This window comes from Virgibacillus salarius (assembly GCF_039521925.1).
Taxonomy (GTDB): Bacteria; Bacillota; Bacilli; order Bacillales; family Amphibacillaceae; genus Virgibacillus; species Virgibacillus salarius.
The window spans coordinates 8,926-66,596 of record NZ_BAAACY010000106.1 but is presented as its reverse complement, the minus strand read 5'-3'; the positions used below and the strand labels follow the sequence as shown (position 1 = coordinate 66,596).

Below are 57,671 nucleotides of genomic sequence, written 5' to 3'. Positions count from 1 at the left end.
TCTTCCTGTTTACCTTCTTCATCTGCAGAATTCTCCGCATCCTCTGTAGACTCCGCTTCTTCAGAAGCTTCCTCTGTAATGCTATGAAGAGCACTAACTGGTTGATTAAAGAATGCTTCTGGATTAACTTTGTTGCCATCTTTTCTTAATTCAAAATAGACATGTGTTCCACTGTCCTTACCAAATACATTTTTACCTGCTGTACCAAGCTTATCACCCTGTTTTACTTCTGCACCTTTTTTCACACTTACTTCTTCAAGGCTAGCATAGTATGTCATTACCTCATTCTCATGTGAAAGTATGACAACATTACCAAGCAATGGGTCCTTTTTTACTTCTTGTATTGTCCCACTCAGTGCTGCAACTACATCAAATGTCTCACCATTTGCTGATGCAATATCTACACCATCACTTTGGTAGTATTTGTTGTTATACAGAATTAAAGCTTTCTCAAGTTCCTCTTGTTCTGCATCAGGATCATAAAATTTAGTTACGATTTCTGCTTCTTCTTGGTTTGTTACTGGCATTTGAATAACCTCTTGCTGATCCAAAACTGGTTCTGCTTCTTGATCATGAGATGGAATGTATTCACCATTCTCTTCCTGTGCGTCTGGAACTTGATTATCCATATTTTGATACCATACTACAACAGATAACAATACAGCGGCAATTGTTAAATAAACAGCTGGAAAAAACCACTTCTTGCGAAAAATTCGGCTCCACTTATTTTTTGAAGCACCTTTGTTTTCCTCTTTCATAAGATCATCACCTCAACAACCATTCTGATCAGAAAAAGGAATTTCTATACATTTTCAAAAAAATATTTTGAGAATTAATGCATTTTTTATAAAATAATGGGGAAATTAAATGAATTTATGAATTCATGACAACTGGAAAAATGATACATGCATAAAAACCCCCGCTTATTTTGCAACGAGGGTTGGAGCTATATTATCTACAGTACTTATTTGTACATTCTGATAATAATATTGCACAATATCTTTATATGATTTTCCGTCTTTAGCCATTCCATTTGCGCCATATTGACTCATGCCTATTCCATGGCCAAAGCCTTTCGTAGTAAAGATAAAATGATTGTTTTTTTGCTCTACCGTAAAATCACTTGATCGTAAATCTAGCTTCTCACGTATATCCCTTCCTGAGAATTTTTGTCCAGCAATTTCTATCTCCTCTACTCGTTTACTATCGGTTCGTGTTAATTGAATGGGTAACGGAGTTTTATTAGAAAAATCTAGCTCTAGTGCTTTTTCTAATTGATCAGAGGAGAATGTCTTTTGATCTAAATATTTTGGAGATTCTTTATCCCAAGGACTAGCAACACTCCTTAAATAGGGAAGTTCATTTTCCCAGTAATCCTCGGAATTCTCTGTATAACCATTACTCGTTGAAAAAAATGCGGGAGTAATTGGTGCATCTTTATACGTTAATATTTCTCCCTCTGTTTCGAGCACCGCTTTCTTTACTTTATTTATCTTCCAATTAAAGTCACTTCCCCATTGCTTTTGAAGCTGATACTCATCTTTGTATACTTGATGCTGCACCGTATCTGTAACATCTGATTTCTTTGACTCTTCCTCATTACCATGAAGCTTATAGTTTACTATATATGTTCTTGCAGCAAGAGCCTGTGCCTTCAGTGCCTCTTTCTCAAAATCTGCAGGCATCTCTGAGGCCACTACTCCAACAACATATTCTTCTAGTGGAATACCTTCTACTTTATCGGAAGCCGACCTCATTACCGATACTGAAAAGGGAGAGGAGCCTAATTCAACTTGTGCTGTAGTTTCATTCTCTGTAGGGGTAGCTCCTTCTTGCCGATCCCCCTTGGCAAATGGAACAACAATTAATGTTGGAACAACCAAAATGATTATTATTAAAGTAGACAATAGGAACATCACAGGAATTTTCCACTTTGATGGCTGCTTTGGTGGTTTTGTTAAAAAATACGGCTTTTTAGATTTAATCGGTAAGAGCTTGTTTTTAACAGGCTGCTTACTAGGAAGCTTTTTGTTTTTATACGAGGCTCGTTGCTTCTCTTTAATTTTCTTTAACAATGAAGAATTACGCTTCTTCCAATCTTTCAGCCCGCTCTTTTGTTGGTATTGGCTTTTTTTCATTACCTTCCCCCTTCCAAGTCATTTAATCTAGCATTCCTACTATTAAATCTATACACCGAATGAAAACAATAGAACCTAAAAATAAAAAACCTGAGACGCTCTCAAGTTTTCCAATAATTCTAATTATTGATAAATACCTTCTCCTTACCTATACATTAATATAACTAGGTAATTCCATTAGTTATGTTTCTCAGAATGACGATTTAAAGACATAGCTTACTTTTTCATAGTTCATTATGTTTTCATAAAATCGATGGGCAGCATCCCTTTGAATACCTGATGATAAAGCAATTGTTTTGTATTTATTTTCTTTAGCCCATTGATGAACATACGTGAGTAATTTCTCCCCATATCCCATTGATCGTTTATCATCATCAACAACCAAATCACAAATCCAGACGAATTTTCCGTAATATAACGTGATCATTGGCTTGAATCCGATAACTCCAACTATCTTTCCTAGCTCAAGTAATGCCATCAATTTATAGTGATCATATTTCATGGCGTCTATAACTAAGCTTTTATATGTCTGCTCATCTAGATGTGTTCTTAATTGTTTCATTATGGGATATGCTTCCATAATTTCAGTAGTTGTATTTAGTTCCTTCACACTTATTGAATTCATTCTTCAACTCCTAATTCTATGACCTAAATAAAGTAGGGTCTTGCTGCCGTTTATATGTGGGATAAAACGATTCCATTAGTTTCTGATTAAGCTCTTAACAGGTTCTTTATTTTCCACTGTTTCATCATATAAGTGACATGCTACATAGTGATCTTGTGTTACTTCTTGCCAAGCTGGCTTGGTCTTGGAACAAATCTCCATTGCCATTGGGCAACGCGTTCGAAAAACACAACCAGATGGAGGATTAATCGGGCTCGGCAACTCACCTTTTAAAATGATCCGCTCTCTTGCTTCTTCAATATCCGGATCCGGAATGGGAATTGCTGAAAGCAGTGCTTTCGTGTAGGGGTGAAGTGGATCATCATACAATGTTGTACTTTCTGTGAGCTCTACTAAATGACCTAAATACATCACTCCAATTCGGTCAGAAATTTGCTTTACCATAGATAAATCATGAGCAATAAATAAGAAGGTTAATCCTTTTTGAATCTGCAACGCTTTTAATAAATTTACCACTTGCGCTTGTACAGATACATCCAATGCAGAAATCGGTTCATCGGCAATAATAAAATCTGGTTCCAGTACTAATGCACGTGCAATTCCAATGCGCTGGCGCTGGCCACCACTAAATTCATGAGGATAACGATTTGCATGATCTCGATTAAGTCCCACCTCTTCCAAAAGTTGATAAACCCTGTTTAGTTGCTCCTTTTTATCTCTATATATGTTGTGTATTTCCATTGGTTCGGAAATTACTTCTTTAACAGTAGACCTGGGATTTAGTGAAGCGTAAGGATCCTGAAATATCATCTGCATACGACGGTAAAATTGAAATCTATCTTTCTCATTCAAGTCATGTACATTCCTACCATCATATAAAACATCTCCATCTGTCTTATCATATAGTCCAAGAATTGTACGACCAATCGTAGATTTCCCACAGCCTGACTCACCAACAAGACCGAATGTCTCTCCTCTTTTCACGTTAAATGTAACATCATTTACCGCTTGGAGAACTTGACCTTTTCCAACTGTAAAATGCTTCTTTAGGTGAAGTACTTCTAATATCTTGTCATCCATTATGATTCTCCTCAGTGTTGAGCCAATACCGCCTAGCAGTACATAACTCCTTCTCATATTTTGTGTCTTTAATCGCTATTATCTCAGTACCTTTGCCAGTTTGTGGAGAATGCAGCATTTTCCCATCTCCGTAATATATTCCAACATGGTGAATCGTACCGCTTCCTTCTTGATATGCAAAAAATAGTAAATCTCCTGGTTGTAGTTCGTCCACTCTAACTTCTATTCCATCATTAGCCTGATCTCCAGCATCTCTAGCAATTAAATAGCCATTGGCTTTGTGTGCAGCATATGCTAGACCAGAGCAATCATAGCCAAATGAACTCATACCGCCCCAGAAATAATTTAATCCTGTATAAGCTTCTACTGCTTTAACAATCGATTTTCCTGTCCCTTGTTCCAATCCATCAGATGTAGAAAAAATATGAACATCACTTAAATCTAGATAACCCTTTCCATGAGGCGTTTGCACTTGTACACGATCTTCATACACATCATGTACCGGTAAAGTGGTTAAATAGCTTAATTTAAAATCATGATTTTTGCCCTCATATGTTAGCCATGACTTATCCTTTATTACCATAGCTCTCTTTTTTTGATCCCATAGCGATCTGTCAACTTGTTTTAGTTGATGAATAGGAACCCAACCAGGATAACCCCTTTTATCTTTATAAGATGGTTGAGAAGGAATTACAACATGTGCCCATTCTCCTTTTATTTCTGTAACATAAACTTGTTCACCATACAATACTTGTGTCTGCACACGATTGTCCTCACATAAGGCAAGTTTATCCTCATAACTAAGCGTCTCTATCCATCTATCAATATCCGTCGGTGTACTTATTCCAAATGTATCAATCTCTCTACTAGAATCTGGCGAAGTCCAGACAGTTGCTACTTGAACAGATGCAACCCATTGGAACGCATCAATTTGATCAAACGTTTGTTTAGGCAAGCAAAGCGCCCCCTTTCTCTTATTTTGATAATTCCATTTGTACATATAGATAATTCATTGCTACCAAACCTGTAAAGTCCCCATGTAATCTATTGTATTGAATGATAGGTTAGCCTTCCTATTGATTTCTTTTCTCTTATAAAAGCGTTAAAATTATTTTTTGTTACATTGGTTGGCTCTAAATGAGCTACGCTACAGCTGTATATCAGGTTTAGTTTCTAGCCTATTTCAAAACCAACATTCCATTTTCCTTTTCACTATTGTACACCAGGTTTGGCAATAAGCTTTTTATCATATGAGGAAAGACACGCTTCTACCCCTAATGGAATAGCGATATGAGGCATACAATGACCAATTTTAAATCCCGAAATAACTGGAATATCTAATTTTCTAAAATAATCGTCAAACACCTTATCTAGAGGCAGTGATGGTGTTACTTTTGGCTTGGCATCAGCAAAATCACCTAAAATAATGCCTGCTGCTGATTCTAACTTTCCAGCAAGCTTCAATTGATTAAGCATGCTATCTATCCTATAGGGCTCTTCCCCTATATCCTCTAATAATAACAATCGATTCGTAGTATCAATCTCAAACGGTGTTCCCAGCGAGCTTACTAATAGTGAAAGATTCCCTCCTACCAATTCACCATTTGCATTCCCTTCAGCAATAACATGCAATGGGGATATTTCCTCTGTATACGTATAAGTAGTTGGCTGAAAAAGCTGTTCAAACATACGTGCAGACAGATAATCAAAATCGTCATTCCCGATATCGGAGGCAAGCATCGGACCATGAAATGTGATTAGTCCTGTACGCTGTCGTATTGCAGTATGTAAATAAGTTATATCACTATACCCCCAGAATATTTTTGGTTGCTTTTTGATACAAGCAAAATCAATGTATGGTGTTATACGTGCACAACCATACCCCCCTCTTGCGAAAACAATAGCTTTAATAGCAGGGTTCGTAATCATATCCTGTAAATCTTCAAGCCGTTCACTATCTGTTCCTGCTAAATAACCGTTGCGCTTATCTATATGTTTCCCCAACTGCACACAAAGTCCCATATTTAAAAAAAAGGATATAGCTTTTTGTAAACGAGTTCGATCAGGAGGCCCAGCCGGTGCAATCACACCAATCGTATCTCCTTTCTTCAACCTTGGAGGGTGAATCATGAGCAAACCTTCTTTCTGTTCATCATGTTCTCTGGGTAAAAAAGGAAAGGGCTCAAATACAATCTAATCTGTAATTGAGCCTTCCTTATGGCTTACTGCTTATCTGTATGTTTTAACTCAAGATAACCGACCGGATGGCGCAAAAGGTTGGAGACACCTTCTTGAACAACTTCTACTTGATTATAGTAGCGAATCGGAAATGCTGGCATTTCTTCTGCCAAAAGCTTCTCAGCTTTATACATATATTCCCAACGCTTTTCTTCGTCAGTTTCAGACTTAGCATTTTCAATTAATTCATCGTACTTTTCGCTAGACCAGCCAGTTCGATTCATATACGATCCTGTAATAAAGCTTTCTAAAAAATTTACTGGATCTGCATAATCAAATAAGAAGGAGCTACGAGATAGTTGGTGCTTTAATGCCTTTTGATCTTCTTGGAATACATTCCATTCTGTGTTTTCTAAATTCACTTCAACACCAAGGTTTTCACTAAACATACCTTGAAGTGACTCTGCTACTGCCTTATTTACGTCACTTGTGTTATAAGACAAGGTAACCTTTGGAAGCTCATCATATCCTTCTTCTTCCATACCTTCTTCAAGTAATTTCTTTGCCTCTTCTGGATCAAACGTTACCAATTCACCATTTACGTCACGGAAATCGTCTCCCGACGGATTTTGAAAGCCTGGCGATACAAATCCATATGCCGGTTTTACTTTATTTTTGACTACAAACTCAGCAATATTCTGACGGTTAACCGCCATCGCAAACGCTTTACGGATCTTTGCATTTTGGAAAGGCTCTTCGGTTACATTGAATCGATAAAAATCCAATCCACCTTGTTCTTCTATTTGGACATTATCTCCGTCAATAAGTTGATCAGACATCTCTGCTGGAATATCAGCTGAATCTAACTCACCACGCTCAAACATCTGGTATTCCGTATTCGTATCATTAACCATTGCCCAATGTACACCATCCAGCTTCACTGCCTCTGCATCCCAATATTCTTCGTTTTTCTTAAATACCATTTCGCTATCATGTTTCCATGACTCTAATTTAAATGGGCCATTTGCAACGAAAGATTCTGCTTCTGCATGCCATTCTGGATTTTCCTCCGCCACTTTGTGATTCACCGGAAAGAAAGCCGGGTTAGTAACAACATGCAGGAAATAACCCGTTGGATTTTCCAATTCTACTTCAAATGTCCTTTCATCAACAGCCGTTAATCCAAGATCATCAGCAGAACCTTCTCCGTTATTAAACGCCTCTCCACCTTTTATAAAGTATCCTAAAAAGGCTGCGGAAGAACCAGTTTCAGGATCTAGAAGCCTTTTCCAAGCATAAACAAAATCCTGTGCTACAACTGGATCACCATTAGACCAATTTGCATTCTCGCGTAAATAAAAGGTATATGTCTTTCCATCTTCCGATATATCCCATTTTTCAGCGATAGCTGCTTGAGGTGTATGATCCTCTCCTAATCGTGTTAATCCCTCTAATAAGTTATTTAAAGCATTCCAAGATACTGCATCAAACCCGATTGCTGGATCAAATGATGTTGGCTCTTCCCCATTATTCAGTTGCAATATTTTCTCTCCTGTTGCCTCTTCCGTACCCTCTCCTTCTCCATCACTCTCTGGTTCTTTTCCAGCATCCTCATTCGCTGTACAAGCTGATAGTACAAAAGTGATAATAATCGTAGCTACTAATAATAGCCATTTCTTTGTCATGCTAAAGTCCCCCTTCTCGTGATATTATTTTTCGGCTGATGTAGCCAATAGCTGTTTTGCCCGATCATCCTGCATCCAGCAGTCCACTTTATGAGAATCGCTTCGTTCAGTCGTCACGGGATAAACTTTATCGCACACCTCCATCGCTAAAGGACATCTTGCTGTAAATGGACATCCTTGTGGGGGTGAGAATAAATCAGGTGGTGTACCATCAATTGGAGTCAATTTCTCTCCCTGTAAATCTAATCGTGGGACCGAATGCAATAAGCCCTTTGTATATGGATGCTGTGTCTGATAAAAAATCTCACGTTTTGTACCAACCTCAATGATTTTTCCAGCATACATAACGGCTATACGATCAGCAATTTTAGCAACAACCCCTAAATCATGTGTAATAAGTATGATCGAAACTCCAGTTACTTCCTGAATTTCATTAAACAGTTCAAGAATTTGAGCCTGAATTGTTACATCTAAAGCAGTCGTTGGCTCATCTGCAATCAGTAATTCTGGTTTACAGATTAAAGCCATCGCAATAACAATTCGTTGTCGCATCCCACCACTAAATTGATGGGGATATTGCTTCAACCGCTCTGCTGGATTCGGAATACCCACTAAGTTCATCATTTCTATCGCTTTAGATTTAGCCTGATCTCCTGTTATTTGTTGATGCTGTTGTAATCCTTCCATTAATTGTGTGCCTATAGTGAGTGTAGGATTAAGCGCAGTCATTGGGTCTTGGAATATCATAGAGATATCTACCCCACGGATTGATCTCATCTCTTTTTCAGAAAGCGTTGTTAGTTCCTTATTTTTAAAAATAATGGACCCGTTTGAAATCTTTCCTGGTGGTTCAGGTATGAGTCGCATAATGGCATTAGAGGTTACACTTTTCCCACACCCAGATTCACCAACAATAGCCAGGGTTTCACCTTTATTTAAATAAAAATTAACTCCCCTTACTGCCTTAACAGTCCCACCGTAAGTTGAAAATGTTACATGAAGGTCTTTTACTTCTAGTATTTTGTCCATCTGTTCACCTACTTCCTAAGCTTCGGATCAAGTGCATCCTGAAGACCATCACCTAATACATTAAACGCAAACATCGTAAACGAAATGAAAAATGCAGGAAAAAACAATGTCCACCAGTTTCCAGATAGAATCGCACCTAATGAATCGTTAGCCATTACTCCCCAGCTGGCAAAGGGTGCTTGGATACCTAGCCCTAAAAAGCTTAAGAAAGCTTCTGCGAAAATTGCGCTAGGAACAGTCAGAGTCATTTGTACAATAATTGGGCCCATCGTATTGGGTAATAAATTTTTCCGAATAATTCGAGGTGTCTTCGCCCCAAATGATTTGGATGCGAGGACAAATTCAAAGTTCTTAATCTGTAATACTTGGCCCCGGACAATCCTTGCCATTCCAACCCATCCAGTAACGGTTAAGGCAATTATTATTGTGCTTAAGCTTGGGCCAAGTACAACCAATAGTAAAATAACAACTAATAAGTAAGGTAGACCGTACAATACCTCAATAATTCGCATCATAATGTTATCCGTTCGACCACCTTTATAACCAGCTATTCCACCATATAAAATGCCGATGGAGAAATCGATTAAGGCAGCCATTAATCCGACAAACAAGGAGATTCTTGCACCATACCACGTTCTGGTAAATACATCTCTACCTGCATTATCTGTCCCAAACCAGTGGTCTGCTGAAGGCGGTTGGTATTGATTTGGTAAATCTTGTTTATTCACATCATAAGGTGAAATCAAAGGGCCGAATATTGAAAAAATTACGAGTACAATTAAGAAAATTAAACCTGCCATAGCTAGTCTATTTTTAACTAGACGCTTCCATGCATCCTGCCAATAGGATAACGATGGTCGGGCAACAGCTTCTGCAACTTGATTATCTTTTTCCTTCCAATTAAACCAATCATCTGGTATGTCTGTAGGAGAATAGAAATGTTTCGAGGGTTTGTCTTTTAATTTCATACTATTCTCCTCCCTTTTTATGTAACTTAATTCGCGGATCAAGAATACCGTACGCAAGGTCAACAAGGAAAAGCATGATAATTAAGAATGCACTATAAAATACGGTAGTCCCCATTATTACTGGATAATCTCGTTGATTAATGCTTTCAACAAAATATTTCCCCATGCCTGGAACTGCAAATATTTTTTCAATCACAAAGGTACCCGTTAATATTCCAGCAAGCAAAGTCCCCATAATGGTAACAACTGGCATTAACGCATTTTTTAATGCATGCTTGATAACGATTTTCCAAGGAGAAAGTCCTTTAGCCCGCGCCATTTTTATGTAGTCCTGTGTCAATACCTCTAGCATTGTAGATCTTGTCAAACGTGCTATGATAGCCATTGGACCAGTCGCTAACGCCGTTACTGGTAAGATCATATGTGCTGGACTTAGCCATCTTGCTACTGGGAATAGTTCATAGTTTACTGCTAGTTGTTGTATTAACAATGTTGCTAATACAAAATTCGGAATCGAAATACCCAGAACTGCAAATCCCATTGCCATGTAGTCGATTACTTTATTATGTTTGAGTGCTGCAAATATCCCTAGAGTGACTCCAGAAATAACAGCAACAATAATGGTAATAATCCCCAATTCAAATGAGATTGGAAAACCACGACCTAACATATCATTTACTGTCTGCGAAGGTTGCTTAATGGATGGACCAAAATCAAACGTTACAATTGATTTTAAGTATAGAAAATACTGTATAACATAAGGTTCATCTAAATTATAATGAGCCTCTAAGTTTGCCTGTACCGCTTCGTTTGTTCCTCTTTCACTATTAAAAGGGGAGCCAGGAATTGAAACCATTAGAATAAACGTTAATGTAACAATAATCCAAAGTGTTATCACCATGATAAGTAGCCTTTTTAGTATGTATCGTAGCATGCTTTTTCCTCCCTATGAAAATTTTGTGTTCATAGCGAGCTCCGTCATAACAAGCATCGCTTGATACGCTTCTAATATGTCTTTTGCCTGAAAAGATACAACGGTAGATTCAGGCAGTATTTGCGTTCCAGGCATTAAATTTGCCCATTCCGCCTGACCATAATTGTTAAATTCTATCTTTAATATTGGTTGTTTTGGAGGTATTAATGGCTTTACTTGATTTCGATTAGTAATGGCGTGTTTTACTTTCATTGTTAGAAGTTCACCAGCTTTTTTGGGTGTTAAACTTTTAACGGCAGACCTAGATATGGTTTCCTTTACTGTTGCAGTTGTAACATTGGGAATCAGCTCCTGTGCTTCCCTAACTGCCTGGTCATCCCCCGCTACAAAAATTATTGGGACTTGATAATAACCTGCTAAATAGGCATTTAATCCCATTTCCCCAATCGGATGATCATTAATATAAAAATTACGTACAGCATGGATCATTGCATGTGACATAACGCCAAACTGACCTGCTCGAGCATGATATCCGACAAACATTGCTCCATCATATGTATTATCTAATCCTTGCATCATGGAAAAAGGCTTTACATCACCTGTAATTAATTGAGCGTCTGGATGTAATTGGTCTATAAGTATATTATTCATTTTAGAATGACTATCATTTATTAAAATTTCTCTGCAACCTGTTTGAAATGCCGCTTCAATCACATAATTGGTTTCATCTGTCATGATTTTCCTAGCTCTATCATAGTTATGCTCATTAGAATCCACATAGGTATAATCAGGTAAACCTGTTATTCCTTCCATATCAACCGACACATATAATTTCATGATGAGTACTCCTTTTAGGTCTTTTTCAGTATTAGTAATTTTCTTTCAATTCTAACATACAGTTAATAAAATGAAAAGTCGAAATATAACGAACACAAAGAAGGTAAACGCTCTTAGGATCCTCTATTAGTAGTACTTCAACTATTGATTTATGTTACGTTTCTTCGCTCATACATTCTTTTAAATAGTAGGCAAAAGATTAGCGTAAGGAAGTGCCAAGAATAGGAAAAGGCTTGGACAAAACACAACTTCTTTACTCAAAATACGAATAATCATGTTATATTTATAAAGTGGGAGCAGTACAAGTTATATACGGGGGAAATTAGACAATAAGAAAAACGGAGCAAAATTCGCTCAGTCCTTATCACTACATGCTCAGATTTACGCTTCCTCTAGTAGCTATTATGGAATAATAGCTACTGCTTGACCACAACTCCGGCTGCCCACTTCCCTTTCCGTGGGGTTTGTCCTTCAGCTAACTTTTTTAGCAAAACCCGCTCAAAAAAGTGGATCTTCAGGTCAAACATTTCCCACAGGAGTTGAAGTGGCCGGCCTTCGCTATTATCAGGCTCTACAACGCTAGCATGAAGTAACACAGCTGCTTTTATACTCACGGATAACGATTTTCGCTTTACCCATTGTAACAAAAGTCAACCTATTACTTATGACAAGAATTGTTGCACCTTCTCATAGCGGAGACGAATTACGTAGACTCCTGCGGGAATTGCGCGAGCCGAAAATCCACTTTGCAACGTGTTCTTCTTTGCAAAGTTAGTTGAGGCCGTGCCCGCGGAAAGCGAAGTAATTAGTCGGGGCATTGCCAATATACATCAAACATTTCAAAATAACTACCTGGCTTAACGCAGTCATTGCACTGATTTTATACTTTCTTAACTTAGAACAAAAGCGCAAGCGCCCGATTAGAAACGTAGCCTGGAGCGAGTCAACGGAGATAAAGGAATTCACGGTGAGCTTGTGATCCGAACTTATTGTAGGGCGATTCGTGAAGTCGCCTCGTTTCTGAGCACTGGAGCTGGATGCGGCTTAACACGCTCATATTTATCCACATGGAATAATTTCATAACTTCCTAGACAATAAAAAAACAGATGTGGCAAGAAACCATCACCTGTTTAACAATTCGTATTTTTTCCATAGCATGATTAAGATAGCTCAGCAGCAATTTGATTATTTGTGGCATCTACTTGTACAAAAGAATCTATGGCGTGGCCATTCTCATCCACTCGTTCAATATCAGCTCCAAGGGATGCAAGCTTACCAGAAAAATCTACATATCCGCGATCCAAATGCTTTAGCTCTGTTACTCTAGTAACACCTTCAGCACATAAACCAGCTAAAATTAATGCAGCTGCGGCACGTAAATCTGTTGCTGCTACTTCTGCACCTTGAAGGTTACTTGGACCCTCAATAATGACACTATGACCTTCGATTTTCATTTTTGCATTCATGCGTCGGAATTCCTCTACATGCATAAACCGATTCTCAAATACCGTTTCCGTAATAACACTTGTACCTTGAGCAGCTAGCATCAGTGCCATCATTTGTGATTGCATATCTGTAGGAAATCCTGGATGTGGTAGAGTCTTTATATCAGTTGCCTTAAGCTTCTTAGGACCAATAACACGAAGACCATTGTCTTCTTCAGTAATAGAAACGTTCATCTCTTCCAGTTTAGAAATAACAGAACGAAGATGTTCCTTTTCTGCATTTTCAATCAATACATTTCCATTTGTAATTGCAGCTGCAACCATAAATGTACCTGCTTCAACTCGATCCGGGATAATGGTATGTTCAACCCCATGTAGTGAATCTACACCTTCAATTCGAATCGTCTCTGTACCAGCACCAACAACTTTAGCACCCATTTTATTTAAATAATTTGCCAAGTCAACAATCTCTGGTTCTTTTGCACAGTTTTCGATTATTGTCTTACCCTCTGCAAGCGCAGCAGCCATCATGATATTTTCTGTTGCACCAACGCTAGGCATATCTAAATAAATTTTTGCACCTTTAAGACGCCCATCTACGTTCAGTTCTACAAAGCCATTACCAACATGAGTTTCTGCACCCATAGCCTCGAACCCTTTTAAATGCAAATCTATTGGTCTTGACCCAATTGCGCATCCACCAGGCATAGCTACTTTTGCATGGCCATAGCGTGCCAGTAATGGTCCGATTACTAATACAGAGGCACGCATTTTACGAACATATTCAAATGGGGCTTCCGTAGTTAATTTATTTGAAGCATCAACAGTAACTGTATTATTTTCAAATGTAACATCTGCATTCATATTGCTCAATACTTGATTAATTGTATATACATCAGCGAGTTCAGGGACATCTGTAATAACACTCTTTCCTTCACTTGCAATAAGACTGGCTGCAATGACAGGAAGTACAGCATTTTTAGCACCTTCAACCCTAACGGTGCCCTCCAATTGGTGTCCGCCTCTTACGATGATTTTTTCCATATTTCAAATCTCCTTCAGATCCAATTTCATTATATTAATATTCATTTATTAGGATAGGTGTTCCTATCGTATATGTAGGATAGTCCGATCCTGTATCTTTGATTGCGATTTGTAAGTTCATAGATGTATTATCTACAGAAATTTTTTGATTCCATAGAGGTGTATACCCATAAATTATTTTTTTATGCGTTGAATTCTTCACATTATCAAATTGTGTCTTTACTTGTTGTACTTGAAAATAATTTGTCATGTTTTCTAAAAAATAATCACCACTTATTATATCATTCCCCTTAGTCGTCAGACAAGCAAATTTTTTTACAGCTTCAGTAAAATATGCATTTAAACTAGTAGTTAATACGTTTCTATAGTTTTTTTCAATTTCTTTACTCCAGCTCTTTCCTTTAATAACAATAATGAGTTCTGCATTATACTGCTTTTGCTTAGGAATCACCACATTATATAATACGTTAATCCCCTCTGGTAATAGAGCGTCACTAAAGGAATATTTTAACTTATTTTTGTCCTCGGAAAAATTAGGTTTAAAGTTGGTTTGTAACTCATGTACAAGATGTTTACTATCCTCTCTAGTGATAGCTTCCTTTAAAGTTACTTGCCAATCTTCCACCTTGGCACTGTTATTCATCATATAATTAGCTAAATCAACAAGCTCTTTTTGATTAAATGATTGCTTCGCTGCAACATTATTTGTAATCATTAGTAGCATAATAGATAATATAAATATCTTTTTCATAATAAAATCCCCCGTGTCCAACTATAGTTACCCATAGTATGAACCGAGAGATCTCAATACATACGATACAAATTATGACATTTTACTAGATTTATAAAATATTAATTAAAATAAGTGATTTAAATCTCTAGACCATTGGAGAATTTCTAAAAAGAACCTACTTACTCCAGAGCCAATAACGATCGTTATAAATAAGATAAAGATTTGAGCTTCCTTTGCTCGTCCTTTCTTAATAATAGGTTCAAAGTTGATTGCCGTTATTAACCGCCATGTGAGATATATAAATAGTAGATGCGATAGAATACTAATTATTGCTTGTTGTCCAATCGAAAACATAAGTACCACCTTTATTTTATTACTCTTTCTAACTTTGCCATGTATGCTAAAAAAAGTCAATCATGTAGAGAAATAGAAGGAGAGCGATTATCAAACGCTTACTTTTATTCCTCATATAACTGACAGTAAGACGCCGCTTCAAACAATAAAGTGAAACCAATATGGATAAGTAGGGGATAAACATCGCTCGCTGATTGAAGTTACATTTTATCCATTTCCCGGGAAATATCGACAAACTATTCATACTTTACACAGTAAAAAACCCATTGATTGGGGTTTCACTTTTTCTTGTATTTAATGTATACATTGTTAATTAATGTAATTTTTAGTGGGAATTCAGATTTTATGGTATATCATGAAGTAAAAAACCTTTTATAACTTTTGTTATAAAAGGTTTTTAAGGTAATAAGCAACTATTAAGAATGATTATTAACATTGCCCAATGAATATTACTGACCTATGATCACATGAGTAACGCTATGCTATGGTGAACAAACACCATTGCTTACTTTGCGACTTTTAGTCGATTTATCGCTCTTTGGAGTGCTAATTCTGCCCTCAGGAAGTCAACATTGTCTTGTTTCGACTGCAGGCGTTGTTCTGCACGAGCTTTTGCAGCTTCTGCACGTTGAATATCTATATCTGTAGGTTTTTCAGCAGATTGTGCTAGAATCGTCACCTTGTCTGGTCTAACCTCCATAAAACCTCCATTAACCGCTAATCGTTCGATATTATTTTCACGCTTTAAACGGACAGCACTAATGGATAATGGTGCTACAAGTGGGATGTGCCCTGGTAAAATCCCCAGTTCTCCACTCTCTGCTTTACAGCTGACCATTTCAAAACTATCTTCCAGTATTGGACCGTCAGGAGTAACAACACTCACAGTTAGTGTTTTCAATGTAACCCCTCCTCTGTTGACATGAAGCAATCAATGTATTGGATTGACCAAGTATATACATACTTTTCCATAGCTTCAGCCAACTTCTATTATTCCATTTCTTTTGCTTTTTCCACTACTTCTTCAATACGTCCAACTAAACGGAAAGCATCTTCCGGAAGGTCATCATGTTTACCGTCTAGAATTTCTCTAAATCCTTTCACTGTTTCTGCTACAGGTACATATGAACCCTTTTGTCCTGTGAACTGCTCAGCAACGTGGAAGTTTTGAGATAGGAAGAATTGAATACGGCGAGCACGAGCAACAACTAATTTATCCTCATCACTCAATTCATCCATACCAAGAATAGCGATGATATCCTGTAGCTCACGATAACGCTGTAGTGTTTGTTGTACTTCTACTGCTACTTGATAATGATCGTTTCCAACGACCTCAGGGTCTAATGCACGTGATGTAGATGCTAAAGGATCCACCGCAGGATAAATACCTTGCTCAGATAATCCACGATCAAGGTTTGTTGTTGCATCTAAATGAGCAAATGTTGTCGCTGGTGCAGGGTCTGTATAGTCATCGGCAGGCACATAAATTGCCTGAATAGAAGTAACAGATCCTTTATTTGTTGATGTAATTCGTTCTTGTAATTGTCCCATTTCTGTAGCAAGTGTTGGTTGGTATCCAACCGCTGATGGCATACGTCCAAGAAGTGCAGATACCTCTGAACCAGCCTGTGTGAAACGGAAAATGTTATCGATGAACAATAATACGTCTTGTCCCTGTTCATCACGGAAGTACTCAGCCATTGTTAGACCGGATAATGCTACGCGCATACGAGCACCTGGTGGTTCGTTCATTTGACCAAATACCATCGCTGTTTTAGCAATAACACCTGAGTCCTTCATTTCATAATAAAGATCATTACCTTCACGTGTACGTTCACCAACACCTGCGAACACGGAAATACCACCATGCTCTTGGGCGATATTATTAATTAATTCTTGGATTAAGACGGTCTTACCAACCCCAGCACCGCCAAACAAACCAATCTTACCACCTTTAACATAAGGTGCTAATAAATCAACGACCTTGATACCCGTCTCTAATATTTCCGTCTCCGTAGTCAGGTCTTCAAATTCTGGTGCTTGACGGTGAATTGGATCACGACGTACTTCTGTAGATAATGGCTCATCTAAATCAATATTCTCACCAAGTACATTAAATACTCTTCCAAGTGTCACATCACCAACAGGAACAGAAATTGGCTTTCCTTTGTCTTCAACTTCTATTCCACGCTTCAAACCATCTGTTGATGACATAGCAATTGTCCGAACGCTATTATCACCTAAGTGCAGCGCTACTTCTAATGCTAGCTCTGTCGTTGAGCCTGTTTTTTGATCAGTAACCACTTGGACTGATAAAGCGTTGTAAATATCAGGAAGCTGTCCGTCTTCGAATTTAACGTCAACGACAGGTCCCATAACTTGTGTAACAAGTCCTTTGCTCATCGATTTCCCTCCTAACTAACTTTCCAGAAAACGCAAGGAATGCTACTCGAGAGCAGCTACTCCTCCGCTGATTTCCGTAATCTCCTGCGTAATTGCAGCTTGACGCACGCGGTTATAGGTTAATGTCAAGTCATCAATAAGCTCGCCAGCATTATCCGTTGCACTCTTCATCGCCGTCATACTTGCCGCGTGTTCACTCGCTTTACCATCTAATAATGCACCATAGATTAAACTTTCTGCGTATTGAGGTAAAAGTATATCGAGAATTTGCTGCGCATTTGGTTCATATTCGTATTCACTACTAGAGCTAGCCTGTTCTCCCAGATTAGTAATCGGCAACAGTTGTGTCGTCGTAACTTTTTGTGAGATTGCACTAACATAGTGGTTATAGAACATATATAATTCATCAATTTCCTCATCGGCATACAATTGTACCGTTTCAGAAGCAAGTGCTTTAATGTCTGCAAAATCAGGTTGATCTGCGATCCCTATGACACTTTTAGCAACAGGAAGATCCATTTTTTTACAAAATTCATAACCCATACGTCCAATTGCAATAATCGTATATTCATCTTTTGACTTATGGCGATCCTGAATCGTTTTATAAAGGCTTTTTAAAACATTACTATTGTATGCCCCTACAAGACCTTTATCTGCTGTAATAACAAGGTAACCGCTCTTCTTAACCTCACGCATCTCCAGCATTGGATGCGTTGCATCTGTCGAGGAGTTAGCAATATTTGCCATGACCTCCTGGATTTTTTGGCTATAAGGTTCAAATGCCTTGGTATTTTGTTCTGCTTTTGCCATCTTAGAAGCAGATACCATTTGCATAGCAGAAGTGATCTTTCTTGTCTTCTTCGTAGAATCAATTCTACCTTTAATATCTCTAAGTGATGCCAAGCTATTTCACCGCCCTTTCATGTAAAAGGTTACGCGTATTGTATCTCATACTAAGTTCTAACCTTCAGAAGGCAAGAATGTTTTCTTGAATGTTTCGATTGCATCGTTCATATCAGACTCTTCTGGAAGTTTTCCAGTTTCACGAATAGAGTCTAATAGTTCTTTACGGTTGCTATCCATCCAAATGTTCATCTCTTCTTCAAAACGAAGAATGTCTTCAACTGGAATATCATCAAGGAATCCTCTTGTTAATGCATAAAGACTCATCACCTGTTTTTCAACAACCATTGGCTTATGAAGCCCTTGTTTAAGAATCTCAACTGTACGCTGACCACGATTCAATTTTGCTTGAGTTGATTTATCAAGATCAGATCCAAATTGAGAGAATGCCTCTAACTCACGATAAGATGCTAAATCTAAGCGAAGTGTACCAGCAACTTTTTTCATTGCTTTAATTTGTGCTGATCCACCAACACGAGATACAGATAAACCAGCATTGATTGCTGGACGAACCCCAGAGAAGAATAAATCAGATTGTAAGAATATCTGTCCGTCTGTAATCGAAATTACGTTTGTTGGAATATAGGCAGCGATGTCACCAGCTTGTGTTTCAACAAATGGGAGTGCAGTTAATGAGCCGCCTCCCATTGCATCACTTAACTTAGCAGCCCGTTCAAGAAGACGCGAGTGGATGTAGAATACATCCCCTGGGAATGCTTCACGTCCTGGTGGGCGACGCAATAGTAATGAAAGCTCACGATATGCTACAGCTTGTTTTGATAGATCATCGTATACAACAAGTACGTGCTTTCCGTTATACATAAACTCTTCACCCATTGCTACACCAGCATAAGGAGCAAGATACAATAATGGTGCAGGGTCAGATGCACTAGCTGATACAACAATTGTATAGTCTAATGCACCGTGACGACGGAACGTCTCTACCGTACTTCTTACAGTTGATTCTTTTTGACCGATTGCTACATAGATACAAATCATGTCTTGGTCAGATTGGTTCAAAATAGTATCAACAGCAACTGTTGTTTTACCAGTTTGGCGGTCACCAATAATTAATTCACGTTGCCCACGTCCGATTGGTACAAGAGCGTCGATCGCTTTAATACCTGTTTGTAATGGTTCATCAACCGATTTACGATCCATTACACCTGGTGCCTGGGCTTCGATTGGGCGTGTGTTAGACGTTTCAATAGGTCCTTTGCCATCTAATGGCTGACCTAACGGGTTAACAACACGTCCGATTAATTCCTCTCCAACAGGTACTTGCATAATACGTCCCGTACGACGAACTTCGTCGCCTTCTTTAATACCAGTGTAAGGGCCAAGAATTACAATACCAACATTGCTTTCCTCAAGGTTTTGTGCTAATCCCATTACACCATTAGAGAATTCTAGTAACTCACCAGCCATTGTATTATCAAGACCGTGAGCACGTGCGATACCGTCACCAATTTCGATAACAGTGCCGACATCACTTACTTCAATATCTGAATCGAAAGTTTCGATTTGTTGCTTAATCAGATTACTGATTTCTTCTGCTTTGATGCTCATACCATTTCACCCCTATCTTCATTTGTTTGCAGTTACAATATTTCGTTCGATTCTTTTTAGCTTGCCGCTAACGGAGCCATCATAAATCGTATTTCCTAAACGAATTTTCATTCCACCTATAAGTGTTGGATCTACAACGTTTGTAAGCATGATTTTCTTCTTATTAAATCGTTTAGCAAAGCTATCTTCTAATTCACGGCGTTCTTCATCCGCTAATTTACGAACCGAATAAACAGTTGCATCTGCAATCCCTTTCGCATCATTTACTAACTGGATAAAATGATCAATAATGGATGAAGTGAGTTCAATGCGATGTCTTTCTACTAATAGTTTCATCGTATTGATAACATCTATTTGAAGACCGTTAAACACTTCGTCAAGGAACTGTTTCTTTTTCTCATTAGTAATACGTGGATGCTTTAGGAATATATAAAGATCTTCATTATCTTCAACTACTTTTTTAACCACACGAAGCTCATCTAAAAGCTGTTCTAATGTAGCTTTTTCATTTCCTAGTTGAAAAAGAGCCTCTGCATATCGCTTTGCAACTACTGCATTACTCATAGCTCTTCTCCTACCTCTTTAATGTAATCGTTAATAAGTTTCTCCTGATCCTGAGAACTTATTTCTTTTTCAATTACTTTACTTGCGATAAGTACAGATAAGGAAGCAACTTTATCCTGCAATGCTTGCAGTGCCTTTTCCTTCTCATTCTGAATATCAACCTGAGCTGATTCTTTCATGCGATCAGCTTCTGCTTTTGCAGCAGCGATAATTTCTTCTTGCTGTCTAGTTCCAGCATTCCGTGCTTCTTCAATCATTGCTTGCGCTTCTTGCTTCGTCTGCTTTAGTTGTTCCATTGCTTCTTTAGAAGCCTGTTCTGCTTCGGCACGACTTTTTTCAGCTGCTTCAATTTCACCTGCAACATAGTCCTCGCGCTTTTGCATCATGTTCATAACTGGACCCCAAGCAAATTTACGAACTAAAAGAAGCAATACAATAAAGAAAAACAATTGCATTAACATATCACCGTAATGGAAACCACCAAGTGCTGCATAAATCACCGAATAATCCGTGAATGCTTGCACAGAATTCACTCCTTTCACTTCTTATCGTGAACCATCTATCTTCTACTTCCTACTCATTACAAACAACGGCGAAGCACTTTATAAAGATGGTCTTCGCCATTAAAGATACATTCTATTTCTACATAACCATTAATGCGATAACTACGGCAATAATCGGCATTGCCTCAACTAAACCTACACCAATAAACATAGTTGTTTGTAATTGACCTTTTAATTCTGGTTGACGGGCAATCCCTTCAACTGTACGACTAACGATTAAACCGTTACCTACACCAGCACCTAATGCACCTAATCCTACTGCTATTGCAGCTGCTAAAGCTCCCATAATATAAATCCTCCTCAAAATGTTGTATAAGTTTTTAATAATTTCCTATCTCAAATATAAAGACAGGCTAATTAACGATATTAGTGATCTTCACTTACTTTATGTGACATATAAACCATTGCCAACATCGTGAAGATAAAGGCTTGAATTCCTCCAATAAACACACTGAATCCTTGCCATGCCAAGAATGGAATAGCTCCACCTAAAAATCCTAATACGGAAGAAGTAGTTAAACCTACTAATAGAGAAAGTAATACTTCCCCTGCATACAAGTTACCAAATAGACGTAAGCCTAATGTAAGCGTGTTTGAGAACTCTTCGACGATTTTAATTGGAAATAGCGGCCATAGAGGTTGTACATAACTCTTTAAGTATGCTTTTCCACCGCGAAGTTTAATACCATAAAAATGTGTTAAAACAATTACCATTGCTGATAACGTTAGTGTTATTCCTGGATCAGCAGTTGGTGACTTCCACCATACATCATGACCAACAACACCGTTTGTAATTACCCCTAGCATGTTTCCTACTAAAATATAAGTGAACAGTGTTAATGCTAGTGGGAGGAATAGTTTCCCAGTCTTCCAATCCATGGTGTCATTGATGATTCCTTTTACAAAATCTAGGATCCATTCCATTACATTTTGTGCGCCTGATGGCTTCATTTGTAGCTTCCTAGCACCTAGAACACACAATACAAATACAATAAGTGATGTAATGAACATCATTAATACATTAGATAAATTAAAATCAAGCCATGAAATACCAAATAAGTCATGGTAAATCGGTGCAGTATGATCCACGTTATTCACCCCTCTTTCTTGCTCGAATGTTTAATGTTATAAAGAGCAAAATCTATCATAATGACGAGATAGGATGTCATTAATCCAATTAATACAGCAATGATGTGAAAGTTCTCCTCCATTCGAAGTGCAATAATAATAGCTAAAGCAGCCGCAGCGAATCTTGATACAGTGCCGATACCTCGAGTTGGTGTTTTATTGGCTGCCGCATCAGTAAAATCGACAATTTTCTTTTGGAGTAAATATAAGTTATAAAAACTTACAATGCTCCCTAAAAGCAGCCCGAGGAAAATACGAGGATATGGTGTGAATCCAGCCCCAAGTACAAAAATAGCGAGAAGGTAGAACATCCACTTGCGTTGTCGTGCAGTCATTTTTTCAAATTGCGACATAATTCCCTCTTCCCTCGTCATTTATCAACAGAAGTTGAATAGCATGTACTTATTCTTTCAAACATTCGGAAACTAACCTAAACTGTGGTTTATTCCTTATGCGTATTCCTCGTTGTTCTTTGTTTTCACATTCATTGGATTCGAAGTTTCTGTGTGGAAAATCTTATGTTCTTTCAGCTGGGTTACATCGTATATTATGTAACGGCTATTAAATAAGGAGAAATGTACTTAAGTGCTGTGAAACCCCTACCATTCCACACTAAGCAAGTTTACAGGAGCAACCCCTTAATGTCAATTAGTTTCAGGCATATTTTGCATTAAATTTACTAGCCAAAATTTACAACATGATTCAAGGGATTTGACGTTTTTTTTGAAACTGTTTGTAAACCCACTAAGGTATAACAAAAGCCAGGAAAATCCTACTATCAGTATAGTGGATTTTCCTTTGCTAATTCGTGACATTTCTGTGAACAAATGATTACTTTATACTTATTAAGGTATTGTTATCATCGTTTGATGGCTCTCATATGATCCATCTGCTAATTGGACTGTAACAATTGCTAAATAATGGCCTGACTCACCAGCTTCCGATTTCTTTAATTGTCCTTCATTTACTCCTGTATTCATATCTTCCTTGGTCATTAGTCTACGCTCATAAACGAGTGTATCCGGATTGTAAAGATCAATATCAACGCGCTGTGCCGGTTCTGTTACATATAATCGATACGTAAATACATCATCGGAAAAAGGTTTTAATGAAAATTCAAAGCCCATTGCTTTAGGGTTGTCCGCAGATTTATTTACAAACAAATAAGGCATTTCATATGTGTTACCTTGCTCATTAAGGGTTATCCAACCTTGATGTACACCTTTTTTTAATTGTGAAGATGTTACCCTTAACTCAATTGTTATTTGCTTTTTTTCATGCGGTTTTAGTGTAAAAGATTTTGGTAGTTTCCAGCTCAATCCTGCTTGTTTATATGGAATCTTAAAATGATAGGTTTTCGTTTTATTACTGGTGTTTTCAATTATCGTTTTTCGCTTTCTATTTTCACTATAGTCATCAATTTGACCAAACGTTAATTGTGGGTCATATAAAATAGTCTCCGCCTCTATAGCTTGTTTTGGTTGAATTAGACCCATACCCTGAACAATAGGATCAATAGACTCTTCCTCATCATTTTTCAATCTTGCTGCTGTAGTTTTTATGGCTCCATAGATTTTTGCATTTGACCAAGTTGGATTTGCTTCTTTTACTAAGGCAATCGCGCCTGCCACATGCGGTGCAGCCATGCTTGTTCCTTGCAATGCTTGATAACCACCTGGGACAGTGCTTACTATTGAAGCACCTGGAGCTAAAATATCAGGTTTTATGTTCCAATTAACGGTTACAGGACCTCTAGAACTAAAGTCTGCAATGGATTCTTCTATTTTTTTATAGTTGGTTTCTAAAGAAAGCTTCTCTTTTTCATCTAATTTTTTCTTTAGCCATTCCCCGTCGCTTTGAGAAATCGATGCCACTGGTATGTTAATTGGCTGCTTATCTGTATGAATCATCCCCTGAAAATGACCTTCTTCATTATTGTGAATAACTACCGCTTTAGCTCCTGCTACTTGAGCCGCTTGTGCCTTTTGTGAAAAAGGCACGTCATCACGCGTGAACAACGCAATTTTACCTTTAACATTTGCTGTTGTATCAGCATTTACTATCTCATAAAACGTATCAAGATTCCATGGTACAGACCCTGACATAGTGGATAGACTAATCTGTTTATCATCCCATCTTTCATAGAGGAATGGCATCTCTCGTTCTGGACTAGAAGCTCCAACTGACAATGCTTTATTTGCTGTAGCTGGTGATCCAACAGTCCAATTAGCTGGACCGTTATTACCATTTGCTATCACTACAGCTATACCGAGTTCTGCAGCTTTGTTTACTGCCACACTTGTTGGGTAATCAGGTCCATTCACACTATTTCCTAATGATAGATTCATGACATCCACACCATCTTCCACTGCCTGCTCCATTGCCGCAATAACTTGTACCGACGTACCACTGCCACCTGGACCAAGGGCACGGTACGCATAGATATCAGCCTCAGGTGCTACACCTTTCAATTGCCCATTCGCAGCAATAATTCCAGATACGTGAGATCCATGTAAGGTAGGGATGCCCTGCTTAGACTTCGTTTCCATTGGATCATCATCCAAATCTACCAGATCATATCCCCTTTGATAGTTCTTTTGTAAATCAGGATGTTCATAGTCAATTCCTGTATCAATCACACCTACTTTTACACCTTCTCCAGTATAGCCTGTATCATTTAATTCATATGGAAAAACGGCATTTTCACTATCAACGCCTAAATTTTTGAATCTTGTTGTTTCATATGTTTTTACTGCATGTACATTTTTCACAAAATCCAGTGATTGCATTCTTTGTAATTCTTGTGGGGTTCCTTGCAGTGCGAGCCCATTAAATAATTTTGTATAAACAGCTACGACGTCAATAAAGGGATAATGATCCTGTAGATAATTTCGATGTTCACTAGGACTTCCTTCAACTTCTACGATAATGGACTGCTTGTCTAAGCTATCCTCAGCAGCCAAGGATGAAGATAGTGGGATCATTATCATTAAGAGGGTAATAACAAAAAGCAATGGACGCATTATAATTAAACTCCTTTCTGCCATTAGCTTTTGAAAACAAGACAAAAACTATGCACTTGTCATATTTAATGCTATATTGTACAAACGTTTGAATAATTGTTAGGCACATATCATCAATTACTTTTTTAGAGGAAAAAGGGTGTGGGAAAGGATGTTGGGAGTCAAAGAAAACAGCCGAACGATCATCCCGAAACGCTAAAACAGCCTTCGGATCCGTTCGGCTTTATCATGTTTTTTAGATATTTTTTATTTCGAAAAGTATTTCTTTATTTCATCTGCTATTCGACGTGAAGCTTCTCCGTCCCCATAAGGATTAGAAGCTTTTGCCATTTTATCATGTGCGTCTTGATCGGATAACAATTCATTAGCTAGTTGAAAAATTGTCTCTTCATCTGTCCCTGCTAATTTTAATGTACCTGCATCTATTCCTTCTGGCCGTTCCGTTGTATCTCGCAACACAAGGACAGGCACACCTAAAGAAGGTGCTTCTTCCTGAACACCACCAGAATCAGTCAAAATCAAATGAGAACGAGCTGCAAAATTATGAAAATCGACTACTCCGAGTGGTTCAATTAGTTGAATTCTTTCATCATTTCCTAAAATTTCATTCGCAGTCTGTTGAACGACCGGATTCAAATGCACTGGGTATACGACCTGAATATCGTCATGTGTCTCAACCAATCGCTTAATTGCTCGAAACATTTGCTGCATATTATTACCTAAATTTTCTCTCCGATGAGCAGTCATTAAAACAAGGCGTTTGTCTCCAATTTTATTAAGGATTGGATGACTGTAGGATGCATTTACCGTCGTTTTCAACGCATCTATAGCCGTATTCCCTGTCACAGCTATATGCTTCTCAGACTTGTTTTCCTGTATTAAATTCTGCTTGGATTTATCCGTTGGTGAAAAATGCAGATCTGCCATAACGCCAGTAAGCTGCCTATTCATTTCCTCAGGATACGGAGAGTATTTATTCCAAGTTCTAAGACCAGCTTCTACGTGACCTACAGCAATTTGATTGTAAAATGCCGCAAGTGAAGCTGCAAAAGTAGTTGTAGTATCTCCATGGACAAGAACAATATCAGGCTTCGTTTCTTTCATTACTTCATCCAAACCCTCTAATGCCCGCGTCGTAATTTGTGCTAACGTTTGCTGCTTCTTCATAATATTTAGGTCATAATCTGGTGTAATATCAAAAATTTCCAGAACCTGATCTAGCATTTCTCTATGTTGAGCAGTAACAGTAACAATAGATTCAAATTCATCCGATCGCTTATTTAATTCAAGTACAAGAGGTGCCATTTTAATCGCTTCTGGCCTTGTACCAAAAATCGTCATTACTTTTATCCGCTTAGTCATTTTATATTCACTCCAACAGGATATTGTTATTTTGTTCCGAACAAACGGTCTCCAGCGTCACCTAGCCCAGGGATTATATAACCCTTTTCATCTAACTTCTCATCTAAAGCTCCAAGGTAAATATCTACATCCGGGTGCTCTTCCTTAATTACCTCTACTCCTTCTGGAGCAGCTATTAGACACATCAACCGAATGTTTTGTGCCCCCCGTTTTTTCAAGGAATGGATTGCATCGTTTGCCGATCCACCAGTAGCTAGCATCGGATCAATCACGATCAATTCACGTTCTTCAATATCCGTAGGCAATTTAACATAATATTCAACTGGCTTTAGTGTCTGCGGATCACGATATAATCCAACATGACCTACTTTCGCTGCCGGGATAAGCTTTAACATACCATCAACCATACCTAACCCAGCTCGAAGAATAGGTACAAGTCCAATCTTTTTACCAGCAAGTACGTTGGCTTTTGCCTCCATCACTGGTGTTTCTATCGTTTGTTCTTGCAGCGGCAGGTTTCTGGTAATTTCAAAAGCCATAAGCATGGAAACTTCATCTACCAATTCCCGAAACTCTTTCGTTCCAGTGTTTTTATCTCGTATGTACGTTAATTTATGCTGAATTAACGGATGATCCAGTACGAAAACCTTTCCCATTTTGCCGATCACTCCTTTGTATTAGTTGCATCTTTAAAATTGTACTCAAAAATAGATAAGCTTTCAAGCTTAGCGAAAATATTTCCATATTAAATGAATGGTAAATTAGCCTAGCTATTCACGTCTACCTCGAAAAAAGGATGCCCATAAGGACACCCTGTAAAATCTATGCAAAGACAGCATATAATGGGAATTTTTCGGTTAATGCTTTTACACGTTGCTCTGCTGTTTTCAAAGTCGTTTCATCTTCGTGATTTTTCAAAGTTAATGCAATTATAGCAGCAATCTCCTTCATTTCTTCTTTACCAAACCCTCGAGAAGTAACTGCAGCAGTACCAATTCGAATCCCACTTGTTACAAACGGGCTCTCTTGATCAAATGGTATCGTGTTTTTATTGGTAGTTATACCAATATCGTCAAGAACCTTCTCTGAAATCTTTCCTGTTAAGCCAAGCGGCGTAACATCTAAAAGCAGAAGGTGATTATCCGTTCCTCCAGATACAATACGAATTCCTTCTTCCTGTAATGCCTTTCCAAGTACAGTTGCGTTTTCAATAATATGCTTGCTGTATGATTTAAAAGAATCGGATAATGCTTCTTTGAATGATACTGCTTTTGCAGCAATAATATGCATTAAAGGGCCACCCTGCATTCCTGGAAATACTGTTTTATCGATCTTTTTAGCAAAAGCTTCTTTACACAATATCATCCCGCCTCGTGGACCACGCAATGTTTTATGTGTTGTTGTAGTTACAAAATCAGCGTATGGAACAGGATTTGGATGAAGTCCTGCAGCAACTAGTCCAGCAATATGTGCCATATCAACCATTAAATAAGCGCCTACCGCATCGGCAATCTCTTTAAATTTTGCGAAGTCGATAACTCGTGAATACGCACTGGCACCCGCAACAATTAACTTCGGCTGAACTTCTTCCGCTTTTTTTAATACTGCATGATAGTCAAGTTGTTCAGATTCTTGATCGACACCGTAATCTACAAAGTTATAAAGCGTACCACTAAAGTTAACTGGACTTCCATGTGTTAAGTGTCCACCATGACTTAAGTTCATTCCAAGTACCGTATCTCCCGGTTCTAAGATTGTAAAGTAGACAGCCATGTTCGCTTGTGCACCTGAATGAGGTTGAACATTTACGTGATCTGCTCCAAATAACTGCTTTGCACGATCACGAGCTAGATTCTCTACCACGTCAACATGCTCGCATCCACCATAATATCGTTTTCCTGGATAACCCTCTGCATATTTATTTGTTAACACAGAACCCATCGCTTCCATAACTGCTTCTGAGACGAAATTTTCTGACGCAATCAGTTCAATTTTATCCTGCTGGCGTTTTTTCTCTGCTTCCATAGCTTCAAATAACTCCATATCTATTTGTTTCACATGCTCCATTGTAAAACCTCCTATGTATTTTAATCACTTCAGATGTTGTTCAAAACATTGGAATAAATTTCAATAGACTTTCATCCAATAATTTGAACAGTGACCCTAATGTGAATAATTAATAATTTGTGAATAGCTGTGTCAACTACTAGCATAGACAGCTCGATGCCCACCAATTCTTTTTGGTCGAGTATATGCTGCTACAACCCTCGCATTACCGAGAAAACGCTGTTGAAAACGAATAGGAACTGCTACAGATTTTAAATGCATCCCAATCATTGTCTCTCCAATATCTATACCAGCATGTGCCGAAATACATTCGACAATCACTGGGTCCTTCAAATGTTTATAAGCATACGATGCCATTGATCCACCCGCTTGACGGGTAGGAATCACGGATACTTCTTCTAATTTATATTGTTGCATTACTTTTCGTTCTACGACAATTGCTCTATTTAAATGTTCACAACATTGAAATGAGAGGTGAATACCTGTTTTTATTTGTAATTCAGTTAGCTGTTCAAAAATGACTTCTGCGATTTCTTCACTTCCAGAAGTACCAATTTGTTGCCCTGCTACCTCACTGGTAGAACATCCTACTACAAATAATTCACCTTGATGTAAGAAACCTGATTTCTCCCATTCCGTTTGCATATTAGACAATTCTAGCTTCATTTGCTTCAGAAGTTCGAACATTTTTATCACCTACCATGTGATATAAGTCTAGGCAAGCCCATAGCTTGCCTTACTGCTCTTCATACGTTGTAATTTTGTTAATTCGATTTTCATGACGTCCACCGTCGAAGTCCGTTTCTAGCCAAATTCTTGCAACCTCACGAGCAAGACCTGGACCGACAACACGTTCCCCCATAGCAAGAACATTTGAATTATTGTGTTGGCGTGTCAATTTCGCACTATATACATCATGAGTTAAGGCACAACGAATACCTTTTACCTTATTCGCTGCAATCGACATTCCAATACCCGTTCCACAAATAAAGATACCTCGATCAAATTCTCCACTGGCTACTCGTTCTGCTGCCGGTAATGCGTAGTCTGGATAATCTACTGACGATTCACAGCTACAGCCAACATCCTCATAGTCAATGTTCATCTCCTCTAGTAAGTCCTTTATTTCATTACGGACAGTCATTCCTGCGTGATCTGCAGTAACAATTACCTTCACTTTTTGTTGCTCCTTTCTAGTACCAAACTAATTTACTTTAAACTGATTGATTTGCTGATTTAAGCTCTTAGCTTGCTCTTCTAATTCATGTGCTAAATGATCCACTTGTTCAATCGTAGATGCTTGCTCGTGAATTGCTGCATTTACCTCTTCTGCTCCAGCCGATGTTTCTTCAGCAATCGCAGCAACCTCTTGTGATTGCTTTACGGTATCCTCAATAGATTTTAATTGGCGATCCACCAATTCCGAGATACGATCAATTTCACTAGCTACATTCTCAACAGAACCTGACATTTGCGCAATTGCCTTGTTCGTTGTTTTACCATTAGCAGCTTCTGCTTTTGCATAGGAAACATTTTCGTTAATTTTAGCAACAACACCAGAGACATCTTTTTGAATTGCAGCAATTAACGCAGAAATTTGCTGTACTGCTTGTGCACTCTGATCAGCTAATTTTCGAATTTCATCAGCTACTACTGCAAAACCTTTTCCATGCTCTCCCGCACGCGCCGCTTCAATTGAAGCATTTAATGCAAGTAAATTTGTTTGTTCGGCGATTTCACCAACCAAGGTAATAATCGTCTCAACTTGTATGGCATTTTGCTTTAAATGGTCAACATCCTTTAATGATAATTCCTGTTCATTGGCTAGCTTCTGAATACCATCAACGAGTTGATTAACAGCTAGCTTACTGTGATTTAGGACGTCGAGCATCTCTCCAGATTTTTCTTTTGAGTGTGTCGCCTTACGCTGAACCTCTTGTGCCAGCTCTGTTGCCAATTCAACTGCTTCAGCAGTATTTTGAATAGCTTCTGATGAGCTCTCTGCCCCTTTTGATATATCATCAATTGACGAGCGTATTAAGGTAGAATGTTGCGTAACCTGATCGGAAGCATCTTTAATATGAATAACTGATTTATTTGTACTTTCAAAATGCCTATCTATATTATGTACGATATTCGTCAGATTTTTAAGCATTTTGTCAAATGAGATTCCAAGTGCTCTGATTTCATCATCCGATTTAGAAATTTCTATAACTTGATTCAGGTTGCCCTTAGCAGCATCAGATGCAGCGGCTTCAAGCTTTTCTAGTGGTTTTACTATGAAACGGGCTGCAAAAAATGCTAATATCCCTGACCAAATAATACCAAGTATAAGTGTTCCGATCGTAAATAGTTGTTCAGAGATTTCCCAGTAATTTTGCACATAATTAAAGACAACATAAATAAAAATGGCACTAACCGAATACGTTACCAGTGCTAATACTGTCGTAAACAACACTAATTTCAGCCGTAAACTAAAACGATATCTTTTCTTTTCCATAATACGTTCCCCTGCCTATTTTGATAATTTTTTTTGCAGTAGATCGATATATTTATCCAATTCATCTAGTGTCTCTTGATATATTCGTAAATCTCCACCAAAGGGATCTGATATATCGTAGTTAATTAAATTAGCCTCGAGTCTTCGAATATTAGTTATGTCTTCTGCAAGATACTCTTGAATCTGTTGGTCTAAGAGAGAATTATCTAGCTTATGCTGATTTTCTTGGATAAATAGTGACCTTTTTTCCTCATATTCCGCATATGACTGCTTTAATTTCTTCCATACTTCTTTATCGGCTTCGGAAACGTATTCTTTTAACGTATAGTACTTATCCTGATAGTTAGGATATTCCATTATAAGTGATTGCTTATGCTGTGTTGTCATTGTCAAAACAACGTCTGCCCAATTCAAAAGCTTATTTGTGACTGGTTGCGATTGATGATTCAGCACTATTTGTTTTTGTCTTAAAACTTCTATGGCTTTTGGACTTGCATACTGACCTTCCGCAGCAAAAATGCCAGCCGATTGTACTTCTGCTTCTGGTATTTTATGTTTCACTAAAGCTTCTGCCATTGGACTGCGACATGTATTGCCTGTGCAAACAAACAATAATTTCATAAAAGGGAACCTCCGATAACTAAACTCTTTCTCCAATATACCATATTCGTCTTCCTATAAACCACCACCTTTTTATTACATTTTAAAAGAACCAATTCTCAGCTAGTAACCAGCGCTGAGAATCAGTTCTTAATTAAAGTACGACTATCTGACTACAATAGCTTAATTTTCAAGATGTAATTTCAATCCTTCATGAGAATTGGTAAATCCAAGCTGTTGATAAAAAGCTAGTGCATCTGGTCGTTGTTTATCTGTCGTTAACTGTATAACATGGCAACCTTTCTCCTTAGCTTGTTGAATAGACCACTCCATAAATTTCTTCCCCACACCACGTCCTCTTACAGATGCATCAATTCTTACTCCTTCTATGGTTGCTCTCCAGCCTCCCTGGTATGTAAGATATGGTGTGAATGTAATTTGCAGTACACCTACCACTCGATTTTCCTTTTCTACCACACATAAGCTATTATTTGGATCTGAGTCAATGGCTTGAAAAGCTTGGTGATAGCTTAGAGGTAATGGGTTTTCATATTTTTCTCTTACTTCCCCAAGCTTATCATCAGCTAGTAACTTGACAATGTCATTGAGATCATCGAGATTAGCAAGCCTAAACGTAAGATTAGATAGCATGATTCTCCTCCTGAGTCGCTTGTTTTCTATTCACCATAAGCTTACCCGAGAAAGCGAATAAAATATAATACGCTCTCATTATCTGAATCAATAATTATAGATTATAATGACAATCGGGCTTACCCAAACAATAATCGAAACCCAAATCCGATTAGAATACTACCTCCTAATAATTCACTGTAAACACCTAGGAATCCTCGTACCTTCCTACCTAAGAGCAATCCGACCCAACAAAGGATGGAACTAATTATTCCAAAAAGCAATAACGCCACAATTGTTTTTACTCCAGATATCCCCAGACTAAGTCCCACTGAAAAGCTATCAATACTCAGTCCGAATGCTAGTAAGATCAGTCCTCCTCCTATAGGCTGGATGATTTTCTTTGCTTGATGATTAAATGCAGAGAACATTATTTGTGCACCAATACCTATGAGTAATAGCCCTCCAGCTAGTGTCGTTAGATGACCAATTTGTTCCGAAATTATTCTCCCTAAAATGATTCCTATAAAGGGCATAATGACATGAAATTGTCCAACGACTATGCCTATTAACGCTATTCGTTTCAGACGCAAGCGCTGCATACCCAATCCCAGGCTTACAGAAAATGCGTCTAGGCCAAGTGCTAACGATAAGAACAACAAAGCCGTAAATTCTCCAATATACCCCGACATCGATAATCCCCCTAGGACACGCTTATAAACTATATGCATGTCCTACATGGAATATGAACATAGGGAAAGTGATTTATACAAACCACCTAACAATCAGATTTTATAGAAAGCAAAAGCCAGACAGATTCGAAACGTTTCAGCTAATTTTCGAACTTGTCTGGCTTTCTCCAGTTATAAAGTGAAGCTTTACTGATTGCTAGTACCAGAAGGGTATGACCTAAAGACATTCGAATCAATCGAACATATATTCGTCTTATGGCATTGCCTCAATTTAATTCTATATACTGGCTTGCAGCTTTTTTTAAACGATTCATCACTGCCTGTCCGATCCCTTTCTCTGAAAAGGACTCACTAATAATAATGTCAACTTTTCCGTTCTTGAACGTTCGTAATGCATCATATAATTTTGACGCGATTTGAGTAAGATTATCTCCTAGCGGGATGACTTCATCCGCAGTTAAATGGTTGGTAGCCTTTGTACTTGCCATTAAGCCCACCAGCTTTCCCTCCATTTTCAACTGGTTGATTTTTCGTTGAATCGCTTCTAAAGAACCCTCCACAATATATAAAGGAACTTCTGGTGAATAATGTTTATATTTCATACCTGGTGATTTAGGTCTTTCGGATTGATTTGCCAAAGCTGGATCAATCATAACAGCCCCAGTTATTTCTTTTATTTCCTCCTGTGTAATGCCACCTGGACGGAGGATAATAGGAATATCTTGTGTACAATCTATCACCGTTGATTCCAATCCAACACCAGTTGTTCCGCCATCCACTACCCCAGCAATTTTCCCTTGTAAATCAGTCCAAACGTGTTCCGCACTAGTAGGACTAGGCTTTCCTGATAAATTTGCACTAGGCGCTGCTATTGGTAGATCACATACACGGAGTAACCACCTTGCTATCGGATGACTTGGGATTCTCACGCCAATGGTTGATAAGCCCGCTGTTACGTTTTCTGCACATACCCCATTACTCGGCAAAACAAAAGTAAGCGGTCCAGGAGCAAAAGCTTCCATTAACTTATCCACATATGCGGGCCATCCACACACAAGTCGCTCTAACTGTTGTTTATTAGCAACATGTGCAATAAGCGGATTATCCTGAGGTCGACCCTTGGCTACAAAGATTTTGCTAACCGCCTCAGAATTGGTAGCGTCTGCACCTAATCCATAAACTGTTTCGGTTGGAAATGCTACCGTTTCGCCTTGCTTTAAAAGTGTGGAGGCTTCTTGAATCATCTCTATATCTATTTTTTCTTGTTTTGTTAATTTCCAATACTTTGTTTCCATCAATGTTGTTACCTCTTTTCTACTATAATCATTTTAGTAGATAGCAGATGTTTTCGCAATGGAACAAGTATACATTCAGCTTGCATAAATACTCTGTACGTTCCCTAACTTATCTTTTCCTTGAAACTTGAAAAATAAAATTCGAAGCTAAATGAAAAACACCCTCGGTCGATTCCTAAATGAACAAGCAGCTGTTGATCCTAGAGTATTCTAAGCATTTCCCATAGAAAGCAAGAAGTGACTCATCTTAATTTCCCTTCAACTAGATAACTATAGAGAGTTAAGTTATACACATCATCACAATTCAATTTATCCACAGCATTATTCTTTAATAATTTAGTTATACTAACTAATGTTTGAATTATACACATTTATCCACAATAAATACGGTGGATATCCACAGTTTTTGTTGATATGTTTGTGGAATTCCTTAGGACACATGATACAACCACCAATTACCGTTTGATTTATCATACTTATCCACGAAAACTTTTTCCTTTTGTGGATGGAATTGTAACGCTTCCAATAAGATATCAACAACCGGCTGATGACTATGCACATATACTCGCTCAGCATGCTGCTGCTTAGCCATTAAAAGGATAGATTCTAATAAAACAGGAAGATGCGCCGCTTCTGATTGTGTAATATATAGTTGCTTTAACCAATAAGTTCCTTCTTCCATTTCTTCTAGTATAAAGCAACCTTCTATCTCTCCTCTTAATTCAACCACATACCCTTTCCGAAGTAGACTTTCTTGATTCACATTAGGGTTATTTTTTAAAAAATGCTCTATTTGTTCAGAAGAAGCTTTATAAGCTGGAATTAAATTCATTTTATTCACCTCTATCTAGATTTAATAGTCTTTAACCATTTACCTCATTCTATGCAAAAAATGGTATATCTATGACCACCCTAGCCATTCAAATAGAAAAAATTTGACCTCCGTTTTTTCCTCTTGCTTTGCCATTTCTTGCTCCTCTGCTTCCTTTTTCTCCTTCGATTCAGCAGCTACAGCACTAGTACCATTTGAAAAATCAAGAAAACACAATGGAGGAAATAGAACACACCACCAATTAGCACCTTGTCCCTTACCTATCGTGATGAGAACCGCTTCATATTCACCAGCTGGGTAGACGTATGAACCATACACTTTTGCTGGAAACGTTACGTTCTTTCCATATTTCACTTGAAAAGCATTAGAATTACCTGATTCATCCATAGCATTAGCTATTATTTCCTTAATTTCTGGTGTACGTTCCTCTATTAATCTTCTAGCTGCTTCAATGTCTGTAATCTCTTCTACCCATTTGGTGATTTCTTCATTTACTCGATCTCGTACAAGTCTTTTTAATTGTTGATCTTCCTCACTATCACTGTTCGCTAGAATTCGTAAGCGAATGGCATCATCAGGTATTACTTGATACGATTGATTCATACCCTTTTCATCGGTATCCTTACCGGTAATTTGTGCAGGTATACTTAACATAAGAATAACTATTATAAAAACAAAAAATACTAGTTTCTTCATTATCCTGTACCTCCCTACTAACTATAGAAAACAGTATTGTCAGGAAGTGATAAATTTAAACTAGTATTCGATAAAATCATATTTTTATAGCTTTGCAAACAAGATACGATCCTTGCCGTTTATGTCCTTTAGAACGTTTATGTCACTATTAGGATACGTTTTTTTCACTAGGAATGTCACAGCTTCACCTTGTTCATGACCAATTTCAAATGCAATACAGCCATTCTTACGTAATACCTGTTTAGACTGGGATAGAATTTGTTTATATGCTGCAAGTCCATTTTCATCGGCAAATAAGGCAAGCTCGGGGTCAAAATTCTTAACAGTATCCGATAATTCTGATACCTCATCTCTTGATATATAAGGAGGGTTTGAAACAATAATATCTACCTGCATATGCTGCTCTATTAATGGTATTAAAAAATCTCCTTGATAAAAACGTATATTGGTATGATAATGCTGAGAATTTTCTCTTGCTGTAGCCAATGCTTTATTAGATATATCAGTGGCATATATAGAGGCATTTTTTAATTCTAACGCAAGTGTAATCGCTATAATGCCACTTCCAGTCCCCGCATCCACAATTGTTGGTATCTTATCCACAATCTTCGAATTTGTATATTGTATAACATGTTGTACAAGCTCTTCTGTCTCTGGTCTCGGGATAAGTACATGTTGATTAACATGGAATGTTCTACCATAAAATGATTCATAGCCAATCAGATGTTGAATGGGTACCCCTTGTTTAGCATGCTTCACTATATCCTTTTCATATCTTGCTATCACTTCTTCCGGTACGGAGTCACGCATTGTCACAAAAAATTCAGAGCGTGAAACCTGTAGGTGATGCTGCAGAAGAAGTTCTGCTACTCTTTTTTCCCTATGATGCTTTTCTAAAAAAAGAGAAGCCCATTCGAGGACTTCATATTGCCTATTCTTTTTCATACTATTCACCAATTTGCTCCAGCTTTTTAGTTTGCTCTTCCATAACTAATGCGTCAATAAATTCATCTAGTTTACCTTGCAATATTTGATCCAACTTTTGTATAGTTAAACCGATTCGATGATCTGTCACACGATTTTGCGGGAAATTATACGTACGAATACGCTCCGAACGATCTCCAGTACCAACAGCAGATTTTCTATTTTCATCATACTCGGCTTGTGCTTCCTGTTGATACTTATCATAAATACGGGCACGAAGTACCTTCATAGCTTTTTCTTTATTTTTAATTTGAGATTTTTCATCTTGAATCGAAACGACAACTCCAGTTGGAAGATGTGTTAGACGTACTGCTGACATCGTAGTATTAACACTTTGCCCACCAGGTCCGCTGGATGCAAACGTATCAACACGGATATCCTTTTCATGAATATCCACTTCCACTTCCTCAGCTTCCGGTAGGACTGCCACGGTCGCTGTAGAGGTATGAATCCTTCCTCCGGATTCTGTTTCCGGAACACGTTGAACCCGATGTGCACCATTTTCAAATTTAAGTTTAGAAAAAGCGCCTTTACCGTTTATCATAAAGATAATTTCTTTATAGCCACCAACACCTGTCGTACTCGCTTCCATTACTTCAATTTTCCAGCCATACTGCTCTGCATAGCGAGAATACATACGATATAAATCTCCAGCAAATAGTGCTGCTTCATCACCACCAGCTGCACCACGAATTTCCATGAACACGTTTTTATCGTCATTGGGGTCTTTTGGTAATAGAAGAATCTTCATTTTATCTTCTAGTTCTACTATATTATCGTTGAGCTCGGTTATCTCCAATTTCACCATTTCTTGCATTTCTTCATCTAGATTATCTTCTAGCATTTCCTTTGCATCCTTCAGTTGGGATGTCATATCTTTATACTCTCGAAAAGCTTGAACAACATCTTCCAGCCCAGCTTGCTCTTTTGAATATTCACGTAGTTTCTTGGAATCATTTATAATTTCCGGATCACTTAACATTTCATTTAATTTATTGTAACGATCTTCTAAAGACTGTAAACGTTCTAGCATCACGGCCACCTCTTTCTGATTAACAGTATAATTATAGTATACTCACGTTATGAGGTCAAAGTTATACCCACTTGCTCATCTATTATATGATTTTTTCTATTACACATACAGAATATATTTATGCATTGTTATACAGCGAAGTACAAAACAATTTTAACTTAAAACCAAATGTTTAGTTGTCGCTTGTACTTCCTTCTTATCATTCTATTCTTATACAACCAGTTTATCGGGTTTAAAACGCTTTTAAACAGTAAAAACAAAGGATATATAAAGCGAAACTGCAATTAGTGGGGATTATATTTAATATAGAAACTGGAATATACGAGGCTCCTGCGAAAAAAGAAACGATGTAAAGCCCAAGAGGGCTGGACGCAGAAAGCGAGTATATTCCAGTATGTAGGTATGGAGCTGCTTTTAGTCAACCCCTTGATCTTGATAGCTTCGATAAGCTATTTAAAATAGCATTCGTTGGTTTATTAGGCACTTCGTGATGATGGCGGCATCTTGGCTCATAAGACTCCGATGCTCCGACTAAAATAATTGGATCATCATACGAAGCGGGCTTATTATTAATCAAACGTTGTGTACGGCTAGCTGGTGAACCGCAAATCGGACAGATGGCATTCAGCTTCGTCACCGACTCACTTAAAGCCATTAGCTTCGGCATTGGTCCAAATGGTTCTCCGCGAAAATCTGTATCCAAGCCAGCAGTAATCACACGAATCCCTTTATTTGCTAATTCTTCAACTGTGTCAACTATATTCTCATCAAAAAATTGGACCTCATCAATGCCAACGATGTCTACTTTTTCATCCATATGCTCTAATAACTCATCTGAACTACTCACCGGTCTAGCAATAATTGAAGTACCGTTATGCGAAACAACTGCCTCTTCTTCATATCGATTATCAATAGCTGGTTTAAACACTCGTACTGATAGGTTTGCATAGGTTGCTCGACGAACACGGCGGATTAGTTCTTCAGATTTACCAGAGAACATACTGCCACATATTACTTCGACCCAACCACTTTGCTTCATCACATACATGATAAGTGTCCTCTCTTTCAATAATTACAATGTATCTTAGTAGTTTACCCGTCATTTATTTTACCTTACATGGAAATAAAGCATTTATTAAAAAACGCTGTTAATATATCAGAATAACATGATAACGTCTGGTTCGTCCTCTTTCCACATTCTCTCGTAGTAAAAAGTAAAAAACAGGCAAAGATTAGACGTTTTGCCTGTTTTTAAGGTTATTTTCAATAATTCTAGCTAGGACATCAACGTGTTCCTGCTATTTATTTCATATTATATTTTTTCTTGAATCGATCTACGCGGCCGCCAACTTTATCAGCTTTTTGTTTACCAGTGTAGAAAGGATGTGATTCTGAACTGATCTCCACACGAATCAATGGGTATGTGTTACCATCTTCCCACTCAATTGTTTCGTCAGAAGACTTTGTTGAACCACTCAAGAATTTAAAATCTGAGCTTGTATCAAGAAATACTACTTTTCTGTATTCTGGATGAATTTCCTTTTTCATGTTATTCCACTCCTTTTTGCCCTGAGTCCTTTGGAAACAGAGTTATTGTAAGAGCCGTCATAGGTACAATACCTTATCTAAACTCACATAAAAAGATTATAACAGTCTGGCCATCTGAATGCAATAGTATAGAATTAAATAATTGAAGTTGACGCTTTACCTCTTAGTGCCACGGCGTTTCATTTCTTCGTCCATTAATTGGAAAAATTCTTCATTATTTTTTGAAGATTTAAGCCGCCTTAGGAAACGTTCGAGGAAGTCATTTGAATCTTGCATTGTTTTACGGATTGCCCACATTTTATCTAGATGGGCTTTTTCTACAAGTAATTCTTCTTTTCTTGTACCTGAACGTAGAATATCAATTGCAGGAAAGATTCTACGTTGGGCAAGGTTACGATCTAAATGTAATTCCATGTTACCTGTGCCCTTGAACTCTTCATAAATTACATCATCCATCCGTGATCCTGTATCAACTAATGCTGTAGCAAGAATTGTAAAGCTTCCGCCTTCTTCAATATTTCTCGCTGCTCCAAAGAATCGTTTTGGACGGTGAAATGCCGCAGGATCAATACCACCAGAAAGTGTACGCCCGCTTGGAGGGATAACCAGATTGTATGCTCGCGCCAGCCGCGTAATACTATCCATTAGCACAATAACATCACGTTTATGCTCCACTAAACGCATTGCTCTTTCCAGCACTAATTCTGAAACTTTAATATGACTCTCTGGTACTTCATCAAATGTAGAACTTACTACATCAACATCAGGATGTACAGATCTTTCAATATCAGTTACTTCCTCTGGACGTTCATCAACAAGTAGAATAATAAGCTTTGCATCTGGATGGTTTTCAGAAATACTGTTTGCGATCTCTTTTAGAAGCATTGTTTTACCAGCTTTAGGGGGTGCAACAATTAAACCTCGTTGACCATAACCTACCGGTGTCATTAAATCAATGATACGCGTAGACAATTTATTTGTTTCTGTCTCAAGTTTCATTAGACGATCTGGATACAATGCCGTTAGAGCTGGGAAGTGAACTCTTTCCTTCGCTGTTTCAGGATCATCACCATTTACCGCATCTACATGTAATAACCCGTAATATCTTTCATTTTCTTTAGGTGGACGAACTTTACCAGATACTTTATCCCCATTTCGTAAATCAAAGCGACGAATTTGCGATGCAGATATATAAATATCCTCTGCACTCGGGGAATAATTAATAGGTCTTAAGAAGCCGAATCCTTCTGATGGAATAATCTCTAAAATCCCATCCATAAATAGATACCCATCTTTTTCAGCCTGTCCTTTTAAAATTGCAAAAATAAGTTCTTTTTTCGTTAACTTTGCATAATAAGAGACTTTATACTCCCTTGCTAATGCATAAATTTCTTTCAATGTTAACGTCTCCAGATGGGAGATAGTTAATCCTGCCATAAAATCACCACGCCTATTTAATATTAAACATAGAAAAAATATAATTACTAAAACCCATTGCATTATTACGAGTTTGTGATTTTCACTTCTTTTTTGGAAGGTCTGTCCTTGTAGAAATGAAGAAAATTTCGGAAGCTAGATTAGAAGTCCAACGATATAATCATGTATTAAACATATACCATAATACTCTTTTGATGATTAATATTCAACACCATAATGACAAATATCATAGAAAATCTTAAAGATTTAGAGGTTGTGTCATCATTTACATTGAGGTAGCTAGTGATTATTTATTACGTATATCACTAATTCCAATTATTGTTCGCTTTTAAAATACAGCACATGCTAAATTTTGTAGTTTATATAGAAAAGGAAGCCACTACACTTGACTGGCTTCCTTTTCTATCATCTCTAAAAAAGAAAGTATAGCTACACACAACAGTTGTAACCACATTTCATTATTTTCATACGTTATTCTGGTTTAATAACAAGATCAGGTTTTTTCTGCAGGCTATGCGCACCATCAATAAATCGTACTGTACCACTTTTCGCACGCATTACAATGGTTTCTGTTTTAGCCTTTGTACCCTTAAATTGTACACCTTTTAGTAATTCACCATCTGTTACACCAGTAGCCGCGAAAATAGCATCATCACCACTACAGAAGTCTTTCATCGTAAGTACTTTGTTCAAATCAGCTATTCCCATTTTTTCACAACGTTCTTCTTCCTCTGTGTTAGATGGCACGAGCTTCCCTTGCATTTCACCGCCTAGACATTTTAATGCAACTGCAGCTATAACCCCCTCAGGAGCACCACCAGTTCCCAGTAAAATGTCTACACCCGTTTCATCAAAAGCGGTGTTAATTGCACCTGCTACATCACCATTAGAAATTAATTTAATACGCGCTCCTGCGTCACGAATTTCTTGAATCAATTTCTCATGTCTAGGTCTATCTAGAACAGTTACCACAACATCTTCAACAGCTTTATTTTTTGCCTTTGCTACTGCCTGAAGGTTTTCTATCGTTGATGCATTGATATCAATCTTCCCAACAGCCTCTGGTCCAACAGCAATTTTCTGCATATACATATCTGGTGCATGTAATAATGTACCTTTGTCAGCAATAGCAATAACTGCTAGTGCATTCCATGAACCATTTGCAACAATACTTGTACCTTCAAGTGGATCAACAGCAACGTCTACTCCAGGTCCATGACCTGTGCCAAGCTGTTCCCCAATATATAACATTGGAGCTTCATCCATTTCTCCCTCACCGATAACTACAGTACCTTGCATTGGAATAGTATCAAATACATCACGCATAGCTGTTGTTGCTGCATCATCTGCTTCATCTTTTTTACCTCTACCCATCCAACGAGCAGATTTTAATGCGGCTGCTTCGGTAACCCGAACCAATTCCATTGTTAAACTTCTTTCCATTACGTATCTCTCCCTTTTGTAAAATATCCTCATCCCGAGAAGAATTTTTACAAAGGTATTCCCTAACCTTATGCTAACTTCTCTCTAAGAATTCTGTAGTTGTATAATTTCTTGATCTGTCAATTCTTCACGCCAAATTTTAGCACCTAGGTCGGTTAATTTATCTGTGATTTTCTCATATCCTCGATCAACATGATCGAGTCCAGTTATTTCGGTAACTCCATCTGCCATAAGTCCAGCAATTATTAATGCGGCACCTGCTCGGAGATCCGTAGCGTTAACTTTAGCAGCTTGTAGCTGAACGGGGCCAGAGACAATAGCAGATCCACCTTCTACTTTAATAGACGCATTCATTCTTCTTAATTCATCTATATGCTTTAAGCGAGCAGAATAAATCGTGTCTGTAACCACACCCGTATTTACCGCTTTCGTCAACAAGGTAGTAAATGGCTGTTGTAGGTCTGTCGGAAATCCTGGGTAAACAAGTGTTTTTATATCAACACTTTTCAATGGACTTTTAGGAGCAATAAGTAACTGTTCCGCACTCTCTTCAATAGATATCCCCATCTCACGTAGCTTAGCTAAAAGTGATTCCAAATGAGGAGGAATTACATTATCGATGATAACCTCTTTCCCTTGTGCTGCAGCAGCTATCGTGTAAGTACCTGCTTCAATACGATCAGGGATAATAGTATGTCTGCAACCATTAAGCGAAGGTACTCCTTCAATCCGGATTACATCCGTACCTACCCCTTTTATTTTTGCTCCCATATTCGTAAGCAGTGTAGCCACATCAATTATTTCAGGTTCCTTTGCAGCATTCTCAATAACTGTTTTTCCTTTTGCCTTTACTGCAGCTAACATGATATTGATTGTTGCACCAACGCTTACAACATCAAGGTAGATTCTTGCACCTCTAAGTTCATTCGCCCGAAGGTAAATAGCTCCTTGTTCATTCGTTACCTCTGCACCAAGTGCTTCAAACCCTTTAATATGCTGATCGATTGGACGTGGTCCTAAAAAACAACCACCCGGAAGTCCGATAACTGCCTTTTTAAATTTTCCTAGCATTGCTCCCATAAAATAATAGGAGGCTCTAAGCTTTTTCACTTTCCCATTAGGGAGAGGCATGGCAATCATATTCTCAGGATTGATATGAACGGTTTGTCCATCCCAGGAAACCGTACCACCGATTTCCTCAAGTAAATCGCCTAATGTATATACGTCTGAAATCTCTGGTAGTCCTTCAATAGTTACATTAGAATCAGCTAAAATCGCGGCTGGCAATAGCGCTACAGCACTATTCTTCGCTCCGCTGATTCGTACTTTGCCATTTAGAACATGGCCACCTTCAACTAACATTTTTTGCATTAAGATAACCCCACTTAGGCAAGGAACATGATTAGCATCGAATTATGCTAACATTGACTTGCAAACTTATTTGCAGCAAGTACTGCTGCTTCTGTTCCTTAGGATGTGTACTTCTTCCATTATTATGCAATTATTTTTGCTTATTCCAATCAGCAAGGAATTTCTCGATTCCCTGATCAGTTAATGGATGTTTTACCAGCTGCTCCAATACTTTAAACGGAATAGTAGCAATATGCGCACCCTTTTTAGCAGCATCTATAACATGTAGTGGATGACGTATAGAAGCCGCAATTATTTGTGCATGAATATCATGTTTATTAAATATCTCTGAAATGGTTTCAATTAATACCATACCGTCATGGCCAATATCATCTAATCTACCTAGAAAAGGTGAAACATACGTAGCTCCTGCACGCGCAGCAAGTAGCGCTTGATTAGCATTGAAAATTAGCGTAACGTTGGTTTTAATATTCAATTCGCTAAATGCTTTAACAGCTTTTAGTCCTTCCAATGTCATTGGAACTTTAACTGTTATGTTTGGTGCGATTGCCGCAAGTTCTTTCCCTTCACGAATCATTCCTTCTGCATCCTCGGAAATCACCTCTGCACTCACAGATCCAGAAACTTCTTCTGTGATTTCACGTAATCGATCGTGAAAAGATACATCCTCTTTAGAAACTAAACTTGGGTTAGTTGTGACACCATCTAAAACGCCAAGTGCATTTGCCTCACGAATTTCATCAATATTGGCTGTATCAATAAAGAATTTCATTGATTGTCGCCTCCTAACTAATAAGCTGTTACCGATTATGCTTGTTGTGATGAACCAAATTCACGCATCTTGCCAATAACGGTTTGCTTGATTGCTTCTGTACCAGGTCCTAGGTATTTACGTGGATCATAAAGCTCAGGCTTATCTTTTAATACTTGACGTACAGCGTTTGTTTGAGAGATTTGGTTCTCCGTATTCACATTGATTTTCGCAGTACCTAAAGAAATAGCACGCTGAATATCTTTAGTAGGGATTCCCGTACCACCATGTAAAACTAACGGTAATTTAACAGTTGAAAGAATTTCTTCCATTTCTTTAAATCCTAAATTGGGTTCTCCTTTGTATGGTCCGTGCACTGAACCAAGCGCTGGAGCTAAACAATCAATACCAGTTTGATCCACTAATTCTTTACATTCCTTTGGATCAGCATAAATAACACCGTCTGCTATCACATCATCTTCTTGACCACCAACTGTTCCCAATTCAGCTTCAACGGATACACCATGAAGATGAGCTAGTTCCACAACCTTTTTAGTAATTGCTATGTTTTCTTCAAGTGGATCATGAGATGCATCAATCATTACGGATGTAAAGCCAGCGTGAATAGCTTCTGCACACTTAGCAAAACTTGAACCATGATCTAAATGTATAGCAACAGGTACGGTTGTACCATACGATTCCATAAGTGCCTTCACCATTGATACAACAACGTTGAAGCCACCCATATATTTAGCAGCACCTTCTGATACCCCAAGGATTACTGGGGAGTTCTCTTCTTCTGCTGCCTGAAGAATCGCTTGTGCGTATTCCAGGTTATTTAAATTGAACTGACCAACTGCATAACCATTGTCTTTCCCTTTTTCTAGCATCTCTTTCATTGATACTAATGGCATATATATCCTCCTCTTAGATGAACTATGCACCTATTTGAAAATAATTTAATTACAATATTAGAATACCAACAACAACTCAAAGTCGCAACAATCCTGCTAGTCAACCAATAATTGATTTGACCAAATCACATACTTCTTGGATATTAAAAGGCTTCGTTAGCACACTTTCTACGTTGCTACAATCTTCATTCTCACGAATAACTTCTTCTGTTATACCGCTCATTACAATAGTTCGTGTAGATACACCTGTTTGATTCATCAATCGTATTACCTCGAATGCATTATAAATTGGCAGCTTATAATCAATCATTAATAATTGGAAAGAAGAGGAAGTGACTTTGTCCAATCCTTCTTTACCTGTTTTCGCAGTTTCCACATGATAACCTTCATTTGTAAGGATATCTGTCAGTAGCATACAGATTCCAGGTTGGTCATCGACAATTAAAATTTTCTTTTTCATATAATGAATATCCCCTTTCCAAAAGCATTTATCCCCCATCACTTATATTCTATATGAACAAGATGATATCCTGCTGTCATATTAGGTTTTTACTGATTATACATACTCAACTCGTAAGAAGCGCAAGGAAATAGACCTAAAAAAACGGAGCAAAATTCGCTCAGTCCTTATCACTAAATGCTCAGATTTAAGCTTCCTCTAGTAGCTATTATGGAATAATAGCTACTGCTTGACCACCACTCCGGCTGCCCACTTCCCTTTCCGTGGGGTTTGTCCTTCAGCTAACTTTTTTAGCAAAACCCGCTCAAAAAAGTGGATCTTCAGGTCAAACATTTCCCACAGGAGTTGAAGTGGCCGCCCTTCGCTATTATTAGGCTCTACAACGCTAGCATGAAGTAACACAGCTGCTTTTATACTCACGGATAGCGATTTTCACTTTACCCATTGTAAAAAAAGTCAACCTATTACTTATGACAGTATTGTTGCACCTTCTCATAGCGGAGACTAATTACGTAGACTCCTGCGGGAATTGCGCGAGCCGAAAATCCACTTTGCAACGTGTTCTTCTTTGCAAAGTTAGTTGAGGCCGTGCCCTCGGAAAGCGAAGTAATTAGTCGGAGCACCAATATACATCTAACATTTCAAAATAACTACTTGGCTTAACGCAGTCATTGCACCGATTTTATACTTTCTTAACTTAGTACAAAAAAACATTCATTTCCCTTAAAGCAACAGAAGAGGGTTTTTTAAAAGGAGGAAAGACTCCAGCGAAAAGTGGGCAACCAAAGCGCGTACGCCTGACAAAATAGTGAAACGCTTTTATAAAGTGAAACTTCAATCAGTGGGGATTTTGTATACCCTCACTGATTGTTCGTACCACAAGGGTATGATCTAAAGGCCTTTAAACCAATCGGACATTTACTGGCAGTCGATCCCCACTTATCCATATTGGGTTCATCATTGCGTGAGGTGGGGGCTTACTGCCTATTATATGTAAGATAAATCCAGAGGCAATCCTTACAAGCTGAACTGAGATACTCTCTATGACATGATGAATGGTGTAAGCTATATCATTTTCTTGAAGTTTGATTTCTAAATCTAGCGGCAAAATTATTTGATTCATGTTATAATGTTTAAACATAAAAGGATGCCTCCGATTCTGTTATGGTGTGGTTACTTTAACTTTATCAGAAGGTATCCTTTTTGCGTACAAAAATTATTAAATTAGATAAAAAAGTGTCACACACCAATCAACTGGTGCGTGACACTTTTTTATTCTACTGGGTTTTGTCCCAGCCTCTTGATCCATTATTTTTTCGCTTCATTTTGTTTTACTGCTGCTCCAATAAATCCTTTAAATAACGATTGAGGTCTTGTTGGACGGGAGGTAAACTCCGGATGAAATTGACTAGCAACAAACCATGGATGATCTTCAATTTCAATTGTTTCAACAAGTCGACCATCTGGACTTGTACCAGAAAAGACAAATCCATGTTCTATCATTTGGTCACGATACGCATTGTTAAACTCGTAACGGTGTCGATGTCTTTCTTCAATAAATTCTTCACCATCATAAGCTGCTCTTGTTTTCGTATTGTCTTGAAGCTTGCAAGGATATATACCTAACCTCAATGTACCACCTAAGTCAGAAACATCTTTCTGCTCTGGTAATAAATCAATAATTGGATAAGGTGTACTCGGATCAATTTCTGCTGAATGTGCTCCTTGCAAATCCAGTACATTACGAGCAAACTCAACTGTTGCTAGTTGCATCCCTAAACAAATTCCCAAAAATGGGATTTTATTTTCTCTAGCATATTGAATAGCTACAATTTTCCCTTCTATACCACGATCTCCAAATCCTCCCGGAACTAAGATACCATCTACATTTTCTAAAGATTTATGAATCGTTTCCTGATCTAGCTTCTCAGAATTAATCCAATGTACATTAATATCTGCATCATAAACAAAACCAGCGTGTTTTAATGCTTCGACAACGGAAATATATGCATCCGGTAATTCAACATATTTCCCAACAAGTGCGATATCCACTTTTTTGGATAAATTACGTACTTTAGATACAAGCGTTTTCCACTCTTCCATATCTGCTTCTTGGCAATCAAGTCCAAAATGACTACATGTTAGTTGATCTAATTGCTGTTCCTGCAAGGAGATAGGCACTTGATATAGCGTATCTGCATCTCGCATTTCTATAACCGCTTTTTCATTAATATCACAGAATAAAGCAATTTTTTCCTTCATTTCTTTGCTAATCGCACTTTCTGTACGTAATACAATTACATCAGGTTGAATTCCTAGCGAACGTAACTCTTTAACACTATGTTGGGTAGGCTTCGTTTTCATTTCACCAGCAGCCTTAATATAAGGAACAAGCGTACAATGCAAATACATTACACTATCTCTTCCTACATCCTTCTTGATTTGACGAATTGCTTCTAAAAATGGCAAGGATTCAATATCACCTACTGTGCCACCGATTTCGGTTATCACTACATCTGCACCTGTTGCTTCACCGGCACGAAAAACTTGCTCTTTAATTTCATTAGTAATATGTGGAATGACTTGAACTGTTCCACCTAAATAATCGCCTCTACGTTCTTTACGAATTACACTCGAATAGACTTTACCGGTTGTTATATTACTATATTTATTCAGATTAATATCAATAAATCGTTCATAATGCCCCAAGTCCAAATCTGTTTCCGCGCCGTCCTGGGTTACATATACTTCCCCGTGCTGATAAGGACTCATCGTTCCAGGATCAACATTAATATATGGGTCAAACTTTTGAATAGTTACCTTTAGACCGCGATTTTTCAACAAACGTCCCAAGGAAGCAGCTGTAATTCCTTTCCCTAAAGAAGATACAACTCCTCCAGTCACAAATATATACTTTGTCATCGTCTTTCCCTCTTTCTTTACATGATTTTCTTATCTTGATTTGTTAAATGAATGGGTAAATGATGGGTAGCTTTATCTATTACATTTATCTTGTACTTATCTGCTGAAAAATAATAAAAGCGCCTCCCCAAGTTGGATGGGGAAACGCTTCGATAATTAAAATAAAAGAGCCCAATTTAAATTGTACTGATCCAGCTATAAAAAGTCAAGCTTACTTCAAATCCATTATTTAACACTTTTAACGCTCTAACTCTTCATTATCGTCATCGTCTTCTTCATAATCCTCATCATTTTCATCAAATTCTTCATCGAATTCCTCATCAATCTCTTCATCCATATCATCGATATCAAAATCGTCTTCAAAAATCTCTAGATCATCTTCTACAACATCTAAATCATCTTCTACATCTTCTTCTTTTTTCTTCTTCGCTTTTTTCTTCTTTTTAGGTGCGACGGTAACTTCTTCATCCATTTGCTCTACAGGATACCAGCGTTTTAATCCCCACATATTTGAACCAGTAGTAATAAAACGACCATCTACGTTCAAATCCGTATAAAATTGGGCAATATTAGCTTCTTTTTCTCCGTCTGTAAATCCTTTTAATTCTGCTATCTTATCAAATACGTCTTTAAAATGAAAAGCTTTTTTCTCATCCAAAAGAATTAAATTAGCTACTTCAATCATAGACATATGTTGAATTTCTTCGTGGCTATAATTTTTCAAGCTCACGGTAACGCACTCCCTTTACTTGTATATTGATGGCTTATTTTGCCTAATTTAACTATTTGTTTATTGAATAAGTATTTCTAGTAGTCTTCCTACTACCTTTAACCATACCATACATTATAAACAAATATACAGGGTTTATGCTAGCAATTAAGCAGAAAAAATATGAAGCTTTTTACGGTTTCACTATTTTTTAATATTTAGAAGTCTAAAAATAGCATACATATGCAGTAGTACTTTTTTGTAAATCTTGATATATTGAATTTAAGAAGTAATCGGTGATGGATTTATTCCGAAGCAGTTATACTGCTCATCAAAAAATGGATCTGTCTATCCATGTACTCTTCAAGCGTAAATTGTTTTTGTAGCATCCATCTTCTAAACCCCCACATTTGTCCTTGTATAAAAATATTATTTGCTAGCAATTCTCGATCTCGCTGAGAAATTGAACCGGGAAAACAAGTAGAGATGACACGCTCAAGCATAGATACCATGTCTCTTTCCTTTTGCAATACATATTCTTTTATCTCTTTTTCTAAAGATTTCACTTCCTGATACATAATAAGTACTTCTTCTTGCATTTCATCCATTAATCGGAAATATGAACGAATTGCATTTTTAAAATGATCCACAGACGAATTATTCAAATCAATCTGCGCTTCTAAACGTTCAGACACCTGCTGATAAATAGAATCACATACAAGAAATAGCACATCTTCCTTCGTCCTAATATATTCATATAAGGTTCCAATGCTGAAGCCTGATGCCTTAGCTATTTCTCTGGTCGTCGTACGATGAAATCCTTTTTCTTTAAAAAGCGTCATTGCACCTTTAATCATTTGATTTCTGCGCTTTTCTACTAACTCTTGATCTTTTATGGAAGAAAGAATGGGATCCATATTCTTCTTCACCTCCTACTTCTACCGATCTACTTTCCGGAAGTTATCATTCTTCCTATTACTAAGCGTTGTATTTCATTGGTACCTTCATATATTTGTGTAATCTTGGCATCACGCATAAACCGTTCAACTGGATAATCTTTCGTATAGCCATAACCACCAAATATCTGAACCGCTTCAACCGAGATCCGCATCGCTGCATCCCCTGCAAACAGCTTTGACATGGCCGAAGCTTTTCCATAAGGCTGCCCCTCCGACTCTAGCCAGGCAGCTTGATAAGTTAAAAGTCTTGCCGCTTCTATCTCCGTTGCCATATCTGCAAGTTTAAAAGAAATACCCTGATTATGAGCGATAGGCTTGCCAAATTGTTCTCTTTCTTTTGCATAAGCGGCAGCAGCATCTAATGCTCCTTGGGCAATACCTAGCGCTTGTGCAGCTATTCCATTGCGTCCTCCATCTAGCGTTGACATTGCAATTTTGAACCCTTCACCTTCACTACCTAACAGATTCTCTTTAGGAACTCGACAATTTTCAAATACGAGTTCTGTTGTAGGTGAGGAACGTATACCTAACTTCTTTTCTTTTTTACCAAATGTAAAGCCTTTTGTACCTTTTTCTACAATGAATGCGCTAATTCCTTTATGTTGCTTATCTGCATCTGTTTTTGCAAATACGATATAAATATCTGCTACACCACCATTAGTAATCCACACCTTGTTTCCATTTAAAACAAAATGATCCGCTTCTTCCTTTGCCGTGGTTTTCATGGAGACAACATCACTACCAGCCCCTGGCTCAGACAGTGCGTACGCTCCAAGCGCTTCACCTGTAGCTAGCCGTGTAAGGAAATTCTTTTTCTGTTCTTCATTTCCATATTTGTAGATTGGCCAGCTCGCCAATGATACATGCGCAGATAGCGTAACTCCTGTCGAAGCACAAACACGGGAAAGCTCCTCTACAGTAATGACATAACTCATGTAATCTGCGCCTATTCCTCCATATGCTTCTGGCCAAGGTATCCCCGTTAATCCTAGTTCAGCCAGTTTATGAAAGATTTCTCTATCAAACCGTTCTTCTTCGTCACGTTCAGCTGCGGTTGGTTCAACCTCTTTTTTGGCAAATTCTGCAACCATTTTTCGCAGCATTTGCTGTTCATCTGACAGTTGAAAGTTCATTACTGTCCCCCCTTAGTTATTAAGTAGATGTTTGGCAATTACGATATGCTGTATTTCACTAGTACCTTCATAAATCTCGGTAATCTTGGCGTCTCTAAATAACCTTTCCACAGGATAATCCTCGGTATAACCATAACCACCATATATTTGCACTGCCTCAATGGCATTTTGAACAGCAGCCTTCGATGCATATAGTTTTGCCATGGAAACTTCCTTCCCACAGTCGTTCCCCTGTTCAACAAGAGAAGCAGCTTGATAAACAAGTAACCTTGCAGCTTCTGATCGAGTTGCCATATCAGCTAATTTAAAGGAGATTCCTTGATTATCTGCAATAGACACACCAAATTGTTTTCGTTCCTTTGCATAATTTGTTGCATATTGCACAGCTGCTTCACCTATACCTAAAGCTTGAGCTGCGATTCCAATTCTTCCAATATTTAAATTATGCATGGCTATGTTAAATCCTTCACCTTCTTTTCCTAGCAGCTGCTCTTGTGGTATTTCGCATTGATCAAATGTTAAAGAAACGGTATTAGATCCATGTAATCCCATCTTTTTTTCTCTTTTCCCAATGCTTAATCCAGGCGTGTCTTTCTCAACGATAAAAGCGCTTATATCCTTCTTTCCATCGCCAGTACGAGCAAAAGTGATATATGTATTTGCTTCTCCACCATTTGTGATAAAAATTTTTGATCCGTTCAATATATACTTGTCTCCATGTCTTACTGCCCTTGTCCTTAAACCACTTGCATCTGAACCAGCACCAGACTCCGTTAATGCAAAAGCACCAATATATTGACCAGATGCTAATTTTGGTAAGTAGTACTGTTTTTGTTTATCAGTCCCAAAATAAAGAATTGGATTTGTTCCCACAGAAGTGTGGACAGATAGTATAACACCAATGGTTGCACTAACTTTTGAAATTTCGTGAATGGTTTGAATATAGGATGTGTAATCCATTCCAGCTCCGCCATATTCTTCTGGGATTGGGATACCCATTAACCCTAAATCCCCCATCTTCTTTAAGACTTCTCGTGGAAATCTATCTTCTGCTTCCATCCGTGGGATTTCTTGAACGATTTCTGTTTCTGCGAAATCTTTTACCATTTTACGTAGCATTTTTTGCTCTTCGGTTACCTGTACCATTAGTATTCCCCCTTTTGTCGATTCATGTTGAATCAGTTATACACATAAAAACCTTTTCCTGACTTTTTCCCAAGCCAACCAGCTTTGACATATTGTCTAAGTAACGGACAAGGGCGATACTTACTATCCGCAAAGCCTTCATGAAGAACTTCCATAATATATAGACATGTATCTAAGCCAATAAAATCTGCAAGTGTAAGTGGCCCCATCGGATGATTCATTCCTAGTTTCATAGATGTATCAATATCCTCTACGGAGGCTATACCTTCATATAATGTATAAATGGCTTCGTTAATCATCGGCATCAAGATTCGGTTGGAAACAAAACCCGGAAAATCATTGACCGCAATTGGTGTTTTACTTAATTTCTTCGCCATATCTTCAATGATTTGGTAGGTTTGATCACTTGTTTGTAAGCCGCGAATAATTTCAACGAGCTTCATTACCGGAACAGGATTCATAAAATGCATACCGATAACCTGCTCCGGTCTGTCTGTTACTGCAGCTATTTCGGTTATTGGTAAGGATGAGGTGTTAGACGCAAGAATCGCATCGACGGGAGCGATGACGTCTAATTGGCGAAAAATGTTTGTCTTTACCTCCATATTCTCAATAACCGCTTCAATAATTAAATTAGCTTTGGAAGCATCCTGTAGCGTTTCTGATACAGATAAGCGTTGTAGCGTTTCCAATTTTTCTTGCTCTGTTATCCTTTTTTTTAGCACAGACCGATCCAATAGCTTCTGAATCGTCTGCATCCCTCTTTCCAATGCAACAGCATTGTTATCATTCAATTGTACTTTGAGACCTGATTGTGCACACACCTGTGCAATACCTGCTCCCATTTGTCCTGCGCCAACTACCATAACTCGTTTAATTTCCATGTTTTACCTCCTTTAGAATCCCTTTGTATATACGTTTATTGCTATTACTTCGGTACCTCAATCAATATTGCATCCCCTTGGCCACCGCCACTACAAATAGCAGCAATACCTAAACCACCGCCTCTGCGTCTTAATTCGTATATTAACGTTAAGATAATTCTCGCTCCGCTCGCTCCAATTGGATGTCCTAAAGCGACCGCTCCTCCGTTCGCATTTACCTTCTCCTTATCAATTCCTGCTATCTTTCCACTTGCTAACGAAACTGCCGCAAAAGCCTCATTGATTTCAAATAAATCAATATCATCCTTTTTATACCCTGTCTTCTCTAGCAGCTTATTAATAACAAGCCCTGGTGTTTTCGGAAAATCTTTCGCAGGAACAGCTATTTCTGTATGCCCTTGGATGATTGCAAGTGGTGTTTTTTCCAGTTCCTCAGCTTTTTCATCTGACATTACCACAAAGGCACAAGCACCATCGTTAACACCAGGAGCATTCCCAGCTGTAATCGTTCCATCCGTGTCAAAGGCAGGTCTTAACGTACTTAATTTTTCTAGACTTGTATCTTTCCGAGGGGCTTCGTCCGTATCAACGATAACTGCATCCCCTTTACGCTGAGGGATTTCTACTGGAATGATTTCTTTAGCAAATTTCCCTTCCTCTATCGCTTTAACTGCACGTTGATGACTTTGGTACGCCCATTCATCCTGCTCTTCTCTAGTCAATTCGTACTCTTGAGCTGTTGAGTTTCCATAAACACCCATATGAACACCCTTAAAGGAACAGGTTAAGCCATCGTGGACCATCATATCGATTACTTTCTTATCACCCATGCGATTACCCCACCGAGCATCAGGAAGAATATACGGGGCATTGCTCATACTCTCCATTCCTCCAGCTACAATTACTTCTTCATCACCTAGCCGAATTAATTGATCAGCTAGTGTTACACTACGTAATCCAGAAGCACATACTTTATTAATGGTTTCTGTTTTTACCTCCCATGGAATACCTGCTTCTCTTGCTGCTTGACGAGATGGTATTTGTCCTTGTCCACCTTGCAAAACATTTCCCATAATCACTTCATGAATATCTGCGCCATTCATATCCGCACGTTTTAATGCTTCTCCAATTGCCTTACCGCCAAGTTGCGATGCCGTTAATGGCTTTAACGCACCTCCAAATTTACCAAAAGGCGTTCTTGCACCTGCGATAATTACTGATTTTCTCATCTTAAAACATCCCTTCTTTTTTTGATTACGCTTTCTTTATGATTGAACGCTCGCTCAAACAATCTTCTAATAAAAAGCTTGGCATAACCTCCAACCAAGACGCGACGTTGCTTTTCATTTATTGGAAAATAGAGGAGGATGGCTCCCCCTCACATTTCTCTGAGTAAACCGTTGCTTTTCCATAAATATAATAAACGTAATATATAACTAGCTGCTTAAGCACTCTTTACCTCTTCTTCTCTAAACACAGATAACGCAAGTATTTCTGCTACGTCCATCGTGCTAATATCCTCTTCTACTTCTTTTGCTTTTGTACCATCACTTATCATTGTTAAACAGTATGGACATGCACTAGATATCATGTTTGGCTGTACTGCCATCGCTTGCTCCGTACGTGCTACATTAATTCGGTTACCGGTTGTCTCCTCTGACCACATAAGTCCCCCGCCAGCACCACAGCACATACCATTCTCCTTGCTGCGATTCATCTCTACTAATTCTAATCCTGGAATGGAACGAAGTATTTCTCTAGGAGGATCATACACTCCGTTATATCTTCCTAAATAGCATGAATCATGATAAGTTAGACGCTGATTTATTTCACGTTGTGGTTCAAGCTTTCCATTTAGAACTAAATCATATAGTAATTGCGTATGATGGTATACTTCAGCTTCAAATCCAAAATCAGGGTATTCATTTTTAAAAATATTATAAGCATGTGGATCAATGGTAACGATTTTCTGAACATTATTTTTTGTGAATTCTTTAATGTTCTTCTCAGCAATTTCCTGGAATAAAAACTCATTTCCTATTCTCCGAGCTGTGTCTCCTGAATTGGCCTCTTTATTGCCTAAAATTGCAAAGCTTATACCTGCTTGATTCATTAATTTAGCAAATGCAATAGCAATTTTTTGACTTCTGCTATCATAAGCCCCCATTGAGCTTACCCAAAATAAATATTCAAATTCCTTATCTTCTTTCTTCAACTCTTTTACTGTAGGGATATATACTGCTTCATCCTGCTCTCGCCACTTGATTCGATCTTTTTTAGACAGTCCCCAAGGGTTTCCTTGCCTTTCAATATTCATCACCGCACGTTGGACGTCCTGATCCATTTTCCCTTCCGTCATAACAAGATAGCGGCGCATATCAATAATAGTTCCTACATGTTCATTATTTACCGGACACGCATCCTCACAATTTCGACATGTCGTACACCCTGATAATTCTTCTTCTGTAATAACGTCTCCGATAAGACTTGCGCTTTGAACCGTTGCTGCTGCTTCATTATCTGCACTTGCACTGTTTCCTTGAGTATTTGAAAAAGCATATGCAGGAACCCATGGTGATTTACCAGTAATAGCTGCGCCCTTCTCCGTCAAATGATCACGTACTTTAATCATTATGTCCATTGGTGACAGCATTTTTCCTGAACCAGCTGCAGGGCATACATCTGTACATCTACCACACTCGACACATGCGTAGAAGTCTATCATTTGATGCTGCTCAAAATCTTCTACCTTGCCTACGCCGAAAGAAATCTCTTCTTCGTCTGCTTCTTCATCCATATCAAAATCAAGTTTTTTTAGCTTGCCTGGTACACGCTTACTTAAAAACACATTTACAGGCGCAGCCAATAAGTGAGCATGTTTAGATTGTGGTACATAAACTAAGAAAGTTAGAATTGTAATTGTATGCACCCACCATGCTATATAAAATAGTACCATTGCTACCGTCGGTGTAATCCATCCAAATACTAATGCTATGGAACTAGCAATTGGCTCAGTCCAAGTCGGATCATGTCCATGCCATAGAAGTGCCATTCCATTTCCAAATAACACGGAAATCATTAAAGTCCCAATAAATATTAGCACTAGTCCCGCTTTAAACCCTCGCTTCAGTCGGACAAGCTTTTCCATATAACGGCGATAAAATGCCCATGCTACTGCGACAAGAATCATTAATGTAACTAACTCTTGGAAGAATACAAACCCTGGATAGAATATACCGAGTGGTAAGTGATTGTCCGGAGATAGCCCTTTTATAAACATATCAATAGCACCGAATTGGACAAGAATAAACCCATAGAACATCATGACATGAATAATACCGGATTTTTTATCCTTTAATAATTTTGATTGTCCAAACACAATTTTTCCAATTCTTCTGAATCTTTCTTTGAAATCACGATCAAATTCTGATTTTCTGCCTAGCCTAATATAGGCTACTCTAGTTGCCACAACCTTAACGAATAGGTAAATACCATAGATTGTGATTGCTACAAAGGCCAATGCGTTAATAAGCAGAAATGTTTCCATTCATTCGCTCCCCCTAATCATGTAGTAATCTATTATAATGTGAAATTTTCATTGTTACTAACAATGAAAGATTTATAACCACCATGATAGCGATTCCATTTTTCAGAAAAATAACTTCATTTAAAATCTTATGTATCCCTACTATAAAATATGAATGATCATTCAGTCAACCTTTTTTTGCTATAGGCGATTTCACCTTCTGTTTCACTATGCAACAGTATATAGGTTAGAATGCAGGTAGATAGTAATAGATCAATGCTATCTTAATTATTCCAAATAAACATACTATTCACAAGTATCAACTCCAATAAATCAAAATCTCCTCTTTGCTTCCGCGGAAGTTGGAATGTTGCCCACGTAATGCGAAGTGTATATCCCCTGGAGGGTCAGGATTGCTGTATAGAGTAAAGCTTCAATCATTTGGGGTATTACTGCCAGCTATATGTGGGATAAAGAATTAAGAAAAACGGAGCAAAATTCGCTCCGTCCTTATCACTAAATGCTCAGATTTACGCTTCCTCTAGTAGCTATTATGGAATAATAGCTACTGCT

Annotated in this window: 57 protein-coding genes (1 of these 57 running past the window's edge); all 57 read right to left on the bottom strand. The window is 38.0% G+C overall.

The features are described 5' to 3' along the window. Positions 1 to 758, bottom strand: the 5' portion of a protein-coding gene (spoIIQ, locus tag ABDZ84_RS14015) for a stage II sporulation protein SpoIIQ (protein ID WP_121603951.1). It extends 145 nt beyond the left edge of the window; only the first 758 of its 903 coding nucleotides appear in the window; it begins with the start codon at positions 756 to 758; its stop codon lies off the left edge, out of view. A 165-nt stretch (positions 759 to 923) separates the two neighbouring features. Then, on the bottom strand, positions 924 to 2,138 hold the full coding sequence (gene spoIID / locus ABDZ84_RS14010) for a stage II sporulation protein D (RefSeq protein ID WP_051388413.1): 1,215 nt from the start codon (positions 2,136 to 2,138) through the stop codon (positions 924 to 926). 190 nt (positions 2,139 to 2,328) lie between these two features. After that, positions 2,329 to 2,763, bottom strand: a complete 435-nt coding sequence (locus tag ABDZ84_RS14005) for a GNAT family N-acetyltransferase (RefSeq protein WP_121603952.1) — start codon at positions 2,761 to 2,763, stop codon at positions 2,329 to 2,331. A gap of 75 nt (positions 2,764 to 2,838) precedes the next feature. Beyond that, positions 2,839 to 3,843, bottom strand: a complete 1,005-nt coding sequence (locus ABDZ84_RS14000) for an ABC transporter ATP-binding protein (protein ID WP_343781951.1) — start codon at positions 3,841 to 3,843, stop codon at positions 2,839 to 2,841. Beyond that, entirely contained in the window at positions 3,836 to 4,798 is a 963-nt protein-coding gene (locus ABDZ84_RS13995; RefSeq protein ID WP_205389105.1) for a C40 family peptidase, read from the bottom strand. Before ABDZ84_RS13995 ends, ABDZ84_RS14000 begins: the two co-directional genes overlap by 8 nt. A 257-nt stretch (positions 4,799 to 5,055) precedes the next feature. Beyond that, the gene (locus ABDZ84_RS13990; RefSeq protein WP_281949997.1) at positions 5,056 to 5,973 is read right to left on the bottom strand and encodes a S66 peptidase family protein; all 918 of its coding nucleotides are present in this window, start codon (positions 5,971 to 5,973) and stop codon (positions 5,056 to 5,058) included. Positions 5,974 to 6,065: 92 nt separating this feature from the next. Continuing rightward, the gene (locus ABDZ84_RS13985) at positions 6,066 to 7,706 is read right to left on the bottom strand and encodes a peptide ABC transporter substrate-binding protein (protein WP_343781946.1); all 1,641 of its coding nucleotides are present in this window, start codon (positions 7,704 to 7,706) and stop codon (positions 6,066 to 6,068) included. A 24-nt stretch (positions 7,707 to 7,730) separates the two neighbouring features. Further along, positions 7,731 to 8,735: an ABC transporter ATP-binding protein gene (locus ABDZ84_RS13980; RefSeq protein WP_026682414.1), complete on the bottom strand. Its 1,005-nt coding sequence runs from the start codon at positions 8,733 to 8,735 to the stop codon at positions 7,731 to 7,733. Positions 8,736 to 8,743: 8 nt separating this feature from the next. Then, positions 8,744 to 9,703 (bottom strand): ABC transporter permease, encoded by a 960-nt coding sequence (locus ABDZ84_RS13975; RefSeq protein ID WP_281949994.1) that lies wholly within the window; start codon positions 9,701 to 9,703, stop codon positions 8,744 to 8,746. Between the two features lies 1 nt (position 9,704). Continuing rightward, positions 9,705 to 10,637 carry an ABC transporter permease gene (locus tag ABDZ84_RS13970; protein WP_026682412.1) on the bottom strand — a complete coding sequence of 311 codons (933 nt, stop codon included), beginning with the start codon at positions 10,635 to 10,637 and terminating at the stop codon, positions 9,705 to 9,707. Between the two features lie 12 nt (positions 10,638 to 10,649). Then, positions 10,650 to 11,474 (bottom strand): M55 family metallopeptidase, encoded by an 825-nt coding sequence (locus ABDZ84_RS13965; RefSeq protein ID WP_026682411.1) that lies wholly within the window; start codon positions 11,472 to 11,474, stop codon positions 10,650 to 10,652. Between the two features lie 416 nt (positions 11,475 to 11,890). Then, on the bottom strand, positions 11,891 to 12,121 hold the full coding sequence (locus ABDZ84_RS13960) for a hypothetical protein (RefSeq protein WP_166530109.1): 231 nt from the start codon (positions 12,119 to 12,121) through the stop codon (positions 11,891 to 11,893). Positions 12,122 to 12,635: 514 nt separating this feature from the next. Further along, the gene (gene murA / locus ABDZ84_RS13955; protein WP_026681770.1) at positions 12,636 to 13,964 is read right to left on the bottom strand and encodes a UDP-N-acetylglucosamine 1-carboxyvinyltransferase; all 1,329 of its coding nucleotides are present in this window, start codon (positions 13,962 to 13,964) and stop codon (positions 12,636 to 12,638) included. Positions 13,965 to 13,998: 34 nt separating this feature from the next. Next, positions 13,999 to 14,715: a YwmB family TATA-box binding protein gene (locus ABDZ84_RS13950; protein ID WP_026681771.1), complete on the bottom strand. Its 717-nt coding sequence runs from the start codon at positions 14,713 to 14,715 to the stop codon at positions 13,999 to 14,001. A gap of 105 nt (positions 14,716 to 14,820) precedes the next feature. Further along, positions 14,821 to 15,051, bottom strand: coding sequence for a DUF1146 family protein (locus ABDZ84_RS13945; RefSeq protein WP_026681772.1), 231 nt, complete (start codon positions 15,049 to 15,051; stop codon positions 14,821 to 14,823). A 505-nt stretch (positions 15,052 to 15,556) separates the two neighbouring features. Further along, on the bottom strand, positions 15,557 to 15,952 hold the full coding sequence (locus ABDZ84_RS13940; RefSeq protein WP_026681773.1) for a F0F1 ATP synthase subunit epsilon: 396 nt from the start codon (positions 15,950 to 15,952) through the stop codon (positions 15,557 to 15,559). Between the two features lie 89 nt (positions 15,953 to 16,041). Then, positions 16,042 to 17,454: a F0F1 ATP synthase subunit beta gene (gene atpD / locus ABDZ84_RS13935; RefSeq protein ID WP_026681774.1), complete on the bottom strand. Its 1,413-nt coding sequence runs from the start codon at positions 17,452 to 17,454 to the stop codon at positions 16,042 to 16,044. Between the two features lie 42 nt (positions 17,455 to 17,496). Then, on the bottom strand, positions 17,497 to 18,357 hold the full coding sequence (atpG, locus tag ABDZ84_RS13930; RefSeq protein ID WP_166530108.1) for an ATP synthase F1 subunit gamma: 861 nt from the start codon (positions 18,355 to 18,357) through the stop codon (positions 17,497 to 17,499). Positions 18,358 to 18,414: 57 nt separating this feature from the next. After that, on the bottom strand, positions 18,415 to 19,926 hold the full coding sequence (gene atpA, locus ABDZ84_RS13925) for a F0F1 ATP synthase subunit alpha (protein ID WP_343781938.1): 1,512 nt from the start codon (positions 19,924 to 19,926) through the stop codon (positions 18,415 to 18,417). 18 nt (positions 19,927 to 19,944) lie between these two features. Continuing rightward, a complete protein-coding gene (locus tag ABDZ84_RS13920) occupies positions 19,945 to 20,490 on the bottom strand; it encodes a F0F1 ATP synthase subunit delta (protein ID WP_026681777.1) in 546 nt (181 codons plus the stop codon). Next, positions 20,487 to 21,014 (bottom strand): F0F1 ATP synthase subunit B, encoded by a 528-nt coding sequence (atpF, locus tag ABDZ84_RS13915; RefSeq protein ID WP_343781935.1) that lies wholly within the window; start codon positions 21,012 to 21,014, stop codon positions 20,487 to 20,489. The genes ABDZ84_RS13920 and atpF overlap by 4 nt, the downstream gene beginning before the upstream one ends. A gap of 118 nt (positions 21,015 to 21,132) precedes the next feature. After that, positions 21,133 to 21,339, bottom strand: coding sequence for a F0F1 ATP synthase subunit C (gene atpE, locus ABDZ84_RS13910; protein WP_019378207.1), 207 nt, complete (start codon positions 21,337 to 21,339; stop codon positions 21,133 to 21,135). Positions 21,340 to 21,419: 80 nt separating this feature from the next. After that, on the bottom strand, positions 21,420 to 22,142 hold the full coding sequence (atpB, locus tag ABDZ84_RS13905) for a F0F1 ATP synthase subunit A (protein WP_026681779.1): 723 nt from the start codon (positions 22,140 to 22,142) through the stop codon (positions 21,420 to 21,422). A gap of 5 nt (positions 22,143 to 22,147) precedes the next feature. Continuing rightward, positions 22,148 to 22,534, bottom strand: a complete 387-nt coding sequence (locus ABDZ84_RS13900) for an ATP synthase subunit I (RefSeq protein WP_026681780.1) — start codon at positions 22,532 to 22,534, stop codon at positions 22,148 to 22,150. 492 nt (positions 22,535 to 23,026) lie between these two features. Continuing rightward, a complete protein-coding gene (locus ABDZ84_RS13895) occupies positions 23,027 to 25,204 on the bottom strand; it encodes a S8 family serine peptidase (RefSeq protein WP_121603955.1) in 2,178 nt (725 codons plus the stop codon). Positions 25,205 to 25,450: 246 nt separating this feature from the next. Then, positions 25,451 to 26,566 (bottom strand): non-hydrolyzing UDP-N-acetylglucosamine 2-epimerase, encoded by a 1,116-nt coding sequence (gene wecB / locus ABDZ84_RS13890; RefSeq protein ID WP_026681782.1) that lies wholly within the window; start codon positions 26,564 to 26,566, stop codon positions 25,451 to 25,453. A gap of 26 nt (positions 26,567 to 26,592) precedes the next feature. After that, positions 26,593 to 27,222, bottom strand: coding sequence for a uracil phosphoribosyltransferase (upp, locus tag ABDZ84_RS13885; protein ID WP_026681783.1), 630 nt, complete (start codon positions 27,220 to 27,222; stop codon positions 26,593 to 26,595). A 166-nt stretch (positions 27,223 to 27,388) separates the two neighbouring features. Next, positions 27,389 to 28,633, bottom strand: a complete 1,245-nt coding sequence (locus ABDZ84_RS13880; protein ID WP_026681784.1) for a serine hydroxymethyltransferase — start codon at positions 28,631 to 28,633, stop codon at positions 27,389 to 27,391. Positions 28,634 to 28,765: 132 nt separating this feature from the next. Further along, complete coding sequence (locus tag ABDZ84_RS13875) at positions 28,766 to 29,278, bottom strand: TIGR01440 family protein (protein ID WP_371414005.1); 513 nt, start codon at positions 29,276 to 29,278, stop codon at positions 28,766 to 28,768. A 91-nt stretch (positions 29,279 to 29,369) separates the two neighbouring features. Then, positions 29,370 to 29,810 carry a ribose 5-phosphate isomerase B gene (rpiB, locus tag ABDZ84_RS13870; RefSeq protein WP_026681786.1) on the bottom strand — a complete coding sequence of 147 codons (441 nt, stop codon included), beginning with the start codon at positions 29,808 to 29,810 and terminating at the stop codon, positions 29,370 to 29,372. A 27-nt stretch (positions 29,811 to 29,837) separates the two neighbouring features. Next, positions 29,838 to 31,133: a methyl-accepting chemotaxis protein gene (locus ABDZ84_RS13865; protein ID WP_026681787.1), complete on the bottom strand. Its 1,296-nt coding sequence runs from the start codon at positions 31,131 to 31,133 to the stop codon at positions 29,838 to 29,840. 15 nt (positions 31,134 to 31,148) lie between these two features. Beyond that, on the bottom strand, positions 31,149 to 31,754 hold the full coding sequence (locus tag ABDZ84_RS13860) for a low molecular weight protein arginine phosphatase (RefSeq protein ID WP_026681788.1): 606 nt from the start codon (positions 31,752 to 31,754) through the stop codon (positions 31,149 to 31,151). Positions 31,755 to 31,916: 162 nt separating this feature from the next. Next, positions 31,917 to 32,384 (bottom strand): GNAT family N-acetyltransferase, encoded by a 468-nt coding sequence (locus ABDZ84_RS13855; RefSeq protein ID WP_026681789.1) that lies wholly within the window; start codon positions 32,382 to 32,384, stop codon positions 31,917 to 31,919. Positions 32,385 to 32,503: 119 nt separating this feature from the next. After that, positions 32,504 to 33,055 carry a manganese efflux pump MntP gene (locus ABDZ84_RS13850; protein WP_026681790.1) on the bottom strand — a complete coding sequence of 184 codons (552 nt, stop codon included), beginning with the start codon at positions 33,053 to 33,055 and terminating at the stop codon, positions 32,504 to 32,506. Positions 33,056 to 33,321: 266 nt separating this feature from the next. Next, positions 33,322 to 34,350 carry an L-threonylcarbamoyladenylate synthase gene (locus ABDZ84_RS13845; protein WP_026681791.1) on the bottom strand — a complete coding sequence of 343 codons (1,029 nt, stop codon included), beginning with the start codon at positions 34,348 to 34,350 and terminating at the stop codon, positions 33,322 to 33,324. A gap of 430 nt (positions 34,351 to 34,780) precedes the next feature. Beyond that, positions 34,781 to 35,182, bottom strand: coding sequence for a GNAT family N-acetyltransferase (locus tag ABDZ84_RS13840; RefSeq protein ID WP_026681792.1), 402 nt, complete (start codon positions 35,180 to 35,182; stop codon positions 34,781 to 34,783). 69 nt (positions 35,183 to 35,251) lie between these two features. After that, positions 35,252 to 35,878, bottom strand: coding sequence for a stage II sporulation protein R (spoIIR, locus tag ABDZ84_RS13835; protein WP_026681793.1), 627 nt, complete (start codon positions 35,876 to 35,878; stop codon positions 35,252 to 35,254). 84 nt (positions 35,879 to 35,962) lie between these two features. After that, entirely contained in the window at positions 35,963 to 36,823 is an 861-nt protein-coding gene (gene prmC, locus ABDZ84_RS13830) for a peptide chain release factor N(5)-glutamine methyltransferase (RefSeq protein ID WP_026681794.1), read from the bottom strand. A gap of 1 nt (position 36,824) precedes the next feature. Then, the gene (gene prfA / locus ABDZ84_RS13825) at positions 36,825 to 37,895 is read right to left on the bottom strand and encodes a peptide chain release factor 1 (RefSeq protein ID WP_026681795.1); all 1,071 of its coding nucleotides are present in this window, start codon (positions 37,893 to 37,895) and stop codon (positions 36,825 to 36,827) included. A 418-nt stretch (positions 37,896 to 38,313) separates the two neighbouring features. Then, positions 38,314 to 38,943 (bottom strand): thymidine kinase, encoded by a 630-nt coding sequence (locus ABDZ84_RS13820; protein ID WP_026681796.1) that lies wholly within the window; start codon positions 38,941 to 38,943, stop codon positions 38,314 to 38,316. Between the two features lie 254 nt (positions 38,944 to 39,197). Further along, entirely contained in the window at positions 39,198 to 39,443 is a 246-nt protein-coding gene (locus tag ABDZ84_RS13815) for a type B 50S ribosomal protein L31 (protein ID WP_026681797.1), read from the bottom strand. A 156-nt stretch (positions 39,444 to 39,599) separates the two neighbouring features. After that, on the bottom strand, positions 39,600 to 40,880 hold the full coding sequence (gene rho, locus ABDZ84_RS13810) for a transcription termination factor Rho (RefSeq protein WP_026681798.1): 1,281 nt from the start codon (positions 40,878 to 40,880) through the stop codon (positions 39,600 to 39,602). Between the two features lie 471 nt (positions 40,881 to 41,351). Beyond that, entirely contained in the window at positions 41,352 to 42,323 is a 972-nt protein-coding gene (glpX, locus tag ABDZ84_RS13805; protein WP_026681799.1) for a class II fructose-bisphosphatase, read from the bottom strand. A gap of 84 nt (positions 42,324 to 42,407) precedes the next feature. After that, positions 42,408 to 43,694, bottom strand: coding sequence for a UDP-N-acetylglucosamine 1-carboxyvinyltransferase (locus ABDZ84_RS13800; protein ID WP_026681800.1), 1,287 nt, complete (start codon positions 43,692 to 43,694; stop codon positions 42,408 to 42,410). A gap of 130 nt (positions 43,695 to 43,824) precedes the next feature. Then, the gene (gene fsa, locus ABDZ84_RS13795) at positions 43,825 to 44,466 is read right to left on the bottom strand and encodes a fructose-6-phosphate aldolase (protein WP_026681801.1); all 642 of its coding nucleotides are present in this window, start codon (positions 44,464 to 44,466) and stop codon (positions 43,825 to 43,827) included. A gap of 35 nt (positions 44,467 to 44,501) precedes the next feature. Continuing rightward, the gene (locus tag ABDZ84_RS13790) at positions 44,502 to 45,359 is read right to left on the bottom strand and encodes a class II fructose-bisphosphate aldolase (protein ID WP_026681802.1); all 858 of its coding nucleotides are present in this window, start codon (positions 45,357 to 45,359) and stop codon (positions 44,502 to 44,504) included. A 100-nt stretch (positions 45,360 to 45,459) separates the two neighbouring features. Further along, positions 45,460 to 45,819, bottom strand: coding sequence for a response regulator (locus tag ABDZ84_RS13785; protein ID WP_026681803.1), 360 nt, complete (start codon positions 45,817 to 45,819; stop codon positions 45,460 to 45,462). 222 nt (positions 45,820 to 46,041) lie between these two features. Then, positions 46,042 to 46,239, bottom strand: coding sequence for a hypothetical protein (locus tag ABDZ84_RS13780; RefSeq protein ID WP_166530104.1), 198 nt, complete (start codon positions 46,237 to 46,239; stop codon positions 46,042 to 46,044). 481 nt (positions 46,240 to 46,720) lie between these two features. Further along, on the bottom strand, positions 46,721 to 46,960 hold the full coding sequence (locus ABDZ84_RS13775) for a hypothetical protein (RefSeq protein WP_026681804.1): 240 nt from the start codon (positions 46,958 to 46,960) through the stop codon (positions 46,721 to 46,723). Positions 46,961 to 47,127: 167 nt separating this feature from the next. Further along, positions 47,128 to 48,741: a CTP synthase gene (pyrG, locus tag ABDZ84_RS13770; protein WP_026681805.1), complete on the bottom strand. Its 1,614-nt coding sequence runs from the start codon at positions 48,739 to 48,741 to the stop codon at positions 47,128 to 47,130. 238 nt (positions 48,742 to 48,979) lie between these two features. Next, positions 48,980 to 49,471: a DNA-directed RNA polymerase subunit delta gene (gene rpoE / locus ABDZ84_RS13765; protein WP_026681806.1), complete on the bottom strand. Its 492-nt coding sequence runs from the start codon at positions 49,469 to 49,471 to the stop codon at positions 48,980 to 48,982. 284 nt (positions 49,472 to 49,755) lie between these two features. Beyond that, positions 49,756 to 50,367, bottom strand: coding sequence for a TetR/AcrR family transcriptional regulator (locus tag ABDZ84_RS13760; RefSeq protein ID WP_034679226.1), 612 nt, complete (start codon positions 50,365 to 50,367; stop codon positions 49,756 to 49,758). Between the two features lie 29 nt (positions 50,368 to 50,396). Then, a complete protein-coding gene (locus tag ABDZ84_RS13755) occupies positions 50,397 to 51,542 on the bottom strand; it encodes an acyl-CoA dehydrogenase (protein WP_026681808.1) in 1,146 nt (381 codons plus the stop codon). A 12-nt stretch (positions 51,543 to 51,554) separates the two neighbouring features. Continuing rightward, positions 51,555 to 52,688 (bottom strand): acyl-CoA dehydrogenase, encoded by a 1,134-nt coding sequence (locus ABDZ84_RS13750; protein ID WP_026681809.1) that lies wholly within the window; start codon positions 52,686 to 52,688, stop codon positions 51,555 to 51,557. Positions 52,689 to 52,720: 32 nt separating this feature from the next. Further along, the gene (locus tag ABDZ84_RS13745; protein ID WP_026681810.1) at positions 52,721 to 53,572 is read right to left on the bottom strand and encodes a 3-hydroxybutyryl-CoA dehydrogenase; all 852 of its coding nucleotides are present in this window, start codon (positions 53,570 to 53,572) and stop codon (positions 52,721 to 52,723) included. A 44-nt stretch (positions 53,573 to 53,616) separates the two neighbouring features. Further along, a complete protein-coding gene (locus tag ABDZ84_RS13740; RefSeq protein WP_026681811.1) occupies positions 53,617 to 54,801 on the bottom strand; it encodes an acetyl-CoA C-acetyltransferase in 1,185 nt (394 codons plus the stop codon). A gap of 215 nt (positions 54,802 to 55,016) precedes the next feature. After that, the gene (locus ABDZ84_RS13735) at positions 55,017 to 57,119 is read right to left on the bottom strand and encodes a (Fe-S)-binding protein (RefSeq protein WP_026681812.1); all 2,103 of its coding nucleotides are present in this window, start codon (positions 57,117 to 57,119) and stop codon (positions 55,017 to 55,019) included. Positions 57,120 to 57,671: the final 552 nt, after the last annotated feature.

What these genes read in the sequence shown, in the direction of transcription:
- spoIID (WP_051388413.1), bottom strand. Translation starts at nt 2,138, where the DNA reads ATGAAAAAAAGCCAATACCAACAAAAGAGCGGGCTGAAAGATTGGAAG.
- ABDZ84_RS14005 (WP_121603952.1), bottom strand. Translation starts at nt 2,763, where the DNA reads ATGAATTCAATAAGTGTGAAGGAACTAAATACAACTACTGAAATTATG.
- ABDZ84_RS14000 (WP_343781951.1), bottom strand. Translation starts at nt 3,843, where the DNA reads ATGGATGACAAGATATTAGAAGTACTTCACCTAAAGAAGCATTTTACA.
- ABDZ84_RS13990 (WP_281949997.1), bottom strand. Translation starts at nt 5,973, where the DNA reads ATGATTCACCCTCCAAGGTTGAAGAAAGGAGATACGATTGGTGTGATT.
- ABDZ84_RS13985 (WP_343781946.1), bottom strand. Translation starts at nt 7,706, where the DNA reads ATGACAAAGAAATGGCTATTATTAGTAGCTACGATTATTATCACTTTT.
- ABDZ84_RS13980 (WP_026682414.1), bottom strand. Translation starts at nt 8,735, where the DNA reads ATGGACAAAATACTAGAAGTAAAAGACCTTCATGTAACATTTTCAACT.
- ABDZ84_RS13975 (WP_281949994.1), bottom strand. Translation starts at nt 9,703, where the DNA reads ATGAAATTAAAAGACAAACCCTCGAAACATTTCTATTCTCCTACAGAC.
- ABDZ84_RS13970 (WP_026682412.1), bottom strand. Translation starts at nt 10,637, where the DNA reads ATGCTACGATACATACTAAAAAGGCTACTTATCATGGTGATAACACTT.
- ABDZ84_RS13965 (WP_026682411.1), bottom strand. Translation starts at nt 11,474, where the DNA reads ATGAAATTATATGTGTCGGTTGATATGGAAGGAATAACAGGTTTACCT.
- murA (WP_026681770.1), bottom strand. Translation starts at nt 13,964, where the DNA reads ATGGAAAAAATCATCGTAAGAGGCGGACACCAATTGGAGGGCACCGTT.
- ABDZ84_RS13950 (WP_026681771.1), bottom strand. Translation starts at nt 14,715, where the DNA reads ATGAAAAAGATATTTATATTATCTATTATGCTACTAATGATTACAAAT.
- ABDZ84_RS13945 (WP_026681772.1), bottom strand. Translation starts at nt 15,051, where the DNA reads ATGTTTTCGATTGGACAACAAGCAATAATTAGTATTCTATCGCATCTA.
- atpD (WP_026681774.1), bottom strand. Translation starts at nt 17,454, where the DNA reads ATGAGCAAAGGACTTGTTACACAAGTTATGGGACCTGTCGTTGACGTT.
- atpA (WP_343781938.1), bottom strand. Translation starts at nt 19,926, where the DNA reads ATGAGCATCAAAGCAGAAGAAATCAGTAATCTGATTAAGCAACAAATC.
- ABDZ84_RS13920 (WP_026681777.1), bottom strand. Translation starts at nt 20,490, where the DNA reads ATGAGTAATGCAGTAGTTGCAAAGCGATATGCAGAGGCTCTTTTTCAA.
- atpE (WP_019378207.1), bottom strand. Translation starts at nt 21,339, where the DNA reads ATGGGAGCTTTAGCAGCTGCAATAGCAGTAGGATTAGGTGCATTAGGT.
- ABDZ84_RS13900 (WP_026681780.1), bottom strand. Translation starts at nt 22,534, where the DNA reads ATGTCGCAATTTGAAAAAATGACTGCACGACAACGCAAGTGGATGTTC.
- ABDZ84_RS13895 (WP_121603955.1), bottom strand. Translation starts at nt 25,204, where the DNA reads ATGCGTCCATTGCTTTTTGTTATTACCCTCTTAATGATAATGATCCCA.
- wecB (WP_026681782.1), bottom strand. Translation starts at nt 26,566, where the DNA reads ATGACTAAGCGGATAAAAGTAATGACGATTTTTGGTACAAGGCCAGAA.
- upp (WP_026681783.1), bottom strand. Translation starts at nt 27,222, where the DNA reads ATGGGAAAGGTTTTCGTACTGGATCATCCGTTAATTCAGCATAAATTA.
- ABDZ84_RS13880 (WP_026681784.1), bottom strand. Translation starts at nt 28,633, where the DNA reads ATGGAGCATGTGAAACAAATAGATATGGAGTTATTTGAAGCTATGGAA.
- ABDZ84_RS13875 (WP_371414005.1), bottom strand. Translation starts at nt 29,278, where the DNA reads ATGCAAACGGAATGGGAGAAATCAGGTTTCTTACATCAAGGTGAATTA.
- ABDZ84_RS13865 (WP_026681787.1), bottom strand. Translation starts at nt 31,133, where the DNA reads ATGGAAAAGAAAAGATATCGTTTTAGTTTACGGCTGAAATTAGTGTTG.
- ABDZ84_RS13860 (WP_026681788.1), bottom strand. Translation starts at nt 31,754, where the DNA reads ATGAAATTATTGTTTGTTTGCACAGGCAATACATGTCGCAGTCCAATG.
- ABDZ84_RS13855 (WP_026681789.1), bottom strand. Translation starts at nt 32,384, where the DNA reads ATGCTATCTAATCTTACGTTTAGGCTTGCTAATCTCGATGATCTCAAT.
- ABDZ84_RS13850 (WP_026681790.1), bottom strand. Translation starts at nt 33,055, where the DNA reads ATGTCGGGGTATATTGGAGAATTTACGGCTTTGTTGTTCTTATCGTTA.
- ABDZ84_RS13845 (WP_026681791.1), bottom strand. Translation starts at nt 34,350, where the DNA reads ATGGAAACAAAGTATTGGAAATTAACAAAACAAGAAAAAATAGATATA.
- ABDZ84_RS13840 (WP_026681792.1), bottom strand. Translation starts at nt 35,182, where the DNA reads ATGAATTTAATTCCAGCTTATAAAGCTTCTTCTGAACAAATAGAGCAT.
- spoIIR (WP_026681793.1), bottom strand. Translation starts at nt 35,878, where the DNA reads ATGAAGAAACTAGTATTTTTTGTTTTTATAATAGTTATTCTTATGTTA.
- prmC (WP_026681794.1), bottom strand. Translation starts at nt 36,823, where the DNA reads ATGAAAAAGAATAGGCAATATGAAGTCCTCGAATGGGCTTCTCTTTTT.
- prfA (WP_026681795.1), bottom strand. Translation starts at nt 37,895, where the DNA reads ATGCTAGAACGTTTACAGTCTTTAGAAGATCGTTACAATAAATTAAAT.
- ABDZ84_RS13820 (WP_026681796.1), bottom strand. Translation starts at nt 38,943, where the DNA reads ATGTATGTGATGAAGCAAAGTGGTTGGGTCGAAGTAATATGTGGCAGT.
- ABDZ84_RS13815 (WP_026681797.1), bottom strand. Translation starts at nt 39,443, where the DNA reads ATGAAAAAGGAAATTCATCCAGAATACAGAAAAGTAGTATTTCTTGAT.
- rho (WP_026681798.1), bottom strand. Translation starts at nt 40,880, where the DNA reads ATGGCAGGATTAACTATCTCCCATCTGGAGACGTTAACATTGAAAGAA.
- glpX (WP_026681799.1), bottom strand. Translation starts at nt 42,323, where the DNA reads ATGGAAAGAAGTTTAACAATGGAATTGGTTCGGGTTACCGAAGCAGCC.
- ABDZ84_RS13800 (WP_026681800.1), bottom strand. Translation starts at nt 43,694, where the DNA reads ATGCAAAAAATGTTAGTTGAAGGTGGCCATGTTCTAAATGGCAAAGTA.
- fsa (WP_026681801.1), bottom strand. Translation starts at nt 44,466, where the DNA reads ATGAAATTCTTTATTGATACAGCCAATATTGATGAAATTCGTGAGGCA.
- ABDZ84_RS13790 (WP_026681802.1), bottom strand. Translation starts at nt 45,359, where the DNA reads ATGCCATTAGTATCAATGAAAGAGATGCTAGAAAAAGGGAAAGACAAT.
- ABDZ84_RS13785 (WP_026681803.1), bottom strand. Translation starts at nt 45,819, where the DNA reads ATGAAAAAGAAAATTTTAATTGTCGATGACCAACCTGGAATCTGTATG.
- ABDZ84_RS13775 (WP_026681804.1), bottom strand. Translation starts at nt 46,960, where the DNA reads ATGTTTAAACATTATAACATGAATCAAATAATTTTGCCGCTAGATTTA.
- pyrG (WP_026681805.1), bottom strand. Translation starts at nt 48,741, where the DNA reads ATGACAAAGTATATATTTGTGACTGGAGGAGTTGTATCTTCTTTAGGG.
- ABDZ84_RS13760 (WP_034679226.1), bottom strand. Translation starts at nt 50,367, where the DNA reads ATGGATCCCATTCTTTCTTCCATAAAAGATCAAGAGTTAGTAGAAAAG.
- ABDZ84_RS13755 (WP_026681808.1), bottom strand. Translation starts at nt 51,542, where the DNA reads ATGAACTTTCAACTGTCAGATGAACAGCAAATGCTGCGAAAAATGGTT.
- ABDZ84_RS13750 (WP_026681809.1), bottom strand. Translation starts at nt 52,688, where the DNA reads ATGGTACAGGTAACCGAAGAGCAAAAAATGCTACGTAAAATGGTAAAA.
- ABDZ84_RS13745 (WP_026681810.1), bottom strand. Translation starts at nt 53,572, where the DNA reads ATGGAAATTAAACGAGTTATGGTAGTTGGCGCAGGACAAATGGGAGCA.
- ABDZ84_RS13740 (WP_026681811.1), bottom strand. Translation starts at nt 54,801, where the DNA reads ATGAGAAAATCAGTAATTATCGCAGGTGCAAGAACGCCTTTTGGTAAA.
- ABDZ84_RS13735 (WP_026681812.1), bottom strand. Translation starts at nt 57,119, where the DNA reads ATGGAAACATTTCTGCTTATTAACGCATTGGCCTTTGTAGCAATCACA.